Here is a 42951-nt window from a genome sequence, read left to right on the forward strand (position 1 = left end):
CCCCCCCCCCCCCCCCCCCCCCCCCCCCCCCCCCCCCCCCCCCCCCCCCCCCGCCATTCATTGCACGGCCGAAACTCCGGCTCAGTAGCTTTTGGGCAGGTCCAGTACCTTTTCAGCGATAAAGCTCATGATGAGCTGTTCGGTGATCGGGGCAAGGCGAGTGATCGCGACTTCGCGATACAGCCGCTCGACATGATATTCCTTGGCATAGCCGAAGCCGCCATGCGTCGCCATCGACTGCCAGCAGGCCTCCTGTCCGGCGCGCGCGCCCAGGAACTTGCCGGCGTTCGCTTCCGCACCACAGGGCAGGCCGCTGTCATAGAGTTCGGCGGCCCGGATCACCATCTGCCAAGCGCTTTCCAGATACATCCAGCGTTCGGCCAGCGGATGCTGAATGCCCTGATTCTGGCCGATCGGACGATCGAACACGACGCGTTCGCGCGCATATTGCGCACCCCGGCGTAGCGCGTCCTGCCCGACGCCGATCGCTTCGGCGCCGATCAGGATCCGTTCGGGATTGAGGCTATGGAGCAGATAGGAAAAGCCCTTGCCCTCCTCGCCGATCCGGTCCTCATCGGGGATGAACAGGCCGTCGATGAAGATCGCGTTCGAATCGACCGCCTTGCGGCCCATCTTCGGGATTTTGTGAACGTCGATCTTGCTACGGTCGAGATCGGTATAGAAGATGGTCATGCCATCGGTCGGGCGGGCGCAATCCTCAATGCGGGTGGTGCGGGTCAGCAACAGGATCTTGCTGGCGACCTGCGCGGTCGAAGTCCAGACTTTTTGCCCATGCACGACATAGCCGCCGGGGACCTTTTCCGCGAACGTCTTGATCCGCGTGGTGTTGAGGCCGGCGTCAGGCTCGGTCACGCCGAACGCGACCTGATCCTCGCCCGCGATCAGCCGGGGCACCCAGCGCGCCTTCTGTTCCGGCGTGCCCTTGACGACGATCGGATGCGGCCCGAACAGGTTGATGTGGAGGGTCGAGGCAGCCGTCATGCCGCCGCCATGGCTGGCGACCTCGTTCATCATGATGGCCGCTTCGGTCACGCCAAGGCCGGCGCCGCCGAACTCCTCCGGCATGGTGATGCCGAGCCAGCCGCCTTCGGCCATGGCCTTGTGGAATTCGAACGGGAATACACCGTCCTCGTCGCGGGCCAGCCAATATTCGTCATCGAAACGCGTTACGACGGCGCGCACGCCTTCACGAATGACGTCGCGCTCTTCCTGGGTGGGGAGGGGGCGGGGATCGGACATGTCTTATACTCCTGCCAGCGTTCTGCGTGCGGCCTTAAGATGGGGGATATCGTACATTTTTCCGCCGATGCCGAGCGTCCCGGCATCGGGCGCGGCGGCGAAGGCATCGACGATCGTCTGCGCTTCGGCGATCTGTTCTGGCGTGGGCGAAAAGGCGCGGTTGATGATCGCGACCTGATCGGGATGAATGGCGACACGGCCAGTGAAACCGTCGCGCCGGGCGCGGCGGCAATCCCGCTCCAGACCTTCGGGATCGCGGAAGTCGGCATAGAGCGTATCGAGGGGCGCCACTTCGGCGGCGGTCGCCGCGAACAGGCATTGCGCCCGCGCCACCTGATAAGGGAAGGTCCAGCTGCCGTCCTCCTCCTTATTATCCGTCGCGCCGATGGCGGCGGCCAGATCCTCCGCGCCCCAGGTCAGGGCGACCAGACGCGGATGAGCCGGCGCATAGCTGCCGAGGTTGAACATGGCCCGCGCCGTTTCGGTAGCGACAACGGCGATCTTGACCGTCCCCGGTTCCATGCCCGCCAGGCTTTCCAGGCGATCGAGTTCCGCGCCGATGCGCACCACATCATCGGCGGAATTGGTCTTGGGGATCAGCAACCCGTCCAGCCCCGGCTTCACCACGGCGGCCATATCGTCAAAGGTCATGCCGGTATCGAACGGGTTCACCCGGACGAAGAAGCGCCACGAACGATCCGACCTGTCATCCAGCAGCGACGATACATGCGCGCGCGCGGCATCCTTCATCGACGGCGCGACGGCATCCTCCAGATCGAGGATCAGCGCGTCCGCGCCCACTGATGAACCCTTGGCAAACTTGCGCTCGCTGTCGCCGGGGACGAAAAGCATCGACCGCAATTTCATGCCGGGCTTCCCATCATGAGGGCGTTGCGCTTCGTCGAGCAGACGATTTCGTCACGCTGATTATAACCGATATGTTCGAAGGTCACGATGCCCTGTCCCGGCCGCGACGCGCTCGGCCGCAGCGCATCGACGCGCGTTTCGGCGCGAATAGTGTCGCCCGCGAAAACCGGCTTGGGAAATTTCGTGTCGCTCATGCCCAGATTGCCGACGGTCGTGCCAAGCGTGGTATCCTGAACCGACACGCCGATCACCAGACCGAGCGTGAAGATCGAGTTCATCAGCGGTTTGCCGAATTCGGTTTCCGCGCAATAGGCATGGTCGATATGGATCGGCGCCGGATTATAGGTCAGCGACGAAAACAGCATATTGTCCATGTCCGTCACGGTCCGGCGGATTTCATGCTTGAATATTTGACCGACCTCAAACTGGTCGAAATACAGACCCGCCATTTTTACGCCACCCCGTCTAGGCTCTACATACTAGATGCTGATTGACAGCAAGTGGCCCGCTTGTAAATATTCCTTTTGCCGGCTTGGGCCTCTGGCCGCGCTCAGGGAATTTTCAAAACATGCCGATCGAATTGGACGTCGATGCCCTCGTGGCGATGTTGCCTGCTGGCGGGCGGATACTTGTTTCAGGATGTTCGGCGGAATCGCTGTTACTTGCTGATGCGGTGGAGCGGGCCGGGGCGGCGCTCGGGCCGATGACGTTCACCGGGATATTCGTGCCCGGTCTCAATCGCCGCACCTATCTCGCCAATCCGGATTGCGTCACGGAAACCTTTTTTCTGACGCCTGAATTGAAGGCGGCCGGAGGGGCGGTGCGGTTCCTGCCGTTCTGCTATGCCGATATTCGCCAGCGCCTGTTGCGCGATGTACCCGATGCGGCGTTGATGATGGTCTCCCCGCCGGATGATGAGGGCATGTGCAGTTTCGGGCCGACGGTGGATTTCCTCGCTGAACTCTGGCCCCATATTCCGGTGCGGCTCGCCCATATCAATCCGCTTATGCCGCATACGCGCGGCGGCGCGCGGATCCCGCTGGCGGAAATCACCGCCACGGTCGAAGCGCCGCAAGTCCTGCTCGGTACGCCTGACGCCGGGAGCGATGCGGTGGCCGACGCGATTGCGAGCCATGTCGCGCCCTTGATTCCCGATGGCGCGACCTTGCAGACCGGCCTTGGAAAAGTGCCCGGCGCGGTATTCCGCGCCTTGACCGGGCGTCGCAATTTGCGGGTCCATTCCGGCCTGATCGGCGATGCCATCGTCGATCTGGAAGAGGCGGGCGCGCTCGCGTCGGGACAGTCGGTCATCGCGGGCGTGGCGATCGGATCGGAGCGGCTGTACCGCGCCATTACGGGTCCGGCCTATCGTTTCGAACCTGTGGCCTACACCCATGATGCGGTGACGATCGGCGCGATTACCGACTTTTTCGCCATCAACTCGGCCACGGAAATCGACCTGTTCGGGCAAGTCTATGCCGAGGTCGGGCCAAAGGGATTCATGTCCGGTCCGGGCGGCGCAACCGACTTCGCGCGGGGCGCCAAGGTCGCGGGCGGCCTGCGGATCGTGGCGCTCGCGGCAACGGCGGCCAAGGGCGCGATCAGCCGGATCGTCCCGCCCAATGCCGGGTCAGGCCCGGTATCGCTCAGCCGGATGGATGTCGATATCGTCGTGACCGAATATGGCCTGGCGGATCTGCGCGGCGGCGGGCATGCGGAGCGCGCCGCCGCGTTGATCGCCATCGCCGCCCCCGATCATCGGGAGCGGCTGACGGCGCAGTGGCAGAGCTTTATCGAAAAGCTCTGAAAGTCCGTCTGGAAATGCGCTAAAAGGCGCATTCCCAAACAGTTATCCTCAGCTCTTTTTCGACGCGAGCTTTTCCTGCATGGCGCGCATCAGCTCATGCAACTCGGCGCCCTGAAACAGCGCGCTGACGGCCAGCCGCTCGACATTGCGCGCCTGCGCCCGCTCCAGATCGGTCGCCAGTTCGATCGCCAGCTTGCCCGCGCCGAATGCCTCGGGGGGCAGAGCCGCCACCGAGCGGCAGAAGGCGAGGGCGTTTTCCGTCAGTTCGTCCTGCGCGACGACATCATGCACCAGACCGATGGCCAGCGCGCGCTCCGCATCGACCTGCTTATTGGCGAGGACGAGCCAGCGCGCCCAATGCGGTCCCGCCAGCCGGACGAGACGGCTGGTGCCGCCCGATCCGGGCAATGCGCCGAAGCTGATCTCCGGCAGGCCGAAGCGCGCACCCGTGCTGGCGATGCGGAAATCGGCGCAGAGCGACAGTTCCAGCGCGCCGCCCAGGCATGGTCCCTGAAAGGCGACGACGATCGGCTTTTCGATCGCTTCCCATTCATCGCCAAGGCCATGCAGGCTGCCCGCACCCTGCCGATACCAGCTACGGAACGCCTTGGGGCTTTTGATCGACGCATCCGGGGCCAGGCCGCCATTAAGGTCGATGCCCGCGGAGAAATATTTGCCGTTCGCCGTCAGCAGCATCGCGCGCAGGTCGTCGCGGTCGCGCAATCGCGCGGTCGCCTCACGCAGACCGTCCAGCATTTCCATGCTGATCGCATTGTATTTTTCCGGCCGATTGAATGCGACATGGAGCACCGCGTCAATTTCGGTGATGATGATTTCGGGGTTGGGCATTTGACGATCCCTGTATAGTATGCGTGAACTAATTCAGTTCGGCGGGGCCTGCACCATAAGCGGAACCGCCGCAAGATTTTAAGTGGAAAGAGGGTCAGGGATGGAAAAGGCGTTCAACGAAGGCGTGGCGATCGTCGCGGGGGGCAGCGGCGGGATCGGTTCGGCGATCTGCGAAGCGCTGGCCATTGCCGGCGCCAACGTCGCTTTCACCTATCGGTCGCGCAAGGAAACCGCCGATGCGGTGGTGGCGAAGGTCGAGGCGGCGGGGCGCGAGGCGCTGGCCATGTCCGTCGATCATACCGACCCGGACGCCATGAAAGCGTTCGTGGATGCGGCAGCGGCGCGGTTTGGCCGCGTGCATTCGGTCGTCTATGCCGCCGGTCCACACATCCCGATGAAGTTTCTGAACAAGATCACACCCGCCGAATGGAAGCAGGTGTTCGACAATGACGTCAACGCCGCGTTCAATCTCGTATGGGCCACCTTGCCTCATCTGAAGGCGGGCGGCGGCGGGTCGCTCGTCGCGGTCATCACCGCCGCCGTCGAAAAGGTGCCGTTGCGCGACATCTGTTCGGCAGCGCCCAAGGCGGCGATCGAGATGCTGTTCAAGGGCGTCGCACTGGAAGAGGGGCGCTTTGGCATCCGCTCCAACTGTGTCGCGCCGGGCTTCATCAATGCCGGTCTCGGCGGGGAACTGATTTCTAAGCCGGGGATCGAGGAATGGGTCGACGGCATCCGCAAGATGCTGCCCATGAAGAAGTTCGGCACAGCGGAGGATGTCGCCGACGCCGTAACCTTCCTGCTATCGGACAAGGGGCAGTATATCACCGGACAGTCGCTGGCTGTCGATGGCGGCTTGCAACTCTGACAAGTCCGGACAGGTCGGGGATCTGACTCCGGCAGGAGAGGTGGAACGATGGATCTGGGGATTCGGGGGCGCAGCGCCATCATCAATGGCGGCAGCGCGGGATTGGGCTTCGGAACGGCGCTGGCGCTGGGCGGGGAGGGGGTGAATCTCTTCATTTCCGCGCGCAATGAGGACCGGCTTCAAAAAGCCTGCGACACGATCCGCGATGCGACCGGCGCTCGGGTGGAAGCGATCGTGGCCGATCATGCGACGGTCGAGGGGCGGCAACGCATTCTCGATCGCTGCCCCGATCCCGATATTTTCGTCGGCACTTGTTCGCCCCCGCCCTATATCGAGGACTTCCGCCAGATCGGGGACGCGGACTGGCGCGCCAATCTGGACATGACCTTCATCTCCCCGGTCGAGTTCATTCGATCCGTGGTCGATGGCATGTGTCAGCGCGGCTGGGGGCGCATCCTCAATATCGCGACGGCCGCTGTGAAATTCCCTCATCCCTGGCGCATTCTGTCCGGCGCGCCACGGGCGGCGCTGGTCAATTATACCGTGGCGGTCGCGCGGGTCGTTGCCCCCCATGGCGTCACGATCAATAGCCTCCTGCCGGCCATGCACGACACCGACGGCATCCGCGAGATTTACGGCAGTCGCGCCGCGGAGAAGGGGAACAGTCTGGAAGAGGAAATCGATGAGGCGATCAGGACCATCGGTATTCCGGTAGGCCGGTTCGGATCGGAGATCGACTTCGGCGCGATCGCGGCGATGTTCTGTAGCGCGCAATCCAACTATATCACCGGCCAGAGTCTGGTGGTCGACGGAGGCTTTTCCAACGCGACCTATTGAGGTCGCGCTGCCCGGACGCGGTCGGCTATGCAGAAGTATTCCAACGCGAAAGTGCTGCACGTATATGCGATCTTAGGTGACAAATTCCTAAAAGAAAATTCAGTTGAATGACGGTTCAATTAATCTCCTGGACGGCATGAGCGCCATATCTCATTCTGGTAATGAATAAAGTTGCAGTGCTGAACGAGCATGATGGTTAGATATCGCCATAGTAAGAGTCTCGTGAATCAATGAACCGCATTCTGGTTATTTTGACACGGTCGTATCATGCCAAAATTAATCTGGCCATTGCGCTCTGCTATTAAAATACTGGCTTTACGACCTTGTTGTAATTCATGGCACGCCCCCGAGAGTTGTGGACAGGAGAGTTGCATGAACAAGGTTCCGGCGTTGGCAGGCGGGTTATTTGCCGGTCTTTTGACAATGGCATGGCCCGGCATTGCCGCCAAGCCGACCGTGGATTCATGCCCGTCCTCCGGCAATCTCAAGTTCCTGTGCGGTATCCAAGCTCCCGAAGATCTGGCGGCGCTGCCCGGTGGCCGCTGGATCATCGCGAGCGGGATGCATCTTGGAAGCGGGCTTCACCTCATCGACGGGACGACCAAAAGATGGGAGCGGTGGATCGCACCGGCGGGCGCAAAGGCCCGCGCACCTTTTGACCAATGCAAGGTCCAGCCAGCGCCCGACGATCTGGCAATCCACGGCATCGCCCTTCACCAGCGCGGACGCGGTCGCGCGACTCTCTACGCGGTCAATCACGGCGGAACCGATCCGGGCGTCGGCGAAAGAATTGAGGTCTTCGACATCGACACGACGCACGGCAAGCCTGTTTTGGCCTGGGCGGGGTGTCTCCCCTGGTCCGGCAAGCTGGAAGCTAACGCCGTGGTGGCGGCATCCGACGGGACCGTTTACGCGACGGTGATGAACCATCCGGGCACCACCATCAAAGACTGGTGGACAGGCGTGCCGAAACTGACCGGAGCGGTCTATAAATGGACCCCCGGCGCGCCTGCGTTCGAACGCATGGCGGGGACCGAACTCGTCGGCAATAATGGCATCGAAGTGTCGGCGGACGGCAAGACACTCTATGTCAACAGCAAGAGCGCGACCACCATCGGAGATGGCGCGATCACGTCCTTCACCACCACCAACCCCGCCAGGAAGTTGAAAAGCGTCGAGATCAAGGGCGGTCTCCCCGACAATATCCACTGGGTGAACGGGCGCCTCATCGCCGCGGGAGCGAGAACCGATACTTGCCCGGCGAAGGCAAACGGCTTCCCTTGCACGAATGGCTATCATGTCGAGACAGTGAATCCCGAGACATTGGCCGTGACGTTCCTGGACAAGGCGCCTGCCGATCCGCAATTTTCCGGGGTGTCCGTTGCCCTTCCCATCGGCAAGACGCTGTGGGTCGGCTCGTTCAGCGCTAACAAGCTAGGCTATCGGCCTATGCCACGATGATGGTTGCATAACGGGATCGGCGTCGAATTGAAAAGGCGCTCCTGCCAGCCGTTCGGCTAGTGCGCCGGGCCGCGCATTTCGCGCCTCGGATAAGATGGCTCACCCTAATAGAATACGGAAATAGGATCGATGAAACGCTTCATAAATCATGTCGATCATGTGGCATATATTTCGAGATGGGACACGATCGAAGCCAATGCGGCGCAACTTGAAGCGCTCACGGATGCGAAACTGCAGCGTATCGACCGACCGCATGTGGGGGTGGTGCTCTACATCGACTGGGCAACCGGCCTGGAGATCGTCGCGCCGACGCAGGAAAGGAGTGAGTTGAACGAACGCCTGTATGAGCGGCTCGATAGCCGTGGCGAGGGCGTGCTTGCCGTGATTTATGGCGTCGAGGATCTCGAAGCGCATAAGATAAAATTGGAGGCGAGGGGGTTTGAGGTCGGCCCGCTCTGGGAGTCCGTGCATCCGGCTGGTTCATGGACTGAACGCTTGCTCGTGCGGGAACGTCAGGGGCCTGCGTTCATGAACACCTGGCTGATCTACAGCCAGATCGATTATCGGGACGGCGAGATCCGGTTTATCGAGGTAGAGGGCCGTGTTCCGTAATGGAGCATGAGGGATTTTTAACGACAATCGGGCGCGTCCGGAGCTGACCTCGTCTTCATAGTAGAAGCTTTTTGACGGTGCGGTTCATTCGGTCGACATGACCGCTGGCCCACGCAGGGTCGTCAGCGAACGTGCTGATGCGGTCGATGCCAACGAACGGGCGGAGCTTGCCTGCTGCGGTCCGCGCTTCTGCCACATCACGGTGGAAGAAACCGATGGAATGGCTTGAAACGCCGTCGCTCGTCGCCCTCGACGTCCCGGTAAACGGAATATGCCCGGATACCGGGAGGCATCGATGCTGCTCGGGGCGCCGACCGAAACGCACTTGGCTCCGCACTACAAACGCCCGGCGAGCGCCTAACGCAATCTCGCGACGAAGGCGCTTCTTTTGCGCTTAATCTTTCGCCTGAATGCGTGAAGAGCGATGGCGCCACCGCTGATCCATTCGATTTTTAACGACGCCTCGATGGTTACTTCAATGTCCCGGCCCCATCGCTGCAAGGCTCGTGACGATACCAAGCTACGATAAGACATGCCACGTCGTTTCTCGCTATTTGCGCTTGAAACCGATCCATTGCCGAAAGGTAGACATCTTCGGGATCGGGAACGCCAAATATTTGAAATCGCCCTGGTGACCCCTACGGGAATCGAACCCGTGTTTCAGCCGTGAGAGGGCCGCGTCCTAACCGCTAGACGAAGGGGCCATATGACCGCTCAGGGCGATCGGCAGGGGCTGGCGTTTAGGTGGGCCTCCGCGCTCCGTCAAGCGAAAGCGGGAATGGTGCACCACATAAAAAACCACCCCATGCGATTCGCACGGGGTGGCCAAGGTTCAGGGAGGAGACGCCTTCAAAAGGGGGAAGGCGCCCATACGATACACCCGAAAGGGGGGCAGGTGCATCGCATGTTCAGTAGATAGGCCAGCCGCCCGCAGCTTTCAAGGGCGGGATGCATCCACTCTCAATGAATTATTCTTAATGGGTTATTTGCCGAAACGATCGCCGCTCAGGCTTCGACCGGCTGCGGCACGGGCGCGCCGACCGGGCCTTTACCCTGTTGCACCTGCGCCTCGAACAGTTCGCGCATCAGCTGGAGCGAGAAGAGATGCGCGTGGATCAGGGGCAGCATGCCGCTCTGGTTGATCTTGCGCAGCTGGTCGCCACGCATGTCGCGCAGCTTTTCCTCATTCACCATGCGGAAGCCGCGATAGACGAACGGCTGTTCATTGCCGGGGATCTGGATGGCGACCTCGCCGTCCATCAGCAGGTCCATTTCGCCCAGTTCGCGCATGAACTGGCCGGTGCGGGCGGCGGCCTGCTCGAAATCCTCGCAGAATTTGAGGACGCCCTGCGTCAGTTCGCTTGGCTTGCCGTCCTCGAACAACAACTGGCCGTCCTCGAACTGGCCGATGGCCTCGCTCGTCGGGTCGAAGCACAGCGACAGCTCGTCCGAATCCGGGCGCAGCTTCGCCAGCATCCAGGGATAACGGCGGACATAGGCGGGCACATAGGCCGGGCCGCGCAGCTTGCCTTCATCGTCGAGGAAGGTGTTGACGCCTTCGTTCAGGCCCATCAGCGCCAGCGGCACGGATTCGTCGCCAGCCGAAAAGATGATCGGCACGAACCGCTGCGCCGCGACGAATTCGTCCACGGTCAGGGGCACGGCATGCTGGCTCGCCAGGAACGGTGCGGCATCGACGGAGCGGCTGCGGAAATCGGCATGATCGACGCTGCTGAGCGGAATCAGATCATTGTAAAAGACGGGGAGGGTGCTCGCGGGCGCGCTGGCCATGATGGGATGTCCGTTCTTTTGAAAGCGGCGCGTCAGACACGCCACGGGCCTGTGATATTGGGCGATGGCGATAATGGCCTTGGCGTCGCGAGGCAATCGCTTTGTCGGGTCTTAGAGACTGTTTGGGAATGCGCCATTTGGCGCACGGTGCGGCAACCTGAAATGCGCTAAAGGCGCATTCCCAAACAGACCCTCACCCCTCGTCGGCGCGGGGGATCAGCTTGTCCGGGTTCATGATCCCTTGCGGATCGAAGGCGGCCTTGATCGCGCGTAGCGCCGCGAGGCGGGCGGGGCCGGCCAGTCGGCCCAGTTCGGCGCGCTTCATCTGGCCGATGCCATGTTCAGCGGAGATCGATCCGCCCGCCGCAACCACCGCATCATGCACGAAGGCGCTGATCGTCTTGCCCTGCGCCGCGATCCACGCCGGTCCATCCGGCGTCCCCCTGGGCGCGCGCACATGAAAATGGACGTTGCCGTCGCCCAGATGGCCAAAGGAGGATGCGCTCGTCCCGGCAAAGGCGCGCTCTGCGGCGTCCGCCGTCTCGACCATGAAGCGGGGCATGCGGGCGATGGGCACGCTGATGTCGAATTGCAGCGCCGGACCCTGCGCCCGCTCTGCTTCCGACAGGGATTCGCGGATGCGCCAGAAGGCATCGGCCTGCGCTTCATTGACGGCCACCGTCGCGTCGATCGCGATGCCCTTGTCCAGCGCCTGTGCGAGCGCCGTTTCCAGTCGCGATCCCGGTCCGGGTTCGTGCAGGTCCGAATCATCGACTTCGATCAGGACGTGCCAGGGCGCTGGCGTGGCGATGGGCCGCCGCGTGCCGGGAATATGGGACAGGACATGGGCGAGGCCATCGTCGGCGATGATCTCGAAACCCTCCACGCCCGCACCGATCTGCGATTCCGCGAGGCGTAACAGGTCGAGCGCGGCGGCGGGCGATGCGACGCCCACCCATCCGACCGCGCGCGCGGCGATGGCGGGCACAAGCCGCAGCGCAGCGGCGGTGACGATGCCCAGCGTCCCTTCCGCACCGATCAGAAGCTGTTTGAGGTCATAGCCGCGATTATCCTTTTTCAGCGCGTCCAGCCCGTCGAAAATACTGCCGTCCGGCAACACCGCCTCGATCCCCTCGACCAGCGCGCGCATCGTCCCGTGGCGCAGCACCTGCGTACCCCCGGCATTGGTGGAGATAAGTCCGCCGACCGTCGCTGATCCCTTCGCGCCGAGACTCAACGGGAAGCGGCGTCCGATGCCGGCGGCTGCGTCATGCAGGTCCGACAGGATCACGCCGGCTTCGCACAGCGCCAGATTGTCCGGGACCGACAGGGCGCGGATGCGGTTCATACGCCGCAGCGACAGGATCAGCGCGCTGCCGTCCGGCGGGGGCGTTGCGCCGCCGACCATCGAGGTATTGCCCCCCTGCGGCACCAGCGGCACGCCCAGCCGCCCGGCGAGCGCAACCACAGCCGCCACCTGCGCCGTATCGGCCGGTGCGAGGATCGCCGCCGCCGCGCCATGAAAGCGCCCGCGCCAGTCGGTCAGCCAGGGCGCGATGTCCCCGGCATCGGTGATGACGCTCCTGGGTCCCAGCAGCTCCTCAAACCGCGCGATCATGGCCTGTCCAATCATGGGACGGACTATGGCCCGGAATTCATCGACGGTTCAACAGTTCCTCGATACGCTGACATTACAAAAGGGGTCCAGTTTGTTTCATTCCGTCCTGTTGCTGCTTGCCGCGCCGGTTGCGGAACCCGTTCAATGGGCGCAACTGACGATCGAGCAGCGCGTCATCGTTCGCGTGCCAATGGTGCGAAAAGGCAAGGCGCCCGCGCGCGTCGTGCCGCAGGCGCATGATGAGTGGCGTGAAAAGAAAGGTCCGCGCTGCATTGCGCTCAAATCGATTCGCGGCGCGGCGATCGTCGTGGGCGGCGGTGTCGATCTGGTTCTCGCCGACAATCATCGCTATCGCGCCCGGCTGGAGCGGGGCTGCCCGTCGGCGGGCTTTTACTCCGGTTTCTATGTCGAGCCTGACGATGATGGCTCGCTCTGTTCGGGGCGCGATGAATTGCAGGCGCGCAGCGGCCTGAGCTGCGGGATCGACAGCTTCAAGCGGCTGGTGGAGGCGGAACCGGACGATTGAACGCATAATCGGTCGATGATGAAGTCAGCTTTGCGCGATTCCCTTGACAAACCGGCGATATTTACGCAATGCGCGGCCGTTTCCGCCGCAGTTTCGTGCATGGCGGACGAACTCCTGTCCCGGACAACTGAATGACTTTTGCCGATCTCGGCCTTTCCGACGAATTGCTCAGGGCCGTCACCGAGTCCGGGTATGACACGCCCACGCCGATTCAGGCGCAGGCGATCCCGCCCGTGCTGATGATGAAGGACATCATCGGCATCGCCCAGACCGGGACGGGCAAGACGGCGAGCTTCGTGCTGCCGATGATCGACATTCTCGCTCATGGCCGCAGCCGCGCGCGCATGCCGCGCAGCCTGATCCTGGAGCCGACCCGCGAACTTGCCGCGCAGGTCGCGGAAAATTTCGAGAAATACGGGAAATATCATAAGCTTTCGATGGCGTTGCTCATCGGCGGCGTGAACATGAGCGATCAGATCGCGGCGCTGGAAAAGGGCGTCGATGTGCTGATCGCCACCCCCGGACGGCTGATGGACCTGTTCGGCCGGGGCAAGATCATGCTCAACGGCTGTTCGATGCTCGTCATCGACGAGGCGGACCGGATGCTCGACATGGGGTTCATTCCGGACATCGAGGAAATCTGCACCAAGCTGCCGGCGCAGCGCCAGACGTTGCTGTTTTCGGCGACCATGCCGCCGGTCATCAAGAAGCTGGCCGACCGTTTTCTCGACAATCCCAAGTCGATCGAGGTCGCGCGCCCCGCGACCGCTTCCACCAACATCACCCAGCGGCTGGTCAAGGTCGATTCGCGCAAGAAGCGCGACATGCTGTGCGCCATGCTGGAAGCCGAGGATGTGACGAGTGCGGTCGTGTTCTGCAATCGCAAGACGACGGTGCGGGACCTGAACAAGAGCCTGCAACGCCACGGCTTCAAATCGGGCGAAATTCACGGCGATATCGATCAGGGTTCGCGCATCGCCGAACTGGAGCGTTTCCGCGCCGGTACGGTCAATATTCTCGTCGCGTCGGACGTCGCCGCGCGCGGGCTGGACATCAAGGGCGTGAGCCATGTGTTCAACTTCGACGCGCCCTGGCACCCGGACGATTATGTCCATCGCATCGGCCGCACCGGCCGGGCGGGGGCGTCGGGCGTGGCCTATACATTCGTCACTGCGGAAGATGCCGAGGCGATCGACAATATCCAGAAGCTGATCGGCACGAAGATTGAAACCGTCGCCGCGCCCGCCGGTGCGCCGCCGCAGGAGAGGGCGAAGGCTGAACCCGAGGCGGAGAAGGCCCCGGCCGGACGACGAGCGCGCGAAGAGCGTAAGCCGCGCGAAGATCGACCCGCCCGCAGCGAGCGCCCGCAGCGGGAGGAGCGCCCCCGTCAGGAGGATAGCCGTCCCGCCGAGCAGCCTGTGGCGCGCGCCGCACCAGCCCCGCGCCCGCGACGCCACGACCCGGTGGACGATCTCCCCGACGATGGCTGGAACGGCCCGATGCCCGATTTTCTGTCGGTCGGTTTCGGCGGCTGAGCGGGTCGCTCCCGCGTTCTAAAGCAATCCCATCGCCCGCATGCTGCTGTGCCCCTGACCGCCGATGATGATATGGTCATGCACGGCGATGTTGAGCCGTCTGCCCGCCTCGATGATCTGCCGGGTCACTTCGATATCCTGTCGGCTGGGTTCGGGCGACCCGCTGGGATGATTATGGACCAGGATCAGCGAGGCTGACCCCAGGTCGATCGCCCGCCGGATCACCTCGCGCACATAGATCGCGGCCTGATCGATCGATCCGTCACCCATATGCTCGTCGCGGATCAGCATGTTGCGCGTATTAAGGTGCAGCACGCGCACGCGCTCCACCCCCAGAAACGCCATGTCGGCGCGCAGATAATCGAGCAGCGCCTGCCAGCTTGCGAGCACCGGCCGTTCCTCGACCGCGCCGCGCAGAACGCGCAACATCGTAGCCTGCACGATCTTGATCGCGGCCACGCTGGTGTCGCCCATGCCCGGCACGCGCGCAATCGCTTCCCAGTCCGCCGCCATCAGCCCGCCCAGTCCGCCAAAGGTCCTGAGCAAAGCCTTGGCCAGCGGCTTGGTGTCGCGGCGCGGAATGGCGAGCGCCAGCAGATATTCGATCAGTTCATGGTCGAGCAGCCCCTCACCCCCACCGATGGCAAGGCGCTGGCGCAGGCGGGCGCGGTGGCCCATACCGTCGTGCGGAACCGTTTTTTCGTCGCTATCGGCCAATATTCGGGGTCTCTCGCAAAGTAAAAGCGACGCTATGCGCGGACGATTTATGCGGCAAGGATATTTAGGCGGGCATGGACGTTATGGATGCGTTACGGATCACGAACGCAGTTGGAAGCCGGGGTGGCGACAGGGATGGATGAACAAGGCGGCGACGATCCTGCTCGCCGGGGCTGGCTCCGCTGGCTTGGCGTTAGCGGCGCGATGCTGTCGCTCGGCGCGATCGCGCTGTGGACGCAACGGGCGCCGATCGCGGAAAATTTCATCAGTCGAGAACTCAACCGGCGCGGCGTTCAGGCGACCTATGCGCTGACCCAGGTCGGCTTTCGTACCCAGCGCATCGAAAATATCCTGCTCGGTGATCCCGCTCATCCCGATCTGACGGCGGAATGGGTGGAGGTCGATCTGGCGCTGGCGGGGCTGACGCCGCATGTGGCCGCGATCCGGGCTGGCGGCGTCCGCATGCGCGCAAGCTATCGGGGCGGGTTGCTGCGGCTCGGCGAGTTGGACAAGTTTCGCGACCCCGATTCGACCGCTCCGTTCAGCCTGCCCGATATCGTACTGGGCTTGCGCGACGCGCGGCTGCGGCTGGAATCCGATGCCGGGATCGCCGGATTGCGAATCGATGGATCGGGCAATGTGCGATCCGGCTTTCGCGGCAAAGTCGCCGCTGTGATGCCCGCCGCCGCCATGGCCGGGTGCCGGATCGCGGACGCCAGAGCACTGGTCGATATCGCCATGAAGAACAGCCGGCCCCATCTGACCGGCCCCATCCGCGCGAAGGCGACCGCCTGCGGCAACATCGCCGTCGCGCAGCCGGTCGCCGACCTCGATCTCTGGCTTGGCAAGGCGCTGGATCGCTGGAGCGGGTCGGTGGGTCTGTCCGGCAAGGGCCTTCGTTCGGGCAGCATCGTGCTGGCGGAACCGGCCGGGCGGATCGACCTGAACGGGACTCGTGCCGCCATCTCCGGTCGCCTTCGCCTGCGCGCGCGCGCGCTTTCGGCCGCCACTATGTTGACGCAGGACGCCAATGTGACGGGAAGCTGGCAGGTCGGCGGGGATGAAGCGCGTTTTCAGGGCCAGTTATCGGGCCGTCACCTGCGCCTGCCCGGTCGCGACCCGCTGACGGGATTGCGCCATGCGACGCAGGAAACGCCGATCGGGCCGCTCGCCGCGCGATTCGCGGATGCGGTGCGCCGGGCGAGCGGGGATAATATGGTCCGCTCGCAAGTGGCGATCGTGCAGCGCGGCGGGACGGGCAGTCTGGTCCTCACCGGCACCCGCTTTTCCGCGCGCAGCGGCGCGGCGCTGGCTCTCGACCCGCAGGGGCAGGCGGTGCTGACATGGCCGGGGACGGGAGGCGCGCCGATCGGCTGGGCGCTGAACGGCGCGATCACCAGCGAGGGCGGCGGGATGCCGCATGTCGCCCTCCGGCTGGCACGTCGGTCGGGCGGCGGGCTGGGCGGACAGTTGTTCATGGACCCCTATACCGCCGCGGGTGCGCGACTGGCGCTAGACCCGGTCCGCTTCGTCGCGGGCGTGGGGGGCGAGACGCGCTTCGACACGGCTCTCACGCTCGACGGCCCGTTGCCGGGTGGCGCGCTCCACGGCCTGCGCATGCCGTTGGGTGGCGTGATCGCGGCGAATGGCACGGTCAGCGTCAACGCGCGATGCATGCCGCTCGCCATTCATGCTGTGCGGACCGGGTCCTTCACGTTGCAGAATGTGCGGCAGACCGTCTGCCCGCTTTCGGGCGGCGCGCTGTTCGCGGCGGGTCCGGCGGGCGTGCGCGGCGGGGCGGAGATCCGCAAGGTCGATCTGACGGGCAGCAGCGGGGGCAGCCCGATGCGGCTGACCGCCGATTCGGCGCGGCTCACGCTCGATCAGCCGGGCTTTTCCCTGTCGAACCTGACCTTCGCGATCGGCCCGCGCGATGCGCCCGTGCAACTGACGGCGGCGAGCCTGACCGGCCGTGCCGCCGCTGCCGGCTTTGGCGGTACGCTGGGCGGGGGCGGGGGGCGCATCGGTTCGGTTCCGCTGATCGTCGAGAAGGCGGAGGGTAAATGGGGCTTTGCCGGTGGGACACTCAAATTCACGGCGGGCCTGACCGTCCATGACGCGCAGGCCAAGGCGCGCTTCGTCCCGCTCAATGTCCCCGATTTCGCGCTGACGCTGCGTGACGGACGGATCGCGGCGGGTGGATCGCTGCGCGCCCGCCGCAATGGGGCGCTGGTCGCCACCGCCGACATCGCCCATGATCTTGGCAGCGGAAAGGGGCGCGCCGACCTGCTCGTTCCCAAGCTGGTCTTCGACGGATCGCTCCAGCCCGAAGATGTCACGCCGCTCGCCCTGGGCGTCGTCGCCAATGTCGTCGCCACCGTGACGGGCGACGGGCATATCGCCTGGGACCGCGCCGGAGTGACGAGCACCGGCCAGTTCCGCACCGATAATGCCAAACTTGCCGCCGCCTTCGGCCCGGTCGAAGGACTGACCGGGCAATTGCGCTTTACCGACCTGTTGGGCCTCGTCAGTGCGCCCGGACAGGAAATGCGGGTCAAGCTGGTCAATCCCGGCGTCGAGGTGCGCGACGGCATCGTCCGGTATCGACTGGAAGCGGGGCAGCGCGTCCATATCGAGGGCGGTGAATGGCCCTTTTCGGGCGGGAAGCTGGTCCTTTTGCCGACGACGATGGATTTCGGCGCGGATGTCGACCGCTATATGACCTTCCGCGTCATCGGCCTCGATGCCGGAGCCTTCATTCAGGCGATGGACCTCAAGAATATTTCGGCGACCGGGACATTCGACGGGATCATGCCGCTGATCTTCAGCGCGCAGGGCGGGCGCGTCGCCGGCGGGGTGCTGGTCGCGCGGCAGCAGGGGATGCCGCCGCTCATCATGCCCGAAGGCGTGCTGCCGACGATTCCGTGCGATCCGGTGCGCCAGTCGGGCACATTATCCTATGTCGGGCCGGTGTCGAACGAGCAGTTGGGGGTGATGGGACGGATCGCGTTCGACGCGCTCAAAAATCTGCAATATAAATGCCTGACCATCCTGATGGACGGTGCGCTGGATGGCGAAATGGTGACCAATGTCGTATTCAACGGCATTAACCGCGGCCAGATCGGCGGTGCGCCGGCAGGCTTTGCGCGCAGTTTCGTCGGCTTGCCCTTCATCTTCAACGTCAGGATCGCCGCGCCTTTTCGCGGGCTGATGGGCACCGCCCAATCCTTCATCGATCCCAGCGTGCTCATCCGCAACAATCTGGGCGATCAATATCAGGAGAAGCTGCGGCAGGGGCTTGTGGTTCAGCCTGCGGAAAGCGACATTGTGCCAAACGGGGAGCGCAAATGAACATAAGAACGATCATGATGGCGGGTTTCGCCGGTTTTGCGGGATTATCCCTGGGTGGCTGCATCCAGGTGAAAGCCCCCGACAAGCCGATCGAAATCAACCTCAACGTCAAGGTGCAGCAGGAGGTTGTCGTCCGGCTGCAACGCGATGCGCAGGATCTTATTCAGAATAACCCGGAGTTGTTCCCGCAATGACACGCAAATCCCTGATGATCGCCGCCATCGTGATGGCTTCCGGCCTCGTTTCGCTGACGCCCGCGAGCGCCCAGTCCGGCGCCGTGGCCAGCGCCATGGCATCGGGCGCCGTCGGTGAGCAGGCGGACGGCTATCTCGGCATCGCCGGATCGGTCGGCGCGGATGTGCGGTCGGAGGTCGAATCGATCAACATCAAGCGCCGCGCCGTCTACACCGATCTCGCGGGCAAGCGCGGGGTCACGGTGCAGGATGTCGCCGCCGCGACCGGGTGTCAGACGCTGAGCAGCCGGGTGAAGCCGGGTCAGGCCTATCGCATCGGCGGTGCGGCGTGGCAGACCAAAGGGGCCGGGCCGATCGCGCTGCCGCCTTATTGCGCCACTGCGGGCCAATAAAGCCATCTGACTGGCGGACTTTTGTCTATGCTTCGTCAAAGGCGCATTCTCCTGCCCTTGCACGGTTGACTATCCGGAAACGCCTTTCTAAACGGGCCGCGCCTTGACGGGTCCAGCCGCAAGCTCCATGCCTCTCGCCGTAACAGGTTTTGCCTGAACGGAAGGAGATGGGATGGCTGCGAATGGGCCTGGGCAGGACCCGGCAGGGGAAGACGCGCGGATCGCATCCTTGGAGGAGCGGATCGCACGGGCCGAACATGTCGAACAGGTCAGACGGGGGACAACTGAGCAACAGGCCGATGATGGATCGCGTCTGGGCAACAGGGTTCTTGCCGAACTGATCGGTGGTCTTGTCGGTGGTGCGCTGATCGGTTGGGTTCTCGACCGGTTGCTGGGCACTTCTCCTTGGCTCCTGCTCGTTTTCCTCGGTCTTGGGATCGTGGCGGCGTTCAGGAACATCATCAGATTGACGACGACGAAGCATTCCGATCCGTAAGGACGCCGCTTGGTCCTAGTCCGAATGCAAGACGTTACAGGGGTCAACGTGGCACAATCCGGCAAAATCGATCCGATGCACCAGTTTGCGATCGAACCCTTGTTCGGTACGGATCACCTGTCGATCGGCGGGTTCAACATCGCGTTCACCAACAGCGCCCTTTATATGGTCGCCGCGGCGATCGTGCTGTGGATATTCGTCGCGGGCGGCATGAAGCGCCAGATGGTGCCCGGTCGCTGGCAGATGTCCGTCGAATATTTCACCGGGTTCATCCGCAGCCTGCTGATCGCCAATGTGGGCGAAGGCGGCAAGAAATATATCCCCTACGTCTTTTCGCTGTTCATGTTCATCCTGCTGGCCAACCTCTTGGGATTGTTGCCGCTGGGCCTGTTCGGCATGCACCCCTTCACCTTCACCAGCCACTTCACCGCGACCGGCGTGCTCGCGATCATGAGCTTTTCGATCGTGCTGATCGTCGGCTTCTGGAAGCATGGCCTGCACTTCTTCTCGCTGTTCGTGCCCCATGGCACGCCGCTGCCGATGATCCCGGTCATTTTCCCGATCGAGCTGATCTCGTTCATGGTGCGGCCGTTCAGCCTTGGCCTGCGACTGTTCGTCGCGATGACCGCCGGGCACGTCCTGCTCAAGGTTCTCGCCGGCTTCGTCATCAACAGCGCCAACGCCAGCCCGCTCTTCGGCTTCACGGTCGGCGCGGCCAGCTTCGTGCTGATGATCGGCATCAGCGCGCTCGAAGTGCTGGTCGCCGTCATTCAGGCCTATGTGTTCGCGCTGTTGACCTCGGTCTACATCAACGATGCCGAGAATTTGCACTGATTTTCCGACATAATTTCACGTTTATATTGGTTTAGAAAAAGGAGTTACGACTATGGACGCAGAAGCCGCAAAGCTGCTCGGTGCTGGCCTGGCCGCGATTGGTGCGGGCATCGCCGCCCTCGGTGTGGGCAATGTCTTCAGCGCGTTCCTGGAAGGCGCGCTGCGCAATCCGGGCGCTGCCGACGGTCAGCAGGGCCGCCTGTTCATCGGCTTTGCCGCCGCCGAACTTCTGGGTCTGCTGGCGTTCGTTATCGCCATGATCCTGGTGTTCGTGGCCTGACATCCGCTTGGGAACGGGCAGGGTGGCTTGGCCGCCCCGCCCGACCCCTGACGACCGCGCCCTGATCGAACGGACCAAAATGCCTCAAATCGCGCAAATCGCCGAAACCTACGCTTCCCAGATTTTCTGGCTGCTGCTGACTTTCGGCTTCGTCTTCTTCGTCATCGGTTTGGGCATGGTGCCCAAGGTGCAGGCGACCATGGAAGGCCGCGATGCGAAGATCACGGGTGATCTGGACGCGGCCAAGGCGGCATTCGCCCGCGCGGATGAGGCGGAAGCCGATTACCGCGCGCGCGACGCCGAAAGCCGGCTGGCGGTGCAAGCCGCGCTGGCCGATGCCAAAGCCAGGGCCGCCAAGGCTTCGGAAGCGACATTGGCGACGGCGGATTCGGAGATTTCGGGCACCATTGGTGCGGCTGAGGCCCGGATCAAGATAGCCAGCACTGCCGCGCTGGCAGAAATTGAAACCGTCGCGGTCGATGCCGCGCGTGACATGGTGGCTCGTATTTCCGGCGTGCAGGCGTCCGAAGACGCAGCCCGCAACGCAGTAAAGGCGGCACTCGCCCATGGCTGATGCAGCAATGACCCATCACGACGCCCCTCCCGCCTTGAATCAGGCGATCCACTCGGAGGGCATGGAGCCGATCGGCACCGTCGCCCATGAGGGCGTCGTCCCGCATACCGACCCCAAGGCGGTCGGCCTGGATGCGACCGCCTGGGTCAGCCTGGCCATGGCGCTGTTCATCCTGATCCTGATCCTCAAGAAAGTGCCCGCCCTGATCGGTGGCGCGCTTGACGGGCGCATCGCGGCGATCAAGTCGCAACTGGACGAGGCGTCCAAGCTTCGCGCCGAGGCACAAGCGCTGAAGGCCGAATATGAGGCCAAACTGGCGACCGCCGCCGGCGAAGCCGAAGCCATGCGCAAATCGGCCGAGCATGAAGCGGAAACGCTGATCGAGGATGCGAAGGCCAATACCGTCGCACTGGTCGAGCGTCGTCAGAAGATGGCCGTCGACAAGATCGCTGCGGCCGAGCGTGCGGCCGTCGCTGAGATCCGCGCGAAGGCCGTCAATGCCGCCACTGGCGCGGCCGCGACACTGATCGCGCAGAATCATGATGCCGCAGCCGACAAGGTACTGGTCGACGGCGCGATCCGGGGGCTTAATCCCGCAGCCTGACGCGATTTTGCCATTTGCGCTGAGCCGTGAATGGCAAAATCGGACTTTGTGGCGGCGGCGATCTGGTGAAGTTGCTTTGGTATGATGGCCGGGGCATGTGCCTCTTTTTAAAGCGGACGTCCCGCAGACGCTTCGTTTGACCATCGACCGAGATACGGTCGATGGTGATGGCCTTAGCCCAGTTTTAGATTCACTGACGGCGGTCGGAACGCACTTTCATTCCTTCATTGGCGAGATAAATCCTCATTTTCTGGCGCCTTCGTGGGCGCTGCGGCTATATGAGGCAGGTCTTTTCGCCTCTGATGAGGACGTGTGGTTCGCTGAGCTGGAAGCCGCATTGGTGATCGCCAGGCCGAAATTTTCGCTCGCGACATCTGACCGACGCGCTGTGCTGGCCAATCGCGCGCCTTAAGCGGATGTAGTTCGATAAATCCTCCGACAAGCTCGATACTCAGATCGCCTGAGCTGATGCTCGGCTTTGTCTGGCCAAGAGCGGGGACGACCGCTCGCCATCACACCGCCCACGCCGATCAGAAGCAATTCGCCGGTCAGGCGATCACTGCCCTTGCACGATGGGACATCCGAGGACGAGATGTTGGTATCGGGGGAAAATATCGGTTCACAGCAAGCGACTGAAAGCCGCACCTTCTCTCAAGCTGCGGCAGTGGATGCGCGCAAACCCACAGAAAAGATATGTTCTATGAAAAATGTTGGCTCCCCGAGTAGGATTCGAACCTACGGCCATTCGATTAACAGTCGAATGCTCTACCGCTGAGCTATCGGGGAGCAGCCCGGCTTTCGCTGGGCAGGCCGCGCCTATAGCAGCGGGATTCGCGCAATGGCAAGCGCTAATGAGCGCATTTGTTCAGGCAATGAACTGCTCCGCCGCAATGCGGTCGTCCAGCGTATGTTCGGGGTCGAACAGCAGCGTAAGCGGCGTCGCGCGGTCGATCTGAACCTCTACCTGGGCGACGTCGCGCACCTCGCGCTGGTCGGCCACGGCGCTCACGGGGCGCTTGACGGGATCGAGCACGGTGAATTTGATGATGGTGTTTTCGGGCAGGATGGCGCCGCGCCAGCGACGCGGCCGGAACGGGCTGATCGGGGTTAGCGCGACGAGGCCGGACCCGAGCGGCAGGATCGGGCCGTGGGCGGACAGATTATAGGCGGTCGATCCCGCCGATGTCGCCACCAGCACGCCGTCGCACACCAGTTCGGGCAGCACGGCGCGGCCGTTCACCTGCACCTCCAGCTTGGCGGTCTGGCGCGTTTCGCGCAGCAGTGACACTTCGTTGATGGCGGGGATCGAAAAGCGCTCGCCATCGATCGTATCGACGGTCATGCGCAGCGGCGTCACCTTGAAGGACTTCGCCGCCTCCAGCCGCTGGTCTAGCCGCTCCAGCCGCCATTCGTTCATCAGAAAGCCGACCGTGCCCAGGTTCATGCCAAAGATCGGCACGATGTGCCGCCCCTCCAGCATGGCGTGCAGCGTCTGGAGCATGAACCCGTCGCCGCCCAGGGCGATGATCATGTCGGCCTGATCGAGCGGCACGAAATCATAGGCGCTGCGCAGCCTTTCCTCGGCGGCGCGGGCCGCCTGGGTCGGGGACGCGACGAGGGCGCGTCGCGGCTCGCCGTTCATCCGCCGGTGACGCTCATGTGGCGAGCGACCGTCGGGTCGAGATCCTGCCCGATGCGGAAGTCGTGGCGCGCGGGCTTCAGCCGCAGGGCGCGATCGATCAGCGGTTCGACCGCGGGCAGCCCGCCGTCCCGCAACGCGGCTTTCAGATCGACATGATCCTCATGCCCCAGGCACATGAAAATCTTCCCCTCGCAGGTCATGCGCATGCGGTTGCAGTCCGCGCAGAAATTATGGGTCATGGGGGTGATGAGGCCCAGCCGGGCGCGCAGCCCATCGACCGCGAAATAGCGCGCCGGTCCGCCGGTCCGCTGGGGCAGCGGGGTCATTTCATGGTCCGCGCGCACCATCCGCGCGACTTGCGTCAGCGGCAGATAATGATCGGTGCGGTCCTCGCCCGTCTCCCCCAACGGCATGGTCTCGATCAGGGTCAGGTCGAACCCCTGCGCATCGCACCAGCGCAGCATCGGCAGGATTTCATCCTCGTTCACGCCCTTGAGCGCGACCATGTTGATCTTGATCGCAAGGCCCGCCGCGCGCGCGGCCTGCACCCCGTCGAACACCGCGCGGATATCGCCGCCGCGCGTCACATGGGCAAAGCGATCCGGGTCGAGGCTGTCGAGGCTCACATTGATCCGGCGCACGCCCGCGTCGTACAGCGCGGTCGCATGATCGGCCAGCCGGGTGCCGTTGGTGGTCAGCGTCAGCTCGTCCAGCCCCTCGCCGACATGCCGCCCGATGCGGCGGACCAGATCGACGATATCGCGCCGCACCAGCGGCTCCCCGCCGGTCAGCCGGATTTTTCGAATGCCGCGCGCGATGAACAGATCGGCGAGCAGCGCGATCTCCTCCAGCGTCAGCACCTGATTTTTGGGCAGGAACGTCATGCGCTCCGCCATGCAGTAGCGGCAGCGCAGATCGCAGCGATCCGTCACCGAAATGCGCATATAGCTGATCCGGCGGCCCAGGGCGTCGGTCATCGGCTGGGGGGAAGGATCGGCGATAGCCATGACTGCCTAGCTAGGCCATGGACTGGCGCTTCGCAAGCACAGCCGGTTGCCCTGCGATGAACGGGTCGGTAACGGGTTACTGTTAAGTCGGCCCGATGCGCGACGTGGGAGAAGGCAAGTGAGCGGCGATACCGCGTCGGACGTGCAGCGCAGCCTCTTCATCCTGTCGCCGGGCGACCGGGACGGACTGGTGCAGGCGACCCGCCGCGTAGGCTGGCGGGCGATCGGCGCTCGCCGCCCCGCCGACGCCGCGCAGCGCTATCTGCGCAGCGACGCCCAGGTCGCGCTGATCGACATGCGCGACGGCGGCAACGACGCGGACCTGATCGAGCCGTTGACGCCCGCCGTCGAAGCGGGCGGGGGCGCGCTGATCGCGCTGATCGAACAGCATGAGATTGCAAGGGTGCCCGCCCTGCTGGCGGCGGGCGCGACTCATTTTCTCGCCATGCCGCTGACGGACGGGCTGCTGCGGGCGACGCTCGCCTCGGCCCAGCGGCTGGTCGAGCGGCTCGGCGGCGGCGCGGCGCACAGCCAGCGTGCGCAACGCATTCGCCGGGGCGATGCGCTCCACTGGGCGCTCGACCGCAGCGGCATGGTGCGCCTCAGCGATAGTCTGGCGCGCCATCTCGGGCTGTCGGAAACGATCTCGACACCGGCGGCGCTGCTCCGCCTGCTGCCCCGCCCCGAACGGCGGGCTGTGATATTGGCGCTGCGCGGCATGACGCGGTCGGGCGGGCCGGGCGTATTCGCCCATGCCGCGCCCGAAAATCCGGGCGATCGCATGGTCCATCATCTGCGGGTGCAGGATGGCGTGGTCGCGGCCGATGTCGAATGGCTGTCGACGGAGCGTGATCGCGAGGATGCGTCCTCCCGCGACTATCTGACCGGGGTACGATCGCGCGCGGCGGCGCTCGACTGGCTTCAGGACCGGGCGGGGCTGCCCACCACGGTCCTGCTGCTGTCGATCAGCCAGTTCGACCGGATGAACGCCGCCTATGGCCAGGTGGTGGGCGACGCGCTGCTCGGCCGCATCGCGCGGCGGATCGAACGCATGGTCGATGATATCGCGCCGGGCGCCATGGTGGCGCGGATTGCCGGAACGGAATTTCTGGTCGGCCTGAGCGGAGAAGCCGGATCGACCGAGCGCGCGACTTTCCTCGCGCGCCAGTTGATCGCCACCATCGGCAGGCCGTTCAGCGCCGGCGATCACCTCATCCGCCTGACCGGGCGGTGCGGCATCGCCCAGTCGCGGGCGGAGGATGACGCCACCCGCCTGATCCGCCGCGCCGGAACGGCGCTGGCCGATGCGCGCCAGGGCGGGGGAGAGGGCATCCGCATCCTCTCCGCCGAAAAGCGCAGCAGGCAGGTCGATGCCGACGAGCTGGAAACCGACCTGCGCCTCGCGCTCGACCGGGGCGAAATCGGCATCGTGTTTCAACCGCAATATCCGATGGACAGCGAACGGATCAGCGGGGTGGAGGCGCTGGCGCGGTGGAACCATCCCAAATATGGTCCCTTAAGCGCCGGTGTGCTGTTCGCCACCGCCGAACGATCCGATTATATGCTGCCTTTGTCCGCGCATATTCAGGCGGAGGCTTTGCGGCAGGCGGCGGCCTGGCCCCCGGCCCTCGGCAAGCTGCGGCTGTCGATCAACCTGACCGCCGCCGACATCGCCCAGCCCAGCTTCATGCCGGATTTCCTCGCTCTGGTGGACAGGAGCGGATTTGCGCGATCGCGGCTGACCGTCGAGATTACCGAGAGCGGGCTGATCGAGGATGTCGCCGCCGCCGCCGCGCTGCTGACGGCGGTGCGGGCGCAGGGGCTGTCGGTGGCGATCGACGATTTCGGCACCGGCTATTCCAGCCTCGCCTACCTCAAAAGCCTGCCGCTCGATTATCTCAAGATCGACAGCGGGCTGGCGCAGGATATTGCCGGGACGGCCCGCGACCGCATCATCGTGCGCGGCGTCATCCACATGGCCAAGTCGCTCGGCCTGTCCGTCATCGCGGAGGGGGTCGAGACGGAACAGCAGCGCGAATTGCTCGCGAACGAAGGCTGCGATTTCTATCAGGGCTTCCTGCGGTCGGCCGGCATATCGTCGGCGGACCTGATCGAGCTGATGCTGGTCTAAACGCGCAGCAGCGGCCAAAGCGCCATGCCAAGGCCAACGAGGCTCACGAGCCAGACCAGCGTCCGCACCTTGGGCACGCCGAAGCCATAGAGCGGCAGATAGACGATCCGCGCGCCCAGCCAGATCCAGCCGCCCAGAGCCGTCCATTCGCTGGCTCGCCCGGCCACGACTACCCCGATCAGGGCGACGATGGCGATCGGCAAGGTTTCCAGGAAGTTGGACTGCGCGCGCACCAGCCGTCCGGCGACGAGCGAGAGCGGCGGCAGGTTTTCGTCGCGCGCGCCCATATTCCACCGCGAGCCATATTGCTTCGTCTTTGCCTGCCCGGCGGCGAATATGTGGATCAGGAGCAGGACGATGCTCCAGGCCAGAATAGTCATTTCCACGGGCATGGCTTCATCCTCCAGCCGCTAAAGTAACAAAGCCCGCCGTCCAGCGACAGAGCGATTTTCGCCGCTTCGACGCGTTGTCCGTCGCCCGTCGCCCGTCGCCCGTCGCCCGTCGCCCGTCGCCCGTCGCATGGTCATGGCCGACAACATGGAGCCGGCCACGCCACGCGGAGCGCCGGATCAGCCGGACGCGAGGTGACGGACCGCATCGAGTTCCGCAAGCAGCGGCGCACGATCGGCCTGCGCGACGGCGCGCAGATGCGCTTCGATCTCGTCACGTTGCGGCGCCAGGCCACGCGCCGCCGGATCGTTCCCGGGCACGCAGGCACCCGCCTCGCTGCCCGAAAATTGCCTGCCGGTCGCGATCGACCGGGCGAACGCCGGGCCATGGTCCAGCTTGCGATCGACCAGGATCGTCGCGGTCCACTGGCAACGCTGGCTGTCGGCGCGATTGGGGGTCCTTGCCCCCACCGTCCTGCTCACTATTTCGGCACGCGCGACATAGGTCACGCCGATCTGCCGGCCATGATACTCCATGCTGATACTGTGCGAAGCCGCCGCACCCGCTAAGCCGGCAAACATGATGGTCAAGCTCATGATGATTCTCCTGCCTCGACGCCGCGCTTGGCTGCCCGGTCGTCGCCACGGGATTTAGGGTCGCAATGTTGCTGCTCTTTTGCCCGCCGATGAGGAATGGCTCCGCTGCCGCGCGACGCGTCAGCCGGCCGCTTTCGCCAGCCCCTTCGACAATTGCAGCGCGCCGTTCAGCCGCGCCGCCGGATCGGCCCAGGCGCGATTGACGACCATCTTGCTGTCGGGCCGCAGCCGCGCCACGCCGTCCAGCCGCTGGATATAGGCGACCAGACCGGCGGGGTTGGGGAAGCGATCCTCGAAGAAGCTGACGAGCGCGCCCTTTTGCCCGACATCGATCTTGGCGATGTTGGCCTTCACGCAATTCTGCTTGATCTCGATGATCTTGAGCAGATTTTGCGTGGGAGCGGGCAGCTTGCCGAAACGATCGATCAGTTCGGCGGCAAAGGATTCGAGGCCCTGCCGGTCCTCGACATCGTTGAGGCGGCGATAAAGCCCCATGCGCAGGTCGAGATCGGGGACATAATCGTCCGGGATCATGATCGGCGCATCGACCCCGATCTGCGGCGAGAAGCTGTCGCGCGACCGCTCGATCCCCGCGCCACCCGCCTTGGCGTCCATGATCGCCTCTTCCAGCATCGACTGGTAGAGTTCGAACCCTACTTCCTTGATATGGCCCGACTGCTCGTCGCCGACCAGATTGCCCGCGCCGCGAATGTCGAGATCGTGGCTCGCCAGTTGGAAACCCGCCCCCAGCGTATCGAGGTCGGACAGCACCTTCAGCCGCTTTTCCGCGGTCTCGGTGATGATGCGGTCGGCAGGCGTGGTGAAATAGGCATAGGCGCGGGTCTTGGACCGGCCTACGCGCCCCCGCAGCTGATAGAGCTGCGCCAGTCCAAAACGGTCGGCACGGTGGATGATGAGCGTATTCGCGCTCGGAATGTCGAGACCGCTCTCGACGATCGTGGTCGACAGCAGCACGTCGTAACGCTTGTCGTAGAAGGCCGACATGCGCTCCTCCACCTCGGTCGCGCTCATCTGCCCATGCGCGACGACGGCGCGGATTTCCGGCACCTCGTTGCGCAGAAATTCCTCGATGTCCGGCAGGTCGGCGATGCGCGGCACGACGAAAAAGCTCTGCCCGCCGCGATAATGTTCGCGCAGCAGCGCCTCGCGGATCACCACCCCGTCCCACGGCATGATATAGGTGCGCACCGCGAGCCGGTCGACCGGCGGCGTCTGGATCACCGACAATTCGCGCAGGCCCGACATCGCCATCTGCAAGGTGCGCGGGATCGGCGTCGCCGTCAGCGTCAGCACATGCACATCGGTCTTGAGCGCCTTCAGCCGCTCCTTGTGGGTGACGCCGAACCGCTGCTCCTCATCGACGATGACGAGGCCGAGGCGCTTGAACTCGATCCCCTTGGTCAGCAGCGCATGGGTGCCGACGACGATGTCCACCGTACCATCGGCCAGCCCCGCCTTGACCGCCTTCGCCTCCTTGGCGGGGACGAGGCGGGATAGGCGGCCGATCTCGACCGGGAAGCCCCGGAACCGCTCCACAAACTGCATATGATGCTGCCGCGCGAGCAGGGTGGTGGGGCAGATCACCACCACCTGCATCCCTGCCATCGCCGCGACGAAAGCGGCGCGCAGCGCGACCTCGGTCTTGCCGAACCCCACATCGCCGCAGACCAGCCGGTCCATCGGCTTGCCCGCGCCCAGATCCTCGATCACGTCGCTGATCGCGCGATCCTGATCGTCGGTCTCCTGATAGGGGAAGCGATCGACGAAGCTCGGATAACCGGCGCTGTCCGGCTCGGCGACGCTCGCGGCGCGCAGCGCGCGGACCGCCGCCGTCTTGAGCAATTCACCCGCAATCTCGCGGATGCGCTCCTTCATCTTCGCCTTGCGCCGCTGCCACGCCTCGCCGCCCAGCCGGTCGAGGGTGACCCCGTCGCTGTCGGAGCCGTAGCGCGACAGCACCTCCAGATTTTCCACCGGCACGAACAGCTTGTCGCCACCGGCATAGCTCAGCGCCACGCAATCATGCGCGGTCTTGCTGACGGGAATCTGCGTCAGCCCCTCATAGCGGCCGATGCCATGGTCCATATGCACCACGAGATCGCCGGGGGTCAGCGTCGCCAGTTCGGCGAGGAAGGCGTCGGCGCTCTTCTTGCGTTTCGCCCGGCGCACCAGCCGGTCGCCCAGCATATCCTGCTCGGTCAGCACCGCGACATCGGGCGCGCTAAAGCCGTGATCGAGCGGCAGCACGGTCAGCACGACGCTGCCCCCCGCCGCTTGCCCGAGCGCATTCTGCCAGTCGTCCGCCGCCGCCAGCCGCTTGACGTCATGATCGGCGAGCAGGCCCGACAGCCGCTCGCGCGCGCCGACCGAATAGCTGGCGATCACCACCTTCTTCTTCGCCCGCCGCAACGAAGCGATATGCTTGCCCACCGCCTCGTAGATATTGGCGTTCTGCGCCCGCTCCGGCGCGAAGTCGCGCGGGCCGTCGACCGCGAAATCGAGTACGGTCGCGCTTTCGGGTTCGTGGAAGGGCGTGGCCTCATGCATCGGCAACGCCGCGACCGCCGCGCCCCATTCCGCCGCGTCGAGATAGAGGAGTTCGGGCTTCAACGGCCGGTACGCGCCGGGGTCGGATGATTTCGCCTGCACCCGGTTGGCATGATAATCGCGGATCGCCTCGAACCGCGCGTCAGCCGCGCCACTCACCCCATGGTCGCGGACGAACAGGGCGTCCTTGCCCAGATGTTCGGTCATCGGCGCCAGCTTTTCTTCGAACAGCGGCAGCCAATGTTCCATGCCCGCCAGCCGCCGCCCGTCGCTCACCGCCTGATAGAGCGGATCGGCAGTCGCGGTCGCGCCGAATAATTCGCGATAGCGGCCCCGGAACCGCTTGATCGTCTCCTCGTCCAGCAGCGCTTCGGACGCGGGCAGCAGGGTGAAGCTGTCGACATTGCCGGTCGTGCGCTGGTCGGTGGAATCGAACCGGCGCACGGTCTCGATCTCGTCGCCGAAGAAATCGAGCCGCAGCGGCTGCTCCTCGCCGCCCGGAAACAGATCGACGATGCCGCCGCGAATCGCGAACTCGCCGCGATCATGCACCGTGTCGGTGCGGACATAGCCATTGCCCTGCAACATCTCCGCCAGCCGGGGGATCGCGATCCGTTCCTTGGGCGCAAGCCGGGCGACCAGTTGCCGCACGCGAAAGGGCGTCAGCGTGCGCTGGGTCAGCGCATTGAGCGTGGTCAGCACCAGTTGCGCGCCCTTGGGCGCCGCCTGCAACGCATGAAGTCCCGCCAGCCGGGCCGACGCCGTGCGCAGTGAAGGGCTGGCGCGGTCGTAGGGCAGACAATCCCAGGCCGGGATCTCGATGATCTCGATCTCCGGCGCGAAATAATGCGCGGTGTCGGCCATGGCCCGCATCGATTGCTCGTCCGCCGCGACGAACACCGCGCGTGTTTTGGCGGCGCGGGCGATGTCGGCCAGCAGCCACGGCTGAAACCCGGCGGGAACGCCCGAAAGGGTGAGCGGCGCGGTGGCCTTCAGGATTTTCTGGAGATCGGTCATAGGATGTCGTCATTCCCGCGAAGGCGGGAATCCACGTTCCCATTGTGCATGTCGGTGGTCGCGCCGTCGGCCAGTGGTCCGATTCTGACATTTGCAGACCATCTCAACCGCCGGGGGATGCAGTTGTCAAAATCGATCCACTAGCTGCTAATTTTCGATTTTGACGAAATCCAGCTTGAGGAATGTGTCCATCATCGGCCCCTTATACGCGTCCGGCACCGGCAACGTTCCCAAAGCCCATCCCATGATGTCGGCGTCCTGCTCCTCGATCAGCCGTTCGAACCAGGCGGTTTCCTCGGCCGACCATTCGGCATGATAGCGTTCGAAAAAGCCCCCGACCGTATAGTCGGATTCGCGGGTGCCCCGATGCCAGGCGCGGAATCTCAGGCGGCGGACATGGGTATCGTCGTTCATGATGTGTTCCTTCGCCGGGCAGGCAGAATTCCCCAGCCGGAGGTTTGTGCCCTCGTCCCGGCTAGGCTAGAGCGAGCCAGATAGCCATGCGACCCGATATTCTCAATCCGCTGTTTGCCGAAATTTCGGTGCTCAAGGGCGTTGGCCCGGCTTTGGCGCGGCCGCTGGAGCGGCTGGGCCTTGGCCGGGCGGTCGATGTCGCCTTTCATCTGCCCGTAAGCTGGGTCGATCGTATACTGACCGACCGGCTCGACATGGGCGATGCGGGCCGGGTGATCGGCATCCCTTTGACGCCGGTGGATTATCGCGCCGGGGGCGGGGGACGCGCGCCGTTCCGCGTCGATGCGGTGGACGGGCATGGGAATCATGCGACGCTCGTCTATTTCGGCAAGAACAGCGCCTGGCCGCGCAAATTGCTGCCGCTGGGCGAACCCAAATTCATCTCGGGCAAGCTCGAAAGCTATGGCGACGCGCTTCAGATCGTCCATCCCGATTATGTCCTGCCGCCCGAGGAAGCGGCGACGATCCCCGCGCGCGAGCCGGTCTATCGCCTGTCCGAAGGGCTGACCAACAACCGGATGCGCGATCTGGCGGCGCAGGCGCTGGCGCGCGCGCCCGACCTGCCCGAATGGATCGAACCCAGCCTGATCGCGCGCAAGGACTGGCCGGGATGGCGCGAGGCACTCGCGCGCGTCCATGCCGATCCCGCCGACGCGGTCGCGCGCGAACGGCTCGCCTATGACGAGATTTTCGCGGGCCAACTGGCGCTGATGCTGGTCCGGCAGGCGGGACGGCGGCGGCGCGGCGTGCCGATCGCGGGCGACGGTCGCTTGCGGACCATGCTGAAACTGCCCTTCGCGCCTACGGGCGCGCAACGCCGCGCCATGGCGGAGATTGATGGCGACATGGCGCAGGGCACGCCGATGCTGCGGCTGCTGCAAGGCGATGTGGGTTCGGGCAAGACGCTGGTGGCGTTGATGGCGCTGCTGAACGCGGTCGAGGCGGGGATGCAGGGGGCGTTGCTCGCGCCCACCGAAATCCTCGCGCGCCAGCATTATGAAACGCTGCGGAAAATAGCGTCCGGCCTGCCGCTCGAAATCGCGATCCTCACGGGCCGCGAAAAGGGCAAGGTTCGCGAAGCGACGCTCATGGGGCTGGCCGATGGCAGTATCGACATTCTCGTCGGCACCCATGCGATCTTTCAGGACGCGGTCAACTATCGTAATCTGGGGCTGGCCGTGATCGACGAGCAGCATCGCTTCGGCGTCGCCCAGCGCATGTTGCTCGCGTCGAAGGCGGAGCGCGCGCCGCATCTGCTGGTGATGACGGCGACGCCCATCCCGCGCACGCTGACGCTGACCTATTATGGCGAAATGGACGTGTCGCGGCTGGACGAAATGCCGCCCGGCCGCCAGCCGATCCAGACCCTCGTCATGGCCGCCAGCCGGCTCGATGAAGTCACCGACGCGCTCGCCCGCCATGTCGAGGGCGGTGGTCAGGCCTATTGGGTCTGCCCGCTGGTCGAGGAAAGCGAAACCAGCGATCAGGCCGCCGCCGAAGCCCGCGCGGAAGGACTCCGCCAGCGCTTCGGCGGGGCCGTCGGTCTCGTCCATGGCCGCATGAAAGGCGTCGAAAAAGACGCCGCGATGGAGGCTTTTGCGACAAATAGGACGAAAATTCTCGTCGCAACCACCGTTATCGAGGTCGGCGTCGACGTCCCCAACGCCTCGCTCATCATCATCGAGGGCGCGGACCGCTTCGGTCTAGCCCAGCTCCACCAGCTCCGGGGCCGGGTCGGCCGTGGCGAAAAGCCATCGGTTTGCCTCCTGCTTCGCGGAAATGCGCTAGGCGAAACCTCCCGCGCCCGCCTCGCCCTCATGCGCGAAAGCAACGACGGCTTCCGCATCGCCGAGGAAGATCTGAAACTCCGCGGCGCCGGCGAAATGCTAGGCACGCGGCAATCCGGCGACGCGCAGCTGAAGCTGGCGACGCCCGAACATCTCGCCACCCTGCTGGATGTCGCGCGCGACGACGCGCGCTTGCTGGTGGACCGCGACGGCGGGCTGGACGGCCCACGCGGACAGGCGGCACGCACCGGTCTGTATCTGTTCGAACGCGACGCCGCAGTGGGCCTTTTGCGCGGCGGATAGAGCGAGGTTCTGCTTCACTTGCGAAACAAAGCGGGCAGAGGGGGCGTTGCCACCCCATGCAGATGCCGGACATCATGATATCGCCAGTCGCCCCGACGGCGATCCTGACCGCCGCCCTGTCTGTGTTGATCGCTTTCCTCGTCCATTGGGGTTTATACTGGCTGGCGATGCGCATATTGGGGCGAGCGCATGTCGATCCGGTGCTGTTGCCCGCCATCTTTCAACCGACGCGATGGCTTGTTGTGTTGCTGTCGTTTGCGGCCGTGCTTCAGCCGCTGGAACTCGGGCCGAGAGCCGGGGCATTTTGGTCAATCGGTTCGAAAATGGCCTTCGCGCTGCTTTCCGGCTGGCTGGCGTTGCGCGTGTTGCGCAGTGGCCGCCTGATGCTCGAACGGCGGTCCGACATTCATGCGGACGATAATCTCAAGGCGCGCAGACGGCATACCCGGATCCGCATCCTCTACCGCATTGTGCAGTGCATCGTGGGTGTACTTGTCGTCGCGCTCATGCTGATCGCCATTCCGGGCGTGCGGACGATCGGCGTCACCCTGATGGCTTCGGCGGGGCTGGTGGGACTAGCGGTCGGCGCAGCGGCCCAGCCGGCGCTCAAAAATCTGATAGCCGGCATCCAGATGGCGTTTTCGGAGCCGATCCGGCTGGACGATGTCGTGATCGTGGAAGGCGAATGGGGGCGGATCGAGGATATCACGCTCACCTATGTCGTGGTGAGGATCTGGGACGATCGCCGCATGGTCGTGCCGATATCCTATTTTCTTGAAAAGCCATTCCAGAACTGGACGACCAAGACGTCAGACCTGCTCGGCACGATATTCCTCCATGTTGATCCGGCGACCGACGTGGAGCGGGTGCGGGCGAAATTCGTCGAAACGACGCGGGCGAACGGACGGTGGGACGGACGCGTCGCCATTTTGCAAGTGACCGATCACCGCGCGGACGCGCTGGAACTGCGCGGCCTGCTGAGCGCCCGCAATGCGTCAGTCGCGTTCGATTTGCGATGCGAGGTGAGGGAGGCGATGCTGGCGTTTCTGCGCACCGACATGCCCGAAGCACTGGTGCGGCAGCGTCAGCAGATTGAACAGGGCGGTCCCTTTACCTTGCGTCCCGTTACCATGCGGCACGGCGCGGCGGAATGAGCGACAGCATCCGCGCATAGACACGTGCTTCGATGGCACCCAAAAATTCAACGCCGATCCGGCCGCCTTCCGTCCAGCGTATTTCGCCCGGCATATCGCGCATCATTGGCAGCCATATCTTGACCCGCTCGCCCACGAACAGTCTGGCGTCGGTCCGGCACATAAGCCCCAGTGGCGATATGTTGATGATCTGGACGCCATGCGTATGCCCGCTGGCCGAAATATGGCTGACCAGATCTACAAGGTCTCGCTTGGCGCGGCGTTGTTCAAGCGATGGATCGCGCGATTGACTGACATGCGCCAGATTGGAAAAAACCGACATGACTTCAATCTGCTAGGAGAAAGTACACAGTCTCCTACCCGACAGAGTGAATCCGCCATTAGCGTTCTTTCCGTCAGGAAATAATCAACCCATGTCGCTTCGCTCCGAAGCTGACCTTGTCCCCGGCCTTCAGCACCAGCGCCGGATCGCTCACGACTTCGCCGTTCACGCGAATCGCGCCCTCCGCCAGCTTGCGCCGCGCTTCCTTGTTGGATGCGGCAAAGCCGAGCGCGGTGTTGGCCTGCACGATGGTCAGCCCCTCCGCGCCGAGGCTGGCGGTTGGCAGGTTGGCCCCGGATGCGCCTTCCTCGAATGTCTTGCGCGCCGTTTCGGCCGCTGCCGCCGCTGCGCTCTCCCCACGGCAAAGCGCCGTAGCCTCGTTGGCGAGGATTTTCTTTGCCTCATTGATCTCCGCACCTTCGAGCGCCGCGAGCCGCCGCACCTCGTCCATCGGCAGGTCGGTGAACAGCCGCAGCCGGTCGAAAACATCAGCATCGGCGGTGTTGCGCCAGAATTGCCAATAATCGTAGCTCGAAAGCTGGTCCTCGTTGAGCCAGACCGCTCCGCCGACGCTCTTGCCCATCTTGGAACCGTCGGCATTGGTCAAAAGCGGCGTGGTCAGCCCGAAAACCTGGGTCCCGTCCACCCGGCGCGCCAGTTCGACGCCGTTGACGATATTCCCCCACTGGTCGGACCCGCCCATCTGGAGCCGGCATTCCGACCGGCGCGACAATTCCAGAAAATCATAGGCCTGGAGGATCATATAGTTGAATTCGAGGAAGCTGAGCGATTGTTCGCGATCGAGGCGCGTCTTGACCGAATCGAAACTCAGCATCCGGTTGACCGAGAAATGCTGCCCGATATCGCGCAGGAACGGGATATATTCGAGCGCGTCGAGCCATTCGGCATTATCGAGCATGATCGCGTCCGACGGCCCGTCGCCGAACGTCAGGAAGCGTTCGAACACGCGCTTGATGCTCGCGACATTCTGGGCGATCAGATCGGTGGTCAGCAGCTTGCGCGCTTCGTCCTTGAAGCTCGGATCGCCGATCTTGCCGGTGCCGCCGCCCATCAGGACGATCGGCTTGTGCCCCGCCTTCTGCAATTGCCGCAGCATCATGATCGACACCAGATGGCCGACATGGAGGGAGGGTGCGGTCGGATCGAACCCGATATAGCCGGGCACGATCTGCTTTGCGGCCAGCGCATCCAGCGCTTCGGCATCGGTCAACTGGTGGATGTAGCCGCGCGTATCGAGCAGGCGCAGAAGGTCGGATGAATAGCTGGTCGTCATAGGGGCGGGCCTTTAGCATCGCAGCGGCGGCCGGGAAAGGTGCAGCGCCACTTGTCGATGCGTCGCGCATGATTAAGGAGGGGGACTTGGCCCTCAACGATCGGCCGGACCCCGTCGAAGGATGAAGCGCTATGCCACCCATGCTTGCAATCGGCCTGATGTCCGGGACGTCGCGCGACGGGATCGATGCGGCGCTGATCGAGACCGATGGCGAGAAGGTGGTACGGCCTGTCGCCTTCCATGCGATGCCCTATCATGACGGTTTTCGGACGCGGCTGGCTGAGGCGTGCCAGCGGGCGATAGCAATGGATGCGCCGGGCTTCGAGCCGCTGCTGCATGCGGTCGAGGAGGAATTGACCGAACTGCATGTCGAGGCGGTGGCCGATCTGCTGGGCCGCAGCGGCCATGTGGCGGAAGATGTCGGCGTGATCGGCTTTCATGGCCACACCGTCGCGCATCGGCCCGAACGTGGCTGGACCTGGCAGATCGGCGACGGGAAAGCGCTCGCGGGAGCGTTCGGCATCGCCGTGGTGGGCGATCTGCGATCCGCCGATGTGCGGGCGGGCGGGCAGGGTGCCCCCTTGCTGCCCGTCTATCACCGGGCATTGGCGCATGATCTGCCGTTGCCGGTGGCCATCTTGAATCTAGGCGGGGTCGCCAACATCACGGTAATCGGACCGGGTGACGCCATCATTGCCTTCGACACCGGCATGGCGAGCGGCCTGATCGACAACTGGATGCAAATGCATGGCGATGCGGCCTATGACGCCCACGGGGCGACTGCAGCGCGGGGCCGGGTCGATGAGGATAGGCTGGCGGCGATGCTGGCCGACCCATGGTTCGCCATGCCGCCGCCCAAGAGCATCGATCGCGAGGCGTTCACGATCGACGCCGTTCGCGGTCTCGATCTGGCGGACGGCGCGGCGACGCTGACGGCTTTCTCGGCGGCAGCGGTCGCGCGGGGCCTGGATCATCTGGCCGATCGCCTTTTGCATATCTATGCGGCGGGCGGCGGGCGTCACAATGCGACGTTAATGGCGGCCCTCGCCGAGCGGACGCGCGCGGACGTTCGGTCGGTGGACGAACTGGGCTGGGATGGCGACGCGCTGGAGGCGCAGGGCTTTGCCTATATGGCGGTGCGGTCGCTCAAGGGCCTGCCGATCAGCTTTCCGGGCACCACCGGCGCACCGATACCGATGACCGGCGGGGTCCGCTTCGATCCGTGACGAGCGCCAATCAGCGCTTGCGGGTCAGTTCGCGCATCGCATCGTCTATGCCTTCGATCGTCAGCGGATACATGCGGGCGTTCATGATCTGCGTCATCATCTTCGTGGACTGGCTGTAGGCCCAATAGTCCCGGTTCGCCGGGTTGAGCCACACCGCCGCAGGGTAGGTGCGCGTGATCCGCTCCATCCATACCGCGCCAGCTTCCTCGTTCATATGTTCGACCGAACCGCCGGGATGGGCGATCTCATAGGGACTCATCGCCGCGTCGCCGACGAAGATCACCTTATAGTCATGGCCATATTTGTGGAGAATATCCCAGGTCGGAATGCGCTCGTCGAAGCGGCGGCGATTGTCCTTCCACACGCCTTCGTAAAGGCAATTATGGAAATAGAAAAATTCCATATTTTTGAATTCGGCGGTCGCGGCCGAAAATAATTCCTCACACAAGGTGATGAACGGGTCCATCGATCCGCCCACATCAAGAAACAGCAACAGCTTGACGGCATTGTGCCGCTCCGGCCGCATATGGATGTCGAGCCAGCCCTGCCGCGCGGTGCCATAAATCGTCGCGTCCAGATCCAGTTCGTCCGCTGCGCCCTCCCGCGCGAACCGGCGCAGGCGGCGCAACGCCACCTTGATGTTGCGCGTACCCAGTTGCCGGTCATTGTCGAGATTCTGAAATTCGCGCTTTTCCCAGACCTTGATCGCCCGCTTGTTCTTGCTTGCGCCGCCGATGCGGACGCCCTCGGGATTATAGCCGCCATTACCGAAGGGCGAGGTTCCGCCGGTGCCGATCCACTTGCTGCCACCCTCATGCCGGCCCTTCTGTTCCTGCAGGCGCTTTTTGAGCGTTTCCATGATCTCGTCCCAGGACCCCAGCGACTTAATCTTTTCCATCTCCTCGGGCGTCAGGAATTTTTCGGCGACAAGGCGCAACCACTCTTCGGGCAGTTCCGCTTCGAGATTGGCGTCACTCAGAACGCCCCTGAATACCCTGGCAAAGACCTGATCGAACCGATCTATCAGCCCCTCATCCTTCACATAGATGGCTCGCGCGAGATAGTAGAAGTCCTCCGGCCGCTGTCCGATGACGTCGCGATCGAGCGCTTCGAGCAGCAGCAGATGCTCCTTTATACCAGCCGGAATGCCGGCTGCGCGAAGCGCGTCGAGGAAATTGAACAGCATCGCAGCCTTGTCCGACACCAATCGGGCCGATGCAAGGGGCGGACCGAAACCGTTGGCGGAATGTTAATTGTTGCATTGCATGGTTAATGGCGCACTATTCAGCCGATGTGACACTAGCGGGGCACCCTTGGAAAATCAGGCTTTATCGATCGACATGGGTGAACGGTCTGGTGACATCGCATTGCAATGCAGCGAAACCGCCGGCTTCCTGGGCGACCTTAATCTGCGCATTCAGGGTGATTCGGCACGCCTTTCCGAATTGCAGGCGAATATGGAAACGCTCGCCGTCAGCCAGAACGAAAGCGTTGCGGCGGCACAGGAACTCAGCCTTACAGCCCGGCGCGCGGCAAAGATGATTGCCGAGGGGCATGAGGACATCATGCTTTCGTTGGGCGAAGTGACGAGCCTTGTCGAACATGTCACGGGTCTGGAAGGGCATTTGCGTCAGTTCCTGACCGTAATCGAAGCTGTTGGCGATATCTCCGACGAGCTGGGCGCGATCGCCCGTCAGACGCGGCTGCTTGGCGTCAACGCGGCGATCGAGGCTGCGCGGGGCGGGGAAGCGACGCAGGGTTTCGCCGTCGTCGCGGATGAAATCAGACGCCTTGCCGGGCAGGCGGGTGAGTCTGCTGCGTCAGTCGGCGACAAATTGGGCCAGCTGGATCGCGACGCGCACCGTTTGATTGGCGGTGTGGAGGCCAATATCGGCCGTGGTCGTGACGTTGGCACCCATATCGACCGGCTGCGCAAGACCATGGCGGAAATCGCTTCGCTTGTGACGCAATTCGGCGAACGATCCGACGCGATCGTGATCTGCACGGACGAGGCGGATGGCGATGTCACGGCGTTGAGAAACGGTCTGACCCTCTTCAGCAGATCCGCCAGCGAAAGCGCGAGCCGGGTCGATGCCGCCCGCGAGCAGCTTGAGGGGCTGGAGGGCATGGCGAACGACATGTTGAACATCGCCGCACATGGCGGGCAGACCACCCGCAATAGCCTTTATATAACCCTGGCGCAGGAGGGCGCGCGCGAAGCGTCGACCATAATCGAACAGGCGTTGGCACAGGGGGAACTGGACATCACTGCGTTGTTCGACACCCACTATCACGCTGTTCCTGGGTCGGCTCCGGTGCAATTTGAAAACGGCTTCACCCCATTTGCCGATGCGATGCTGCGGCCTGTGCTGGATCGGCGCACCTTGCAGGATGAATCGATCGTCGGTTGCTGCCTTGTAGACATGAACGGGTATCTGCCCACGCACATCAGCAAGCGAAGTCAGCCGCAGCGGCCGGGCCAGCATGACTGGAATATGGAAAATGCGCGCAACCGCCAGATTTTCATGGACAGCCAGACCCGCCGGGCGCTGGACGGGGAGGGCGATTTTTTCCTGTATACATACCGGCAGGATTTGGGCGCGGGGCGCTATCGGGCGCTGCGCAGCGTTTTCATTCCGCTCGTTTTCGGTGGCCAGCGTTGGGGATTATATGAGCTTGGCTATCTAATCTGAGGGCCTATCGGAAGTCAGCTTTCAGGCACGGGCTTGCGCGGAACGGGGTAGGGAATCCTGTCCAGTTTCGCCATCAGTTCCGCGAATGCCCCGTCACGATGCTTGTCACCCTGTCTCGGGTTGTTGCGCGGTTCCTGCGCGGTGGGGCGGCGCGAAATGCGCCATTTCGTCAATTTTTTCCACATGTCATTCTCCGACCTGACCGGCCGAAGGCTATCAAATGGCCTTCCCGGTCATTCAGAAAATACGCGGGGGTCGCAGCGATGTTCCGATCAACCGCGCAAGGGGTATGTGGCTCAGCGGGTTTATCGCGCGCCGGTTCGGATGGTCATTTCTCCATTGGCGGCATAGTCGGCGATTTTTCCGGCACGCGCGGTCTGCGGGTCTTTTCCTTCAATTATCGCCGCTATCTGCTGAGCGGTCGGCACCTGTGGATAAACGCCATAAAGGTCGGTTTGCCCGACCGAGTGGATCGATAATTGATAGCCAGTACGGTCCTTCGTTGGATCGAAGGCGAGGACGGTCCCCGCATCATCCATGGGGACAATCATCGTCCCGTGAGACAGGTTCGCCTGTTGGAGCATCTCATAGCTCCCATCCGCCGTGTCGATCCTGCCGCTGACACATATCGGATCGCGTCCATCGCGCGAAAGACCAGCTTCGACCGGCGCTATCGGGCGGTTGTCGGTGGCGTCACGCGGCCCGCAGGCCGTCAATTGGACGGGCGCAACACTATGTAGTGCGCTGGCGTCATCGAACTGCATCGCGCCGAGCATGCCGTCCAGTCCGGCAAGAACCGCCTTGCGTTGCGCACTCGGCCCGGTCACGCGCAACTTGACCAGCCAGCGACCGGCATGAACGAACGCAGCCGCCGTCGTCAGCGCTCCTTCGTCCGCGTCATCATAAACGGCGCGGATGGCGGCGCCGGAATGCCCGCCGGCAGCGGTGCTGGCATAGGCCGTGCGGTGGGTTTTCGATCCGAACCGGGTCATGATCGCCTTGTCGGTCATGTAAGCGGCTATGGAGGCGTCGGCATAGCTCGGCATGTAGATGTAGAGTGTTGCCTGGATCGTCCCGTCTTCGGACAGATATTGGGCATAATTATCGATGCCCTTCCCGCCGTTGGAAACCTCCCCACTTTTGGAGAGGGAGAGGCCGCCGACGCTTTGCGGCATAATGATGCCCGCCGAAGCGGCGCGCAGGGCCGTGAGGGTAGAGGTCCATGCTTCCACCTCGCCCGCGTGCGCAACCCCGGTCGCCGATAGCATCAGCGCCGCGGATAAAAGGGACTTCAGGCGTTTCGACAAGCCGGCATCCTTCCCATGATTCAGACCGTCTTGACGCGGCCTTGAATATATTGGGACAGGTTACGGAGAATCCCCGGCTTCGCAAGCGCCTAATGCACGCGTGGGGCCGGAGTATCGCATGGGCCGTGGTTCAACGCCCCTGCCGACGCGCCATGAAAGCAAGGCGCTCGAACATCATGATGTCCTGCTCATTCTTGAGCAGCGCCCCGTGGAGCGGCGGGATGGCTTTGGTCGGATCGCTGTTCTGAAGCACGTCGAGGGGCATATCCTCGTTCAGCAGCAGTTTGAGCCAGTCGAGCAATTCGCTGGTCGACGGCTTCTTCTTCAGGCCCGGCACGTCGCGGATTTCATAGAAAATATCCATAGCCTTGCCGACCAGGATTTTCTGGATGCCGGGGAAATGGACGTCGACGATGGCCTGCATCGTCTCGCGATCGGGAAATTTGATATAGTGGAAGAAGCAGCGGCGCAAAAAGGCGTCGGGCAGTTCCTTTTCATTGTTCGATGTGATGATGACCACGGGCCGCTCAGCCGCCGCGATCGTCTCGCCGGTCTCGTATACATGGAACGCCATACGATCGAGTTCCTGAAGGAGATCGTTGGGAAATTCGATATCCGCCTTGTCGATTTCGTCGATCAGCAGGACGGGAAGGGTCGGCGAGGTAAACGCCTCCCACAGCTTGCCACGGCGGATATAATTGGAAATTTCATGCACGCGCGGATCGCCCAATTGCCCGTCACGCAGGCGGGCGACCGCGTCATATTCATACAGCCCCTGATGCGCCTTGGTCGTGGACTTGACGTTCCATTCGATCAGCGGCGCGCCCAGCGCGCTGGCAATTTCCTGCGCCAGCACAGTCTTGCCGGTGCCCGGCTCACCCTTGACCAGCAGGGGACGGCGCAGCAGCACCGCGGCGTTGACCGCCACCTTCAGATCGTCGGTGGCGACATAGTCCTGCGTGCCTTCAAAGCGCATATCTAATTCACAAAGCTCCATGGGTAGCGTCGGCGCGCACATCAGCACGCTTTGGCCCCGCCATCAAGCGCGTGAGGATGTCAGGGGTGACGCAGCCGGACCTCGGCACGTGCCTGGAGCAGATCCCATAGCCCACGATGCTGGTTCAGCAATTGCCGGGCGCCGAACTGGATCGCCCGGTCGATCCCGTCATCACCGCCGATGGCGTGGACAACCTTCAATGTGGAGTCCTTGTCCGGCAGGCGGCACGGCAACGGCTCGACCCCGACGCGAATCGCCGTCACATCGAGCAGGCGGCGCACCGCGCGCCAGTCGAGGACGAGGGCCGTGGCCGCCCCCATGGCGCAGCCACGCCGGTCCGATTGAGCGAGCATGTCGAGCGCATGACGCTGTTGGCTGACGACCGTCTCGCAGTCGCTCTGGCCGGCCGTGCTCGGCGCCGGGCCGACCGCGACCGTAACCTGGGTCAGATAGGCGCGCTCCCCCGCGAAGGCGTCGGCGGCCTGGATCAGCCATTCGCGTGCGGCATTATCCGCCTGTAGCGCGACGATTACGGTGTCCGGTCGGCGTCAATTTTGATGGCCGATAGGT

General features: G+C 63.8%; 40 protein-coding genes, 2 tRNA genes and 2 pseudogenes. 22 read left to right on the plus strand and 22 right to left on the minus strand.

Annotated elements, in window-relative coordinates; genetic code table 11:
- Positions 1–81: 81 nt before the first annotated feature.
- Genes ACODSN_RS15190 through ACODSN_RS15200 form a run of 3 tightly spaced genes read right to left on the minus strand, consistent with a single transcriptional unit; the run spans position 82 to position 2576 of the window.
- Positions 82–1260 (minus strand): acyl-CoA dehydrogenase family protein, encoded by a 1179-nt coding sequence (locus ACODSN_RS15190; protein WP_489056329.1) that lies wholly within the window; start codon positions 1258–1260, stop codon positions 82–84.
- A 3-nt stretch (positions 1261–1263) separates the two neighbouring features.
- Positions 1264–2127 carry an HpcH/HpaI aldolase/citrate lyase family protein gene (locus ACODSN_RS15195; protein WP_489056330.1) on the minus strand — a complete coding sequence of 288 codons (864 nt, stop codon included), beginning with the start codon at positions 2125–2127 and terminating at the stop codon, positions 1264–1266.
- Positions 2124–2576, minus strand: coding sequence for a MaoC family dehydratase (locus tag ACODSN_RS15200; protein WP_489056331.1), 453 nt, complete (start codon positions 2574–2576; stop codon positions 2124–2126). The genes ACODSN_RS15195 and ACODSN_RS15200 overlap by 4 nt, the downstream gene beginning before the upstream one ends.
- Positions 2577–2695: 119 nt before the next feature.
- Between ACODSN_RS15200 and ACODSN_RS15205 the strand changes: the two genes are divergently transcribed.
- Entirely contained in the window at positions 2696–3934 is a 1239-nt protein-coding gene (locus ACODSN_RS15205; RefSeq protein WP_489056332.1) for an acetyl-CoA hydrolase/transferase C-terminal domain-containing protein, read from the plus strand.
- A 48-nt stretch (positions 3935–3982) separates the two neighbouring features.
- On the opposite strand, the gene ACODSN_RS15210 is transcribed toward ACODSN_RS15205, so the two are convergent.
- Positions 3983–4783 (minus strand): enoyl-CoA hydratase/isomerase family protein, encoded by an 801-nt coding sequence (locus ACODSN_RS15210; RefSeq protein ID WP_489056333.1) that lies wholly within the window; start codon positions 4781–4783, stop codon positions 3983–3985.
- A gap of 100 nt (positions 4784–4883) precedes the next feature.
- On the opposite strand from ACODSN_RS15210, the gene ACODSN_RS15215 reads away from it, so the two are divergent.
- The 4 genes from ACODSN_RS15215 to ACODSN_RS15230 all read left to right on the plus strand — a co-directional run bounded on the left by ACODSN_RS15215 (position 4884) and on the right by ACODSN_RS15230 (position 8561).
- Positions 4884–5651: an SDR family NAD(P)-dependent oxidoreductase gene (locus ACODSN_RS15215; RefSeq protein WP_489056334.1), complete on the plus strand. Its 768-nt coding sequence runs from the start codon at positions 4884–4886 to the stop codon at positions 5649–5651.
- A gap of 48 nt (positions 5652–5699) precedes the next feature.
- Positions 5700–6488: an SDR family oxidoreductase gene (locus tag ACODSN_RS15220; protein WP_489056335.1), complete on the plus strand. Its 789-nt coding sequence runs from the start codon at positions 5700–5702 to the stop codon at positions 6486–6488.
- A 372-nt stretch (positions 6489–6860) separates the two neighbouring features.
- Complete coding sequence (locus ACODSN_RS15225) at positions 6861–7949, plus strand: SMP-30/gluconolactonase/LRE family protein (protein WP_489056336.1); 1089 nt, start codon at positions 6861–6863, stop codon at positions 7947–7949.
- 129 nt (positions 7950–8078) lie between these two features.
- The gene (locus ACODSN_RS15230) at positions 8079–8561 is read left to right on the plus strand and encodes a hypothetical protein (RefSeq protein ID WP_489056337.1); all 483 of its coding nucleotides are present in this window, start codon (positions 8079–8081) and stop codon (positions 8559–8561) included.
- A gap of 629 nt (positions 8562–9190) precedes the next feature.
- Here ACODSN_RS15230 and ACODSN_RS15235 read toward each other — a convergent pair.
- The 3 genes from ACODSN_RS15235 to ACODSN_RS15245 all read right to left on the minus strand — a co-directional run bounded on the left by ACODSN_RS15235 (position 9191) and on the right by ACODSN_RS15245 (position 11985).
- A tRNA-Glu gene (locus ACODSN_RS15235) sits at positions 9191–9265 on the minus strand.
- 301 nt (positions 9266–9566) lie between these two features.
- Positions 9567–10352 (minus strand): SapC family protein, encoded by a 786-nt coding sequence (locus ACODSN_RS15240; protein WP_489056338.1) that lies wholly within the window; start codon positions 10350–10352, stop codon positions 9567–9569.
- A gap of 193 nt (positions 10353–10545) precedes the next feature.
- Positions 10546–11985 (minus strand): FAD-binding oxidoreductase, encoded by a 1440-nt coding sequence (locus tag ACODSN_RS15245; RefSeq protein ID WP_489056339.1) that lies wholly within the window; start codon positions 11983–11985, stop codon positions 10546–10548.
- Between the two features lie 76 nt (positions 11986–12061).
- Here ACODSN_RS15245 and ACODSN_RS15250 point away from each other — a divergent pair, with 76 nt between their 5' ends.
- Entirely contained in the window at positions 12062–12496 is a 435-nt protein-coding gene (locus ACODSN_RS15250) for a hypothetical protein (protein ID WP_489056340.1), read from the plus strand.
- Between the two features lie 131 nt (positions 12497–12627).
- Positions 12628–14031, plus strand: coding sequence for a DEAD/DEAH box helicase (locus ACODSN_RS15255; RefSeq protein WP_489056341.1), 1404 nt, complete (start codon positions 12628–12630; stop codon positions 14029–14031).
- Positions 14032–14049: 18 nt separating this feature from the next.
- Here ACODSN_RS15255 and radC read toward each other — a convergent pair whose 3' ends face one another.
- Positions 14050–14709: a RadC family protein gene (gene radC / locus ACODSN_RS15260; RefSeq protein WP_489056364.1), complete on the minus strand. Its 660-nt coding sequence runs from the start codon at positions 14707–14709 to the stop codon at positions 14050–14052.
- Positions 14710–14883: 174 nt separating this feature from the next.
- On the opposite strand from radC, the gene ACODSN_RS15265 reads away from it, so the two are divergent.
- The 10 genes and pseudogenes from ACODSN_RS15265 (at position 14884) to ACODSN_RS15310 (ending at position 21885) form a co-directional block, all read left to right on the plus strand.
- Complete coding sequence (locus ACODSN_RS15265) at positions 14884–18099, plus strand: intermembrane phospholipid transport protein YdbH family protein (RefSeq protein ID WP_489056342.1); 3216 nt, start codon at positions 14884–14886, stop codon at positions 18097–18099.
- Positions 18096–18293 (plus strand): YnbE family lipoprotein, encoded by a 198-nt coding sequence (locus ACODSN_RS15270; protein WP_489056343.1) that lies wholly within the window; start codon positions 18096–18098, stop codon positions 18291–18293. Before ACODSN_RS15265 ends, ACODSN_RS15270 begins: the two co-directional genes overlap by 4 nt.
- Positions 18290–18685: a YdbL family probable chaperone protein gene (locus ACODSN_RS15275; protein ID WP_489056344.1), complete on the plus strand. Its 396-nt coding sequence runs from the start codon at positions 18290–18292 to the stop codon at positions 18683–18685. Before ACODSN_RS15270 ends, ACODSN_RS15275 begins: the two co-directional genes overlap by 4 nt.
- A 172-nt stretch (positions 18686–18857) precedes the next feature.
- Positions 18858–19181, plus strand: a complete 324-nt coding sequence (locus ACODSN_RS15280; protein ID WP_489056345.1) for an AtpZ/AtpI family protein — start codon at positions 18858–18860, stop codon at positions 19179–19181.
- Positions 19182–19229: 48 nt separating this feature from the next.
- Positions 19230–20015 carry a F0F1 ATP synthase subunit A gene (locus tag ACODSN_RS15285; protein WP_489056346.1) on the plus strand — a complete coding sequence of 262 codons (786 nt, stop codon included), beginning with the start codon at positions 19230–19232 and terminating at the stop codon, positions 20013–20015.
- Between the two features lie 52 nt (positions 20016–20067).
- Positions 20068–20295: a F0F1 ATP synthase subunit C gene (locus tag ACODSN_RS15290; RefSeq protein WP_006961951.1), complete on the plus strand. Its 228-nt coding sequence runs from the start codon at positions 20068–20070 to the stop codon at positions 20293–20295.
- 79 nt (positions 20296–20374) lie between these two features.
- Complete coding sequence (locus ACODSN_RS15295; RefSeq protein WP_489056347.1) at positions 20375–20869, plus strand: F0F1 ATP synthase subunit B family protein; 495 nt, start codon at positions 20375–20377, stop codon at positions 20867–20869.
- Positions 20862–21473 carry a F0F1 ATP synthase subunit B family protein gene (locus tag ACODSN_RS15300; RefSeq protein ID WP_489056348.1) on the plus strand — a complete coding sequence of 204 codons (612 nt, stop codon included), beginning with the start codon at positions 20862–20864 and terminating at the stop codon, positions 21471–21473. Before ACODSN_RS15295 ends, ACODSN_RS15300 begins: the two co-directional genes overlap by 8 nt.
- 56 nt (positions 21474–21529) lie before the next feature.
- Positions 21530–21610, plus strand: a pseudogene (locus ACODSN_RS15305) (IS66 family insertion sequence element accessory protein TnpB); the annotation flags it as partial.
- On the plus strand, positions 21610–21885 hold the full coding sequence (locus ACODSN_RS15310; protein ID WP_489056349.1) for a hypothetical protein: 276 nt from the start codon (positions 21610–21612) through the stop codon (positions 21883–21885). The pseudogene ACODSN_RS15305 and the gene ACODSN_RS15310, both read left to right, overlap by 1 nt.
- Positions 21886–22184: 299 nt before the next feature.
- On the opposite strand, the gene ACODSN_RS15315 is transcribed toward ACODSN_RS15310, so the two are convergent.
- The 3 genes from ACODSN_RS15315 to moaA all read right to left on the minus strand — a co-directional run bounded on the left by ACODSN_RS15315 (position 22185) and on the right by moaA (position 24122).
- Positions 22185–22259, minus strand: a tRNA-Asn gene (locus ACODSN_RS15315).
- A 79-nt stretch (positions 22260–22338) separates the two neighbouring features.
- Positions 22339–23115, minus strand: coding sequence for an NAD kinase (locus ACODSN_RS15320; RefSeq protein WP_489056350.1), 777 nt, complete (start codon positions 23113–23115; stop codon positions 22339–22341).
- On the minus strand, positions 23112–24122 hold the full coding sequence (moaA, locus tag ACODSN_RS15325) for a GTP 3',8-cyclase MoaA (protein WP_489056351.1): 1011 nt from the start codon (positions 24120–24122) through the stop codon (positions 23112–23114). The genes ACODSN_RS15320 and moaA overlap by 4 nt, the downstream gene beginning before the upstream one ends.
- 118 nt (positions 24123–24240) lie before the next feature.
- Between moaA and ACODSN_RS15330 the strand changes: the two genes are divergently transcribed.
- Positions 24241–26253, plus strand: coding sequence for a putative bifunctional diguanylate cyclase/phosphodiesterase (locus ACODSN_RS15330; protein WP_489056352.1), 2013 nt, complete (start codon positions 24241–24243; stop codon positions 26251–26253).
- Here the strand turns inward: ACODSN_RS15330 and ACODSN_RS15335 are convergent.
- The 4 genes from ACODSN_RS15335 to ACODSN_RS15350 form a co-directional block, all read right to left on the minus strand.
- Positions 26250–26645 carry an MAPEG family protein gene (locus tag ACODSN_RS15335; RefSeq protein ID WP_489056353.1) on the minus strand — a complete coding sequence of 132 codons (396 nt, stop codon included), beginning with the start codon at positions 26643–26645 and terminating at the stop codon, positions 26250–26252. The genes ACODSN_RS15330 and ACODSN_RS15335 overlap by 4 nt on opposite strands.
- 177 nt (positions 26646–26822) lie before the next feature.
- Positions 26823–27239, minus strand: coding sequence for a hypothetical protein (locus tag ACODSN_RS15340; protein WP_489056354.1), 417 nt, complete (start codon positions 27237–27239; stop codon positions 26823–26825).
- Positions 27240–27359: 120 nt separating this feature from the next.
- Positions 27360–30824: a transcription-repair coupling factor gene (mfd, locus tag ACODSN_RS15345; RefSeq protein ID WP_489056355.1), complete on the minus strand. Its 3465-nt coding sequence runs from the start codon at positions 30822–30824 to the stop codon at positions 27360–27362.
- Between the two features lie 147 nt (positions 30825–30971).
- Positions 30972–31238, minus strand: coding sequence for an FAD assembly factor SdhE (locus ACODSN_RS15350; protein WP_489056356.1), 267 nt, complete (start codon positions 31236–31238; stop codon positions 30972–30974).
- A gap of 86 nt (positions 31239–31324) precedes the next feature.
- Between ACODSN_RS15350 and recG the strand changes: the two genes are divergently transcribed.
- On the plus strand, positions 31325–33388 hold the full coding sequence (recG, locus tag ACODSN_RS15355) for an ATP-dependent DNA helicase RecG (protein ID WP_489056357.1): 2064 nt from the start codon (positions 31325–31327) through the stop codon (positions 33386–33388).
- A 62-nt stretch (positions 33389–33450) separates the two neighbouring features.
- Entirely contained in the window at positions 33451–34542 is a 1092-nt protein-coding gene (locus tag ACODSN_RS15360) for a mechanosensitive ion channel family protein (protein ID WP_489056365.1), read from the plus strand.
- Here the strand turns inward: ACODSN_RS15360 and ACODSN_RS15365 are convergent.
- Positions 34514–34864 carry a PilZ domain-containing protein gene (locus tag ACODSN_RS15365; protein WP_489056358.1) on the minus strand — a complete coding sequence of 117 codons (351 nt, stop codon included), beginning with the start codon at positions 34862–34864 and terminating at the stop codon, positions 34514–34516. The two genes, ACODSN_RS15360 and ACODSN_RS15365, sit on opposite strands and share 29 nt — an antisense overlap.
- A gap of 73 nt (positions 34865–34937) precedes the next feature.
- Complete coding sequence (gene tyrS / locus ACODSN_RS15370) at positions 34938–36158, minus strand: tyrosine--tRNA ligase (RefSeq protein ID WP_489056359.1); 1221 nt, start codon at positions 36156–36158, stop codon at positions 34938–34940.
- Between the two features lie 140 nt (positions 36159–36298).
- Between tyrS and ACODSN_RS15375 the strand changes: the two genes are divergently transcribed.
- Positions 36299–37384, plus strand: coding sequence for an anhydro-N-acetylmuramic acid kinase (locus tag ACODSN_RS15375; RefSeq protein WP_489056366.1), 1086 nt, complete (start codon positions 36299–36301; stop codon positions 37382–37384).
- Positions 37385–37394: 10 nt separating this feature from the next.
- Here ACODSN_RS15375 and ACODSN_RS15380 read toward each other — a convergent pair whose 3' ends face one another.
- Positions 37395–38570, minus strand: coding sequence for a vWA domain-containing protein (locus ACODSN_RS15380; protein ID WP_489056367.1), 1176 nt, complete (start codon positions 38568–38570; stop codon positions 37395–37397).
- Between the two features lie 154 nt (positions 38571–38724).
- Between ACODSN_RS15380 and ACODSN_RS15385 the strand changes: the two genes are divergently transcribed.
- Complete coding sequence (locus tag ACODSN_RS15385) at positions 38725–40077, plus strand: methyl-accepting chemotaxis protein (RefSeq protein ID WP_489056360.1); 1353 nt, start codon at positions 38725–38727, stop codon at positions 40075–40077.
- A 14-nt stretch (positions 40078–40091) separates the two neighbouring features.
- Here ACODSN_RS15385 and ACODSN_RS15390 read toward each other — a convergent pair whose 3' ends face one another.
- The 4 genes and pseudogenes from ACODSN_RS15390 to ACODSN_RS15405 form a co-directional block, all read right to left on the minus strand.
- Complete coding sequence (locus ACODSN_RS15390; protein ID WP_489056361.1) at positions 40092–40262, minus strand: hypothetical protein; 171 nt, start codon at positions 40260–40262, stop codon at positions 40092–40094.
- Positions 40263–40382: 120 nt separating this feature from the next.
- Positions 40383–41384, minus strand: coding sequence for a hypothetical protein (locus tag ACODSN_RS15395; RefSeq protein WP_489056362.1), 1002 nt, complete (start codon positions 41382–41384; stop codon positions 40383–40385).
- A gap of 130 nt (positions 41385–41514) precedes the next feature.
- Positions 41515–42360, minus strand: coding sequence for an AAA family ATPase (locus ACODSN_RS15400; RefSeq protein WP_489056363.1), 846 nt, complete (start codon positions 42358–42360; stop codon positions 41515–41517).
- An 80-nt stretch (positions 42361–42440) separates the two neighbouring features.
- Positions 42441–42896: pseudogene (locus ACODSN_RS15405) on the minus strand (DUF6975 family protein); the annotation flags it as partial.
- Positions 42897–42951 lie beyond the last annotated feature (55 nt).

It is taken from the genome of Sphingobium sp. FG11, assembly GCF_057809915.1.

Excerpts from the sequence above, each read along its gene's own strand:
- ACODSN_RS15190 (WP_489056329.1), bottom strand. The coding sequence starts at position 1,260 with ATGTCCGATCCCCGCCCCCTCCCCACCCAGGAAGAGCGCGACGTCATT.
- ACODSN_RS15195 (WP_489056330.1), bottom strand. The coding sequence starts at position 2,127 with ATGAAATTGCGGTCGATGCTTTTCGTCCCCGGCGACAGCGAGCGCAAG.
- ACODSN_RS15200 (WP_489056331.1), bottom strand. The coding sequence starts at position 2,576 with ATGGCGGGTCTGTATTTCGACCAGTTTGAGGTCGGTCAAATATTCAAG.
- ACODSN_RS15205 (WP_489056332.1), top strand. The coding sequence starts at position 2,696 with ATGCCGATCGAATTGGACGTCGATGCCCTCGTGGCGATGTTGCCTGCT.
- ACODSN_RS15210 (WP_489056333.1), bottom strand. The coding sequence starts at position 4,783 with ATGCCCAACCCCGAAATCATCATCACCGAAATTGACGCGGTGCTCCAT.
- ACODSN_RS15215 (WP_489056334.1), top strand. The coding sequence starts at position 4,884 with ATGGAAAAGGCGTTCAACGAAGGCGTGGCGATCGTCGCGGGGGGCAGC.
- ACODSN_RS15220 (WP_489056335.1), top strand. The coding sequence starts at position 5,700 with ATGGATCTGGGGATTCGGGGGCGCAGCGCCATCATCAATGGCGGCAGC.
- ACODSN_RS15225 (WP_489056336.1), top strand. The coding sequence starts at position 6,861 with ATGAACAAGGTTCCGGCGTTGGCAGGCGGGTTATTTGCCGGTCTTTTG.
- ACODSN_RS15230 (WP_489056337.1), top strand. The coding sequence starts at position 8,079 with ATGAAACGCTTCATAAATCATGTCGATCATGTGGCATATATTTCGAGA.
- ACODSN_RS15240 (WP_489056338.1), bottom strand. The coding sequence starts at position 10,352 with ATGGCCAGCGCGCCCGCGAGCACCCTCCCCGTCTTTTACAATGATCTG.
- ACODSN_RS15245 (WP_489056339.1), bottom strand. The coding sequence starts at position 11,985 with ATGATTGGACAGGCCATGATCGCGCGGTTTGAGGAGCTGCTGGGACCC.
- ACODSN_RS15255 (WP_489056341.1), top strand. The coding sequence starts at position 12,628 with ATGACTTTTGCCGATCTCGGCCTTTCCGACGAATTGCTCAGGGCCGTC.
- radC (WP_489056364.1), bottom strand. The coding sequence starts at position 14,709 with ATGGGCCACCGCGCCCGCCTGCGCCAGCGCCTTGCCATCGGTGGGGGT.
- ACODSN_RS15265 (WP_489056342.1), top strand. The coding sequence starts at position 14,884 with ATGGATGAACAAGGCGGCGACGATCCTGCTCGCCGGGGCTGGCTCCGC.
- ACODSN_RS15270 (WP_489056343.1), top strand. The coding sequence starts at position 18,096 with ATGAACATAAGAACGATCATGATGGCGGGTTTCGCCGGTTTTGCGGGA.
- ACODSN_RS15275 (WP_489056344.1), top strand. The coding sequence starts at position 18,290 with ATGACACGCAAATCCCTGATGATCGCCGCCATCGTGATGGCTTCCGGC.
- ACODSN_RS15280 (WP_489056345.1), top strand. The coding sequence starts at position 18,858 with ATGGCTGCGAATGGGCCTGGGCAGGACCCGGCAGGGGAAGACGCGCGG.
- ACODSN_RS15290 (WP_006961951.1), top strand. The coding sequence starts at position 20,068 with ATGGACGCAGAAGCCGCAAAGCTGCTCGGTGCTGGCCTGGCCGCGATT.
- ACODSN_RS15295 (WP_489056347.1), top strand. The coding sequence starts at position 20,375 with ATGCCTCAAATCGCGCAAATCGCCGAAACCTACGCTTCCCAGATTTTC.
- ACODSN_RS15300 (WP_489056348.1), top strand. The coding sequence starts at position 20,862 with ATGGCTGATGCAGCAATGACCCATCACGACGCCCCTCCCGCCTTGAAT.
- ACODSN_RS15320 (WP_489056350.1), bottom strand. The coding sequence starts at position 23,115 with ATGAACGGCGAGCCGCGACGCGCCCTCGTCGCGTCCCCGACCCAGGCG.
- moaA (WP_489056351.1), bottom strand. The coding sequence starts at position 24,122 with ATGGCTATCGCCGATCCTTCCCCCCAGCCGATGACCGACGCCCTGGGC.
- ACODSN_RS15335 (WP_489056353.1), bottom strand. The coding sequence starts at position 26,645 with ATGCCCGTGGAAATGACTATTCTGGCCTGGAGCATCGTCCTGCTCCTG.
- ACODSN_RS15340 (WP_489056354.1), bottom strand. The coding sequence starts at position 27,239 with ATGAGCTTGACCATCATGTTTGCCGGCTTAGCGGGTGCGGCGGCTTCG.
- mfd (WP_489056355.1), bottom strand. The coding sequence starts at position 30,824 with ATGACCGATCTCCAGAAAATCCTGAAGGCCACCGCGCCGCTCACCCTT.
- ACODSN_RS15350 (WP_489056356.1), bottom strand. The coding sequence starts at position 31,238 with ATGAACGACGATACCCATGTCCGCCGCCTGAGATTCCGCGCCTGGCAT.
- recG (WP_489056357.1), top strand. The coding sequence starts at position 31,325 with ATGCGACCCGATATTCTCAATCCGCTGTTTGCCGAAATTTCGGTGCTC.
- ACODSN_RS15360 (WP_489056365.1), top strand. The coding sequence starts at position 33,451 with ATGCCGGACATCATGATATCGCCAGTCGCCCCGACGGCGATCCTGACC.
- ACODSN_RS15365 (WP_489056358.1), bottom strand. The coding sequence starts at position 34,864 with ATGTCGGTTTTTTCCAATCTGGCGCATGTCAGTCAATCGCGCGATCCA.
- tyrS (WP_489056359.1), bottom strand. The coding sequence starts at position 36,158 with ATGACGACCAGCTATTCATCCGACCTTCTGCGCCTGCTCGATACGCGC.
- ACODSN_RS15375 (WP_489056366.1), top strand. The coding sequence starts at position 36,299 with ATGCTTGCAATCGGCCTGATGTCCGGGACGTCGCGCGACGGGATCGAT.
- ACODSN_RS15380 (WP_489056367.1), bottom strand. The coding sequence starts at position 38,570 with ATGCTGTTCAATTTCCTCGACGCGCTTCGCGCAGCCGGCATTCCGGCT.
- ACODSN_RS15385 (WP_489056360.1), top strand. The coding sequence starts at position 38,725 with ATGGGTGAACGGTCTGGTGACATCGCATTGCAATGCAGCGAAACCGCC.
- ACODSN_RS15390 (WP_489056361.1), bottom strand. The coding sequence starts at position 40,262 with ATGTGGAAAAAATTGACGAAATGGCGCATTTCGCGCCGCCCCACCGCG.
- ACODSN_RS15400 (WP_489056363.1), bottom strand. The coding sequence starts at position 42,360 with ATGCGCTTTGAAGGCACGCAGGACTATGTCGCCACCGACGATCTGAAG.